The 56,411-nt window shown below is 61.1% G+C and carries 53 protein-coding genes, 1 pseudogene and 1 riboswitch (2 of these 55 running past the window's edge); of the genes and pseudogenes, 35 read left to right on the forward strand and 19 right to left on the reverse strand.

Going from position 1 to position 56,411, the window contains the following annotated elements; genetic code table 11:
• The 8 genes in view from HJB89_RS14665 to lpdA are tightly spaced (at most 40 nt apart) and all read left to right on the forward strand, a layout consistent with a single transcriptional unit that may run on beyond the window.
• Positions 1 to 73, forward strand: the 3' portion of a protein-coding gene (locus HJB89_RS14665) for a 2-oxoglutarate dehydrogenase E1 component (RefSeq protein ID WP_221150119.1). 2,912 nt of this gene lie to the left of the window's left edge; 73 of the gene's 2,985 nt are visible here — the last part of the coding sequence; the start codon falls outside the window, past its left edge; its stop codon occupies positions 71 to 73.
• Between the two features lie 15 nt (positions 74 to 88).
• Entirely contained in the window at positions 89 to 397 is a 309-nt protein-coding gene (locus tag HJB89_RS14670) for a YciI family protein (protein WP_221115493.1), read from the forward strand.
• A 40-nt stretch (positions 398 to 437) separates the two neighbouring features.
• Positions 438 to 1,697: a 2-oxoglutarate dehydrogenase complex dihydrolipoyllysine-residue succinyltransferase gene (gene odhB, locus HJB89_RS14675; RefSeq protein ID WP_207582094.1), complete on the forward strand. Its 1,260-nt coding sequence runs from the start codon at positions 438 to 440 to the stop codon at positions 1,695 to 1,697.
• Positions 1,698 to 1,708: 11 nt separating this feature from the next.
• Positions 1,709 to 2,458 carry a DUF4241 domain-containing protein gene (locus HJB89_RS14680; protein WP_221150120.1) on the forward strand — a complete coding sequence of 250 codons (750 nt, stop codon included), beginning with the start codon at positions 1,709 to 1,711 and terminating at the stop codon, positions 2,456 to 2,458.
• Entirely contained in the window at positions 2,455 to 2,985 is a 531-nt protein-coding gene (locus tag HJB89_RS14685; protein ID WP_221150121.1) for a hypothetical protein, read from the forward strand. Before HJB89_RS14680 ends, HJB89_RS14685 begins: the two co-directional genes overlap by 4 nt.
• Positions 2,982 to 3,734, forward strand: a complete 753-nt coding sequence (locus HJB89_RS14690) for an SDR family oxidoreductase (protein WP_221115497.1) — start codon at positions 2,982 to 2,984, stop codon at positions 3,732 to 3,734. Before HJB89_RS14685 ends, HJB89_RS14690 begins: the two co-directional genes overlap by 4 nt.
• 19 nt (positions 3,735 to 3,753) lie before the next feature.
• Positions 3,754 to 4,392 carry a LysE family translocator gene (locus HJB89_RS14695; protein WP_221115498.1) on the forward strand — a complete coding sequence of 213 codons (639 nt, stop codon included), beginning with the start codon at positions 3,754 to 3,756 and terminating at the stop codon, positions 4,390 to 4,392.
• Between the two features lie 26 nt (positions 4,393 to 4,418).
• Complete coding sequence (lpdA, locus tag HJB89_RS14700; protein WP_221150122.1) at positions 4,419 to 5,825, forward strand: dihydrolipoyl dehydrogenase; 1,407 nt, start codon at positions 4,419 to 4,421, stop codon at positions 5,823 to 5,825.
• A 197-nt stretch (positions 5,826 to 6,022) separates the two neighbouring features.
• Here lpdA and HJB89_RS14705 read toward each other — a convergent pair whose 3' ends face one another.
• From HJB89_RS14705 to HJB89_RS14720, 4 genes are read right to left on the reverse strand one after another with little or no spacing between them, the layout of a single operon-like run.
• Positions 6,023 to 7,222 (reverse strand): mandelate racemase/muconate lactonizing enzyme family protein, encoded by a 1,200-nt coding sequence (locus tag HJB89_RS14705; RefSeq protein WP_207582088.1) that lies wholly within the window; start codon positions 7,220 to 7,222, stop codon positions 6,023 to 6,025.
• A 17-nt stretch (positions 7,223 to 7,239) separates the two neighbouring features.
• Positions 7,240 to 8,601, reverse strand: a complete 1,362-nt coding sequence (locus HJB89_RS14710) for a mandelate racemase/muconate lactonizing enzyme family protein (protein ID WP_207582087.1) — start codon at positions 8,599 to 8,601, stop codon at positions 7,240 to 7,242.
• A 51-nt stretch (positions 8,602 to 8,652) separates the two neighbouring features.
• Positions 8,653 to 9,819 carry a mandelate racemase/muconate lactonizing enzyme family protein gene (locus HJB89_RS14715; RefSeq protein ID WP_221150123.1) on the reverse strand — a complete coding sequence of 389 codons (1,167 nt, stop codon included), beginning with the start codon at positions 9,817 to 9,819 and terminating at the stop codon, positions 8,653 to 8,655.
• A gap of 48 nt (positions 9,820 to 9,867) precedes the next feature.
• The gene (locus HJB89_RS14720) at positions 9,868 to 10,578 is read right to left on the reverse strand and encodes a GntR family transcriptional regulator (protein WP_207582085.1); all 711 of its coding nucleotides are present in this window, start codon (positions 10,576 to 10,578) and stop codon (positions 9,868 to 9,870) included.
• A gap of 206 nt (positions 10,579 to 10,784) precedes the next feature.
• Here HJB89_RS14720 and HJB89_RS14725 point away from each other — a divergent pair, with 206 nt between their 5' ends.
• The 7 genes from HJB89_RS14725 to HJB89_RS14755 all read left to right on the forward strand — a co-directional run bounded on the left by HJB89_RS14725 (position 10,785) and on the right by HJB89_RS14755 (position 17,934).
• On the forward strand, positions 10,785 to 12,263 hold the full coding sequence (locus tag HJB89_RS14725) for a sugar ABC transporter substrate-binding protein (protein WP_207582084.1): 1,479 nt from the start codon (positions 10,785 to 10,787) through the stop codon (positions 12,261 to 12,263).
• Positions 12,264 to 12,336: 73 nt separating this feature from the next.
• Positions 12,337 to 13,293, forward strand: coding sequence for a carbohydrate ABC transporter permease (locus tag HJB89_RS14730; protein ID WP_207582083.1), 957 nt, complete (start codon positions 12,337 to 12,339; stop codon positions 13,291 to 13,293).
• A complete protein-coding gene (locus tag HJB89_RS14735) occupies positions 13,293 to 14,183 on the forward strand; it encodes a carbohydrate ABC transporter permease (RefSeq protein WP_207582082.1) in 891 nt (296 codons plus the stop codon). Before HJB89_RS14730 ends, HJB89_RS14735 begins: the two co-directional genes overlap by 1 nt.
• A gap of 11 nt (positions 14,184 to 14,194) precedes the next feature.
• Positions 14,195 to 15,292, forward strand: a complete 1,098-nt coding sequence (locus HJB89_RS14740) for an ABC transporter ATP-binding protein (protein WP_221150124.1) — start codon at positions 14,195 to 14,197, stop codon at positions 15,290 to 15,292.
• Between the two features lie 33 nt (positions 15,293 to 15,325).
• Entirely contained in the window at positions 15,326 to 16,489 is a 1,164-nt protein-coding gene (locus HJB89_RS14745) for a mandelate racemase/muconate lactonizing enzyme family protein (protein ID WP_221140167.1), read from the forward strand.
• A 21-nt stretch (positions 16,490 to 16,510) separates the two neighbouring features.
• Positions 16,511 to 17,257: a ribonuclease activity regulator RraA gene (locus HJB89_RS14750; RefSeq protein ID WP_221150125.1), complete on the forward strand. Its 747-nt coding sequence runs from the start codon at positions 16,511 to 16,513 to the stop codon at positions 17,255 to 17,257.
• Between the two features lie 176 nt (positions 17,258 to 17,433).
• Positions 17,434 to 17,934, forward strand: coding sequence for a cytochrome b (locus tag HJB89_RS14755; protein WP_207582078.1), 501 nt, complete (start codon positions 17,434 to 17,436; stop codon positions 17,932 to 17,934).
• 8 nt (positions 17,935 to 17,942) lie between these two features.
• On the opposite strand, the gene HJB89_RS14760 is transcribed toward HJB89_RS14755, so the two are convergent.
• Together HJB89_RS14760 and HJB89_RS14765 are read right to left on the reverse strand one after the other, a co-directional pair.
• Complete coding sequence (locus HJB89_RS14760; protein ID WP_221150126.1) at positions 17,943 to 19,016, reverse strand: TraB/GumN family protein; 1,074 nt, start codon at positions 19,014 to 19,016, stop codon at positions 17,943 to 17,945.
• 136 nt (positions 19,017 to 19,152) lie between these two features.
• On the reverse strand, positions 19,153 to 20,088 hold the full coding sequence (locus tag HJB89_RS14765) for a tyrosine recombinase XerC (protein ID WP_221150127.1): 936 nt from the start codon (positions 20,086 to 20,088) through the stop codon (positions 19,153 to 19,155).
• A gap of 139 nt (positions 20,089 to 20,227) precedes the next feature.
• On the opposite strand from HJB89_RS14765, the gene HJB89_RS14770 reads away from it, so the two are divergent.
• Both HJB89_RS14770 and HJB89_RS14775 read left to right on the forward strand, forming a co-directional pair.
• On the forward strand, positions 20,228 to 21,178 hold the full coding sequence (locus tag HJB89_RS14770; protein ID WP_221150128.1) for a GNAT family N-acetyltransferase: 951 nt from the start codon (positions 20,228 to 20,230) through the stop codon (positions 21,176 to 21,178).
• An 81-nt stretch (positions 21,179 to 21,259) separates the two neighbouring features.
• Positions 21,260 to 21,736, forward strand: a complete 477-nt coding sequence (locus HJB89_RS14775) for a GNAT family N-acetyltransferase (protein ID WP_207584394.1) — start codon at positions 21,260 to 21,262, stop codon at positions 21,734 to 21,736.
• 18 nt (positions 21,737 to 21,754) lie between these two features.
• Here the strand turns inward: HJB89_RS14775 and HJB89_RS14780 are convergent, their stop codons facing one another.
• Complete coding sequence (locus tag HJB89_RS14780; RefSeq protein ID WP_207582074.1) at positions 21,755 to 22,687, reverse strand: dihydrodipicolinate synthase family protein; 933 nt, start codon at positions 22,685 to 22,687, stop codon at positions 21,755 to 21,757.
• A gap of 212 nt (positions 22,688 to 22,899) precedes the next feature.
• Between HJB89_RS14780 and HJB89_RS14785 the strand changes: the two genes are divergently transcribed.
• From HJB89_RS14785 to HJB89_RS14820, 8 genes are all read left to right on the forward strand, one after another.
• Positions 22,900 to 25,116, forward strand: a complete 2,217-nt coding sequence (locus tag HJB89_RS14785; protein WP_221150129.1) for a primosomal protein N' — start codon at positions 22,900 to 22,902, stop codon at positions 25,114 to 25,116.
• A gap of 77 nt (positions 25,117 to 25,193) precedes the next feature.
• Entirely contained in the window at positions 25,194 to 25,583 is a 390-nt protein-coding gene (locus tag HJB89_RS14790) for a DUF4345 family protein (RefSeq protein WP_207582072.1), read from the forward strand.
• A gap of 255 nt (positions 25,584 to 25,838) precedes the next feature.
• Positions 25,839 to 26,405, forward strand: coding sequence for a F0F1 ATP synthase subunit delta (locus HJB89_RS14795; protein WP_207584393.1), 567 nt, complete (start codon positions 25,839 to 25,841; stop codon positions 26,403 to 26,405).
• The gene (gene atpA / locus HJB89_RS14800) at positions 26,405 to 27,934 is read left to right on the forward strand and encodes a F0F1 ATP synthase subunit alpha (RefSeq protein WP_207582071.1); all 1,530 of its coding nucleotides are present in this window, start codon (positions 26,405 to 26,407) and stop codon (positions 27,932 to 27,934) included. Before HJB89_RS14795 ends, atpA begins: the two co-directional genes overlap by 1 nt.
• Before the next feature lie 28 nt (positions 27,935 to 27,962).
• Positions 27,963 to 28,847 (forward strand): F0F1 ATP synthase subunit gamma, encoded by an 885-nt coding sequence (locus tag HJB89_RS14805; protein ID WP_207582070.1) that lies wholly within the window; start codon positions 27,963 to 27,965, stop codon positions 28,845 to 28,847.
• A 23-nt stretch (positions 28,848 to 28,870) separates the two neighbouring features.
• Positions 28,871 to 30,307, forward strand: coding sequence for a F0F1 ATP synthase subunit beta (atpD, locus tag HJB89_RS14810; RefSeq protein ID WP_207582069.1), 1,437 nt, complete (start codon positions 28,871 to 28,873; stop codon positions 30,305 to 30,307).
• The gene (locus HJB89_RS14815; RefSeq protein ID WP_207582068.1) at positions 30,307 to 30,546 is read left to right on the forward strand and encodes a hypothetical protein; all 240 of its coding nucleotides are present in this window, start codon (positions 30,307 to 30,309) and stop codon (positions 30,544 to 30,546) included. The genes atpD and HJB89_RS14815 overlap by 1 nt, the downstream gene beginning before the upstream one ends.
• Positions 30,546 to 30,953, forward strand: a complete 408-nt coding sequence (locus HJB89_RS14820; RefSeq protein WP_207582067.1) for a F0F1 ATP synthase subunit epsilon — start codon at positions 30,546 to 30,548, stop codon at positions 30,951 to 30,953. The genes HJB89_RS14815 and HJB89_RS14820 overlap by 1 nt, the downstream gene beginning before the upstream one ends.
• A gap of 115 nt (positions 30,954 to 31,068) precedes the next feature.
• On the opposite strand, the gene HJB89_RS14825 is transcribed toward HJB89_RS14820, so the two are convergent.
• The 7 genes and pseudogenes from HJB89_RS14825 to HJB89_RS14855 all read right to left on the reverse strand — a co-directional run bounded on the left by HJB89_RS14825 (position 31,069) and on the right by HJB89_RS14855 (position 37,610).
• On the reverse strand, positions 31,069 to 31,806 hold the full coding sequence (locus HJB89_RS14825; RefSeq protein WP_207582066.1) for a sugar transferase: 738 nt from the start codon (positions 31,804 to 31,806) through the stop codon (positions 31,069 to 31,071).
• 167 nt (positions 31,807 to 31,973) lie between these two features.
• A complete protein-coding gene (locus tag HJB89_RS14830) occupies positions 31,974 to 33,194 on the reverse strand; it encodes an acyltransferase (protein ID WP_207582065.1) in 1,221 nt (406 codons plus the stop codon).
• A gap of 161 nt (positions 33,195 to 33,355) precedes the next feature.
• Positions 33,356 to 34,366 carry an ABC transporter substrate-binding protein gene (locus HJB89_RS14835; protein WP_221150130.1) on the reverse strand — a complete coding sequence of 337 codons (1,011 nt, stop codon included), beginning with the start codon at positions 34,364 to 34,366 and terminating at the stop codon, positions 33,356 to 33,358.
• Positions 34,367 to 34,440: 74 nt separating this feature from the next.
• A complete protein-coding gene (locus HJB89_RS14840) occupies positions 34,441 to 35,247 on the reverse strand; it encodes an ABC transporter ATP-binding protein (RefSeq protein WP_207582063.1) in 807 nt (268 codons plus the stop codon).
• Entirely contained in the window at positions 35,244 to 36,050 is an 807-nt protein-coding gene (locus HJB89_RS14845) for an ABC transporter permease (protein WP_207582062.1), read from the reverse strand. The genes HJB89_RS14840 and HJB89_RS14845 overlap by 4 nt, the downstream gene beginning before the upstream one ends.
• A gap of 89 nt (positions 36,051 to 36,139) precedes the next feature.
• Positions 36,140 to 36,772, reverse strand: coding sequence for a YkoF family thiamine/hydroxymethylpyrimidine-binding protein (locus tag HJB89_RS14850; RefSeq protein ID WP_207582061.1), 633 nt, complete (start codon positions 36,770 to 36,772; stop codon positions 36,140 to 36,142).
• Positions 36,763 to 36,876, reverse strand: a riboswitch (TPP riboswitch). It overlaps the preceding gene by 10 nt.
• 162 nt (positions 36,877 to 37,038) lie before the next feature.
• Positions 37,039 to 37,610: pseudogene (locus tag HJB89_RS14855) on the reverse strand (NADPH-dependent FMN reductase).
• 83 nt (positions 37,611 to 37,693) lie between these two features.
• Between HJB89_RS14855 and soxR the strand changes: the two are divergent.
• The 9 genes from soxR to HJB89_RS14900 all read left to right on the forward strand — a co-directional run bounded on the left by soxR (position 37,694) and on the right by HJB89_RS14900 (position 46,865).
• Complete coding sequence (gene soxR, locus HJB89_RS14860; protein ID WP_207582059.1) at positions 37,694 to 38,158, forward strand: redox-sensitive transcriptional activator SoxR; 465 nt, start codon at positions 37,694 to 37,696, stop codon at positions 38,156 to 38,158.
• Positions 38,159 to 38,268: 110 nt separating this feature from the next.
• Positions 38,269 to 39,039, forward strand: coding sequence for an SDR family NAD(P)-dependent oxidoreductase (locus HJB89_RS14865; RefSeq protein ID WP_207582058.1), 771 nt, complete (start codon positions 38,269 to 38,271; stop codon positions 39,037 to 39,039).
• Between the two features lie 102 nt (positions 39,040 to 39,141).
• Positions 39,142 to 39,483 carry a helix-turn-helix transcriptional regulator gene (locus tag HJB89_RS14870; RefSeq protein WP_221115509.1) on the forward strand — a complete coding sequence of 114 codons (342 nt, stop codon included), beginning with the start codon at positions 39,142 to 39,144 and terminating at the stop codon, positions 39,481 to 39,483.
• 172 nt (positions 39,484 to 39,655) lie between these two features.
• The gene (locus HJB89_RS14875; protein WP_007632598.1) at positions 39,656 to 40,549 is read left to right on the forward strand and encodes a LysR family transcriptional regulator; all 894 of its coding nucleotides are present in this window, start codon (positions 39,656 to 39,658) and stop codon (positions 40,547 to 40,549) included.
• Between the two features lie 237 nt (positions 40,550 to 40,786).
• Positions 40,787 to 41,266, forward strand: a complete 480-nt coding sequence (locus HJB89_RS14880) for a formate dehydrogenase subunit gamma (RefSeq protein ID WP_207582056.1) — start codon at positions 40,787 to 40,789, stop codon at positions 41,264 to 41,266.
• The gene (locus HJB89_RS14885) at positions 41,263 to 42,819 is read left to right on the forward strand and encodes an NADH-quinone oxidoreductase subunit NuoF (protein WP_221150131.1); all 1,557 of its coding nucleotides are present in this window, start codon (positions 41,263 to 41,265) and stop codon (positions 42,817 to 42,819) included. The genes HJB89_RS14880 and HJB89_RS14885 overlap by 4 nt, the downstream gene beginning before the upstream one ends.
• A gap of 69 nt (positions 42,820 to 42,888) precedes the next feature.
• Complete coding sequence (fdhF, locus tag HJB89_RS14890) at positions 42,889 to 45,768, forward strand: formate dehydrogenase subunit alpha (RefSeq protein WP_221150132.1); 2,880 nt, start codon at positions 42,889 to 42,891, stop codon at positions 45,766 to 45,768.
• Between the two features lie 37 nt (positions 45,769 to 45,805).
• On the forward strand, positions 45,806 to 46,630 hold the full coding sequence (gene fdhD, locus HJB89_RS14895) for a formate dehydrogenase accessory sulfurtransferase FdhD (protein WP_207582053.1): 825 nt from the start codon (positions 45,806 to 45,808) through the stop codon (positions 46,628 to 46,630).
• The gene (locus HJB89_RS14900; RefSeq protein ID WP_207582052.1) at positions 46,620 to 46,865 is read left to right on the forward strand and encodes a formate dehydrogenase subunit delta; all 246 of its coding nucleotides are present in this window, start codon (positions 46,620 to 46,622) and stop codon (positions 46,863 to 46,865) included. Before fdhD ends, HJB89_RS14900 begins: the two co-directional genes overlap by 11 nt.
• A 141-nt stretch (positions 46,866 to 47,006) precedes the next feature.
• On the opposite strand, the gene HJB89_RS14905 is transcribed toward HJB89_RS14900, so the two are convergent.
• The 4 genes from HJB89_RS14905 to rocF all read right to left on the reverse strand — a co-directional run bounded on the left by HJB89_RS14905 (position 47,007) and on the right by rocF (position 51,940).
• Positions 47,007 to 48,782 (reverse strand): PAS domain-containing methyl-accepting chemotaxis protein, encoded by a 1,776-nt coding sequence (locus HJB89_RS14905; protein WP_221115514.1) that lies wholly within the window; start codon positions 48,780 to 48,782, stop codon positions 47,007 to 47,009.
• Between the two features lie 283 nt (positions 48,783 to 49,065).
• Positions 49,066 to 49,542 carry a chemotaxis protein CheW gene (locus tag HJB89_RS14910; protein ID WP_007632607.1) on the reverse strand — a complete coding sequence of 159 codons (477 nt, stop codon included), beginning with the start codon at positions 49,540 to 49,542 and terminating at the stop codon, positions 49,066 to 49,068.
• Positions 49,543 to 49,790: 248 nt separating this feature from the next.
• On the reverse strand, positions 49,791 to 50,990 hold the full coding sequence (gene rocD / locus HJB89_RS14915; RefSeq protein ID WP_207582050.1) for an ornithine--oxo-acid transaminase: 1,200 nt from the start codon (positions 50,988 to 50,990) through the stop codon (positions 49,791 to 49,793).
• Between the two features lie 14 nt (positions 50,991 to 51,004).
• Positions 51,005 to 51,940 (reverse strand): arginase, encoded by a 936-nt coding sequence (rocF, locus tag HJB89_RS14920; protein ID WP_221140183.1) that lies wholly within the window; start codon positions 51,938 to 51,940, stop codon positions 51,005 to 51,007.
• 123 nt (positions 51,941 to 52,063) lie between these two features.
• Between rocF and HJB89_RS14925 the strand changes: the two genes are divergently transcribed.
• A complete protein-coding gene (locus HJB89_RS14925; RefSeq protein ID WP_207582048.1) occupies positions 52,064 to 52,501 on the forward strand; it encodes an Lrp/AsnC family transcriptional regulator in 438 nt (145 codons plus the stop codon).
• A 6-nt stretch (positions 52,502 to 52,507) separates the two neighbouring features.
• On the opposite strand, the gene HJB89_RS14930 is transcribed toward HJB89_RS14925, so the two are convergent.
• A protein-coding gene (locus HJB89_RS14930) for a translocation/assembly module TamB domain-containing protein (protein ID WP_221140219.1) crosses the window boundary here: on the reverse strand, positions 52,508 to 56,411 show its 3' portion. Its footprint extends 2,519 nt past the window's final position; 3,904 of the gene's 6,423 nt are visible here — the last part of the coding sequence; its start codon lies beyond the right edge, outside the window; it ends in the stop codon at positions 52,508 to 52,510.

Here is a 56,411-nt window from a genome sequence, read left to right on the forward strand (position 1 = left end):
GCCGGCGACGGGCCTGATGTCAAAGCATCTGTCGCAGCTCGCCGCATTCCTCGAGGATGCATTGGGCGGTTAACACAAGGGGGGCGCAGTGGCTTATTTCTTTCTGAGACTGCTGCCGCCGCGCCCCACTTTCCCGCATGACGGGACCGGAGAGGAAATGGCGGCGATGAAACGCCATGTCGAATACTGGCACCGGCACGCCCTTGCGGGATCGGCGATCGTCGTCGGTCCGGTGTTTGAGGGCGAAGGCGCCTTCGGCATGGCGATCGTCGAAGTTGAGGATCAAGCGGCGGCACAGGTTCTTGCCGACAGCGATCCGATCATCGCTTCCGGTTTCGGTTTCCGTTTCGATATCCTGCCGATGCCCTCGATCATCTTGCGGCCGCCCGCCGTCTGAAACGCATTAAATGAACACACACGAAATCAGGATCTGAACAATGGCCACAGAAATCCGCGTTCCAACTCTCGGTGAATCCGTCAGCGAGGCAACCGTCGGCACCTGGTTCAAGAAGGTCGGCGACGCCATCAAGGCCGACGAGCCGATTCTCGAGCTTGAAACCGACAAGGTGACCATCGAAGTTCCAGCGCCGACCTCCGGCACGCTTTCGGAAATCGTTGTCGCCGCCGGCGAGACCGTCGGCCTCGGCGCGCTGCTCGGCCAGATCGCCGAAGGTGCTGCTGCTGCCGCGCCCGCTGCTGCGGCACCGGCCGCCGCTCCTGTCCTGCCAGCCGCGGCTGCTCCTGCTCAGCCGGCGCCGGTTGCCGCTGCTGCCGCATCGTCGAGCGCTTCCGTCTCCACCATGCCGCCGGCACCGGCGGCTTCGAAGATGCTTGCTGAAAACAACATTTCGGCCGATCAGGTCGATGGCAGCGGCAAGCGCGGCCAGGTGCTGAAGGGCGATGTCATCGCTGCCGTCGCCAAGGGCATTTCGGCTCCGGCGGCAGCACCGGCTGCAACGCCTGCCGCCCCGCGCGGCCCGTCGACGGTCGAGGATGCCTCGCGCGAAGAGCGCGTGAAGATGACGCGCCTGCGCCAGACGATCGCCAAGCGCCTGAAGGATGCGCAGAACACCGCCGCGATGCTGACCACCTACAATGAGGTGGACATGAAGGCGGTCATGGACCTGCGCAACAAGTACAAGGATATTTTCGAGAAGAAGCATGGCGTCAAGCTCGGCTTCATGGGCTTCTTCACCAAGGCGGTGACGCATGCGCTGAAGGAATTGCCGACGGTCAACGCCGAGATCGACGGCACCGACCTCATCTACAAGAACTATTGCCATGTCGGCATGGCCGTCGGCACCGACAAGGGCCTCGTCGTTCCCGTCATCCGTGACGCCGATCAGATGTCGATCGCCGAAATCGAGAAGGAACTCGGCCGTCTTGCCAAGGCAGCCCGTGACGGCTCGCTCTCCATGGCCGACATGCAGGGCGGCACCTTCACCATCACCAATGGCGGCGTCTACGGTTCGCTGATGTCCTCGCCGATCCTCAATGCGCCGCAGTCCGGCATTCTCGGCATGCACAAGATCCAGGAGCGTCCGGTGGCGATCGGCGGCCAGGTGGTTATCCGTCCGATGATGTATCTGGCGCTGTCCTACGATCACCGCATCGTCGACGGCAAGGAAGCGGTCACCTTCCTCGTGCGCGTCAAGGAAAGCCTGGAAGATCCGGAACGTCTGGTTCTCGATCTTTAAGGGAGCTTTCCATGCGAAACCGGATCATGCGAGCGGCGCGTCTTCTTCTCTGCGCTGCCGCCGCGCATGTCCCGGTTTCAGCAACGGCGGCCGGCTTAGATATCAGCAAGGCAAGCAGCAATTTCGAACTGGTGGCGCTCAGCGACGCCGAACTCTCCGGCCGGTCGATCGGCGTGATCCATATGGGCAATGTCGAGCTGACCTCGGGGCGCATCGTTGCGGCCGATCCGCTCGCTCAGCCCGATCGTCCGGCGCTGGCAAGAACGGTTGCGCCGGGCGAATATCCGGTGACACTCTACCAGGCCTTCGGACGCATCGCGGCCGCCAGCATGCGGTTTGCCGCGGGCAAGCCGGATCACTGGGAGCTTGCGGTCCTGCCCGGGCAGGATGTAGCGACACTGAAGGACGGCGAGATCTTCGGTTACCCCGTCGATGCCGGCCTCGGCTGTTACATGGATGCCGAGACGCTTGGTCTGATCGGAGAACGTGAAGCGCAGGTGCAGGCGCAAAAGCCTGACGCCGACATCAATTATTACGACGACGTGCTGGCATCCGACCTCGACGCCAACAAGGGCAGTTACGCGCTGCACCGGCCGGTCGCCGGCAAGAAGGGCAATGTCGCGATATTCTGGAGCGGTTGGGGCGACGGCTTCTATCCGGTTTTCTGGGGGCTCGATCGCGATGGCCGGGCGCTGGTGCTGCTGACGGATTTCAGCGTTGTCGAGAATGCCGACGGGCGGAAGGAGTCGAAGCTGCAATGAGCAGGAGGATTGGGATCACGGCGAAACGGAAAGGCATGGCTGCGATCGCAGCCGCCGCGTTTTTCGCCGTTCCGTTATCGACGCTCTGCGCCGCCTGCAAGCAGGAACAGGCCATTTACGTCGATCGCGACGGGGCATACGAGTTGCGCTTTGCCCCGCTGAATTCACAGTCGGCCGCGGCGAGCAACCAGTTCAAGGTCAGTGCTCTCAAGACGCCGGTGGTGATGGAAGGCTATGTCATGCCGTCGGAAGATCCGGTGCGCGCCATTGGCATCTTGATGTTCAATTGCCCCGAGGGTGACGCGACCGGTGCCGATCTTAATGCCTGCACCGTCTGGCAAGGCGCCGTCTATGGCATGGATGCCAAGGGCGAGATGGACAATCTGCAGCCGGAAGGTGCCGCGGCGGCCGAAAAGCTCGTGTTCCCCGGTCTCGGTCCCGCCATCCGCCAATCCAGCGCCTGGGGCGAGGGCAAGGCTACCTTGGCGCCCTGGGACGTGCTGACATTCAAGGAGTGCGCGATATGAGTAATGCACCGGTTGTTCTCGTGACCGGCGGAAGCCGGGGCATCGGCGCGGCCGTCTCGCGGCTCGCCGCGCGCCAGGGCTGGCGTGTTGCGGTGAATTACGCTTCCAACCGCAAAGCCGCCGATGCCGTCGTTGCAGCGATTGCCGAAGACGGCGGCGATGCCGTGGCGATTGCGGGCGATGTCGGCAAGGCTGCGGATATCGTCGCGATGTTTGCAGCGGTCGATCGGCATTTCGGCCGGCTCGACGGGCTCGTCAACAATGCCGGCGTCGTCGACTATCCGCAGCGCGTCGACGAGATGGCGGCAGAGCGGATCGAACGCATGATGCGCATCAATGTAACCGGCTCCATGCTCTGCGCCGCAGAGGCCGTGCGCCGCATGTCGAGCCGCTATAGTGGGCGGGGCGGCGCGATCGTCAACGTCTCGTCGATGGCGGCGATCCTCGGTTCGCCAACGCAATATGTCGATTATGCCGCCTCGAAAGGTGCGATCGACACGTTCACCATCGGGCTTTCGCGCGAGGTCGCCGCCGAGGGCATCCGCGTGAACGCTATCAGGCCCGGCGTCATCGAAACCGATCTCCATGCATCCGGCGGGCTGCCGGACCGGGCCCGTGAAATGGCGCCATCGATCCCGATGCAGCGCAGCGGCACGCCCGAGGAGGTGGCGGATGCGATCCTCTATCTTCTATCCCCTTCGGCTTCCTATATAACCGGCGCGATCCTTAACGTGAGCGGCGGCCGCTAAAAGACAGGGCGAAAACAGCATGCCTTACATCCTCGAATTCCTCGGCCTTATGGCCGTCTTCTCGATCTTCATCGTCGTGCCGGGGGCCGATTTCGCCGTCATTTTGCGCCAGAGCATCGTGCATGGGCGGCGCGCCGCTATCATGACCGGGCTCGGCATGGGCTTCTCGCTGCTCTTTCATATCAGCTACACGATCCTCGGCCTCGGCCTGATCGTCTCGAAATCGCTGATGCTGTTTGCGGTCATCAAATGGGCTGGTGTCGCCTATCTGGTCTATCTCGGCATCAAGTCGTTCCGCGACCCCGGCTTCAAGGTGCAGGAGATCGAGGTGACGGCCGAGGATCGCAAGCCGGTCTCGATGCTGAAATGCCTCGGCATGGGTTTCATCACCAATGCGCTGAACCCGAAGCCGGTGCTGTTCTTCCTGTCGCTGTTTTCGACGCTCGTGCATCACGACACGCCGGCGCTGATCCAGTTCTCGTACGGCATCGGCATGGCGACGGCGCTGATCGCTTGGTTTGCCGGCGTTTCCTATTTCTTCACGGTCAAGGCGATCCGTGACCGCTTCATTGCCAGCGGCAAATGGTTCAACCGCATCACCGGAGCGGCGCTCGTCGGCTTCGGCTTCCGCCTCGCGCTGTCGCGCGCGGCCGACTAAACGAAAAATCCAAAGGGAAAGAAGCAATGTCCTACGATGTGATCATTATCGGCACCGGCCCGGGCGGCTATGTCTGCGCCGTCAAAGCAGCCCAGCTCGGCCTCAAGGTCGCTGTCGTCGAAAAGCGCGCGACCTATGGCGGCACTTGCCTGAACGTCGGCTGCATTCCGTCGAAGGCCCTGCTGCATGCCTCCGAAATGTTCCATCAGGCCGGCCACGGCATGAGCGCTCTCGGGATCGACGTCCCGGCGCCGACGCTCAACCTCGGCAATATGATGGCCCACAAGGACGCCACGGTGAAGTCGAATGTCGACGGCGTCGCCTTCCTCTTCAAGAAAAACAAGATCGATGCCTTCCAGGGCAGCGGCAAGATCGTCTCGGCAGGCAAGGTTGCCGTCATCGCCGACGACGGCAAGGTGCAGGAGATCGAAGGCAAGAACATCGTCATTGCCACCGGCTCCGACATTGCCGGCATTCCCGGCGTGCAGGTCGAGATCGATGAGAAGACCATCATCTCGTCCACCGGCGGCATCGCGCTGGAAAAGGTGCCGGAAACGCTGATCGTCGTCGGCGGCGGCGTCATCGGGCTCGAACTCGGCTCGGTCTGGTCGCGGCTTGGCGCCAAGGTCACCGTCGTCGAATATCTCGACACCATTCTCGGCGGCATGGACGGCGAAGTCTCCAAACAGTTCCAGCGCATGCTCGCCAAGCAGGGCATCGATTTCCATCTCGGCGCCAAGGTGACCGGCGTCGAAAAGGGCGACAAGTGCGCCAAGATCACATTCGAGCCGGCCAAGGGCGGTGACAAGGTGACGCTCGACGCCGACGTCGTGCTAATCGCCACCGGCCGCAAGCCCTATACAGCGGGTCTCGGCCTGGAAGAGGCCGGTGTTACGCTTGACAATCGCGGCCGCGTCGAGATCGACGGTCACTTCAAGACCAATGTCGCCGGCATCTATGCGATCGGCGACGTGGTCAAGGGTCCGATGCTGGCGCACAAGGCGGAAGACGAGGGTGTGGCGCTCGCCGAAATTCTCGCCGGCCAGCATGGGCACGTCAATTACGAGGTGATTCCGAGCGTCGTCTACACGCAGCCGGAGATCGCGTCGGTCGGCAAGACCGAGGAAGAACTGAAGGCCGCGGGCATCGCCTACAAGGTCGGCAAGTTCCCGTTCACGGCCAATGGCCGCGCCCGCGCGATGCTGGCGACAGACGGTTTCGTCAAGATCCTTGCCGACAAGGAAACCGACCGGGTGCTCGGCGGCCATATCGTCGGCTTCGGCGCCGGCGAGATGATCCACGAGATCACCGTGCTGATGGAGTTCGGCGGCTCGTCGGAAGATCTCGGCCGTACCTGCCACGCGCATCCGACCATGTCGGAAGCGGTGAAGGAGGCCGCGCTCGCGACCTTCTTCAAGCCGATCCATATGTAATCCTACATATCGTAACAAAGCATACAGCCGCTTGCCGGAAGGCGGGCGGCTTTTTTAGACTAAACCTTCAGCGCTTTCGACGCGGTGCGCAAAGGCGGCATCGAACCGCCATTCCCTGCTTACAGGTCGATGCCGCTTATTTCGACAACCCTATTCCCTTACGCCCGACAAGATGGGCACGGCAGGTGGAGGGAGGTTCAGTCGAAAAAGCCTGCATCCTCTTCCCTGAGATATCTCCTGGCTCCTTCAGCGTCGATATCGACGCCCAGCCCCGGCGCTTCCAGTAGGTCCACCATGCTGTCCTTCACGATCTGCGGCGGCAAGCCGATGACAAGATCCTCCCACCAGGGGTCGGAAGCGGTCGGATATTCGAACGCGACGTAATTTGCCGGCAACGTGGCGCAGACATTGATCAACGCGCCGAGGCCCAGCAGGCCGTTAGCGGTGCCGTGCGGTGCCATCAGGATCGAATGCATGTAGGCATGCTCGGCGACCCATTTGAGCTCGGCAATGCCGCCAACGTCCGCTGGATCGGGGCCGATGACGCGTACCGCCTGCGTCTCGATCAGTTCTTTGAAATTGTGCCGCAGGTAGATCTGCTCACCAGTGTGGATTGGCGTCGAGGTGGAGGTTGTCAGTTCCCGGTAGGCCTGCGGATTGACCCACGGCACGTAGTCGCCGGTCAGCATGTCCTCGAGCCACATCAAATTGTACTTCTCGACCGCGCGAGCGAACTTAATTGCATCGGGCAGCATCCAGCCCGGGCCGCAGTCGAGCGCCAGGCTGACTTTGTCGCCTAGCACTTCCTTCATCGCGATCACGCAGTCGAGCATGTGATTGAAACCGCGCTCGCTGATCACGCCTTGATCCATGGCGCCGTGATAGCCGGCCTTGTTCTGCGTCACGCCGTAGTGGAAGCCCTCGATGGTGTCCTTCATGTTGGAGTGGAACGAGATTCCTTGCTTGACCATGAAGAAGTTCTGCGGCTGCTCCATCATCCATTTGACGTCAGCGGCGTAATCCTCCGGCCGGTCGCCCGTGCGCTTCTGGCGAACTGAGCCGTTGTAGACGCGCACCTTGTCCCGCACCTTGCCGCCGAGCAGTTTATAGGCGGGCACGCCCGCGGCCTTGCCAGCAATATCCCACAGCGCATGCTCGATAGCGCTCACCGCCGCGCCGTACGGCTTGAAAGAGCCGCGTTGGCGGATCTTCAGCATGACTCTCTCGACGTCGGTCGGATCCTCGCCGACCAGCGCCTCGTGGAAATGCAGCACAAAGGGCTTGAGGTAGGACTTGGTGAATTCGACTTCGCCCAAGCCATAGAGGCCCTCGTCCGTAACGATGCGCACGATCGGGTGTTTGCCAATAACGGCGCAGCGGAGATCGGTGATCTTCATCTTCGTTCCTTTTCGCCTCAGCTCCAGGTGCGATCCCAGGAATACTCATCGTCCCAGTGATCCGTAGGCTGCCAAATGCCGGTGACGCCCGGCTGCAGATGCTGCGAGATCACCTCGTCGACAACGTCGTCAATCCCCAGGCCGGGCTTGTCCGAGACAGTGATGAAGCCATTCTTCACCAGCGGCCGGGGAAGGCCCGTGACGATATCGTCCCACCAGTCGACATCGGCGGAATGGTATTCGAGCGCCATGAAATTTTCGGTCGCGGTCGCGACATGTGCCGCGGCCATTGCGGCGATTGGACTTTCTGCCATATGGATGGCCATGGCGACGCCCTGGTCCTGCGCCATATCACCAATCTTCTTGGTTTCGAGGATGCCCCCGCTGGTGAGCAGGTCCGGGTGGATAACGGAGACGCCGCCGCTGTTGAGCAGAGGCTCGAAGCCCTCCTTGAGGTATATGTCCTCGCCAGTGCAGATCGGCACCGTGGTGGCGTCCTGCAGTTGTCGGTATTGCTCGGTATACTGCCATGGGATCACATCTTCGAGCCAGGCCGGCACGTATTTTTCAATTCGCCGGGCGAGGCGAATGCCGTTCTGCATCGAGATATGGCCGATATGATCGATGGCGAGCGGCACATCCATGCCGATGACCTCACGAACCTCGGCGATGTATTGCTCAAGCAGGTCGAGGCCCTTGTCGGAAAAGTGGAGGCCGGTAAACGGGTGCTGGACGTTATGCAAATCGTACGCAGCGTTGCGGACACGCCGCTCTTCAATGGTCTTCAGCGGCCCGCGATTGGGAGGATCGCGGTATCCTTCCAGTGAGCCGGCAGGAAAGACGACGGCACCGGGCACATCTGCGATCTGCATCAGTCCTAAGTCCATCTTGAGGAAGGTGAAGCCGAGCTCCATGCGCTGCTTGAGGCGCTTACCAGTCTCGGTGCCGCTCGGCACGGTGGCGTCGGTATCGCAGTAGACGCGCACTTTCTCCCGAAAACGACCGCCGAGCATCTGGTAGATGGGGACGCCATAGGCCTTGCCGGCAAGATCCCACAACGCGATTTCAATCGCCGATACGCCACCGCCTTGCCGGCCGTGCCCCCCGAACTGCTTGATCCGGCGAAACAGGCGGTCGATGTCGCAAGGGTTCTCGCCAAGCAACCGGCTCTTCAGCATCAGCGCGTAGGTGGCGCTGGCGCCGTCGCGCACCTCGCCAAGCCCGACGATGCCCTGGTTGGTGTAAATCTTAAGCAGCACTGAGGTGAACGGCGCGCCGACAATTTCGGCTACCCGCATGTCGGTGATGCGAAGATCGGACGGCTTGGAATGCGTGTTCACCCGATTGAGCGCCTCGTCGGCTCCATCTGCCTCTGGCATGATTTATCCTCGTTTTGGTCGGCTGGGCTCATCGCCGTGCACGCTGGGTTGCTAGTCCAGCTCTATCTCGTGGTTTTGAAGGTAGTCGCGGTTCATTTCGACGCCGAGACCGGGCTTGGGCGTAAGCTTGAGGCTACCGTTCGAAACATCGAGTGGTCTGTCGATGAGGTGATCGTATTTACCCAGGTTCCACTCCGACGTTTCGAGTTTGTAGAAGTTGGGAACGGTCATCATCACCTGCGCTCCCGCAACCACATTGATCGGCCCTGCGGCGTCATGCGGCGAGACCGGGATGTAGTAGGCTTCGCATAGGGCAGAAATCTTCTTGAGTTCGGTAATACCGCCGGTCCATGTGACATCAGGCATGATGTAGTCAGCGAGCTTGTTTTCGAGCACCGGCACGAAATCCCACTTCGTGTGGCCGCGTTCGCCCCACGAGATAGCGGCGCTGACCTTCTCACGGACCTGTCTGAGAGCGTTGAGGCTCTCCGGTGGACAGGGCTCCTCGAACCAGTCGATCTGACCAGCTTCCTCGAGGCTTCGACAAAGGCGAATGGCGGTGGGAACGTCGAACCGGCCGTGCGCATCGATGAGGATGTCGACATCAGAGCCCGCCGTTTCGCGGATCAGAGCAGTGAGTTCGGCGGCTTCGCGCTCATCTTTGCGGGTCATGCTGCCATCGAGGTAGCCGTCCCGCTGTTCGCGAAACTGTCCATCGGCGGTGCGGCCTTGGTGGGGGAAAGGATCGAACTTGAGCGCCGTGTGGCCGGACTCGACGATGTCTCGAATTTCGCGGACCACAGCCTCGTTGCTGGTAAATTTGGCCAGGTTGGGATGGGTGTAGAGCGCAATTTCATCGCGTACCGGTCCACCCAACAGTTCGTAAATCGGCTTACCCAGGACCTTGCCTCGGATATCCCAGAGGGCTATGTCGATGGCGCTCACGCATTCGACTGCGGCACCCCGACTGCCCATGTAGGTGAAGCTGCGGAATATCTTGTGCCACAGATACTCAATACGCGCCGGGTCCTCGCCTGTCACAGCGGCACCGATCTGCCGCAGGATCGTGCAGAGGGCGCGATTAGCGAGCCTTGTCGTGGTGGTGATTTCTCCCCAGCCGCTCACCCCCTCGTCGGTCGTCACTTCGACGAACAGATACTCTCCCCAATAAGAAGCATCGGACTTGATCAGCCACGGCCGAACGCTGGTGATTTTCATCTCAACTGCCTTTATCTGAAGTGGTCGGGATAACGATATTCGAGGCCTCTATCCTGCCCGAGCGGCGTTTCGCGCACGCATGTGTTCGAGGATGTGCCGGCCGGAGCCCTCGACATGGCGTGCGATGAGTTCGCCTGCCTCGTTCGCATTTCCCGCTTTTACATGCGCGATGAGCTCGCGATGCTCGCTAAGGATCGCGGCACGCCGGGCGAGCGTGAAGTTGAAACGCCGGCTCACGGCTCGAAGCACTTCGCGATGCTTCCACCAAAGCTCGGCGGCATGGCGGTTGTAGTGCCTTTGGTACATTACGGTGTGAAAGGCGGTGTCCAGCTCGCTGTGCCTGAACGTGTCGGCGAAGTTGTTCTCTTCGATCAAGCCCTGGATGCGTTCGAGTTCAGCAATGTCCTCGACGGTGGCCATATTCACGAACCATCGCGTCAGTGCCGGCTCGATCAAGACTCCTATTTCGTAGATGTCCCGAACAAAATCCTGATCTATGGGCCGGACGCGCGCCCCGCGGTTGGGAACGAGGGTGACGAAGCCCTCCCCGCGCAATAGTTGCAGAGCCTCTCGCACCGGGTTGGTCGAGGTGCCGTGGCGCCGGGCGAGATCGGTGACGACAAGCCGTTCGTTGGCAGCGAGCCGCCCTTCAATAATGTCGTCCCTGATCAACTGATAAAGCGAGGCGCCCTCGCTGGAGGCCCCGATAGCGTCGATCCCCTCGGGTGGCTGCGCTTTAAAATCGCTTGTTTCGGCCAAAGCTGTCCCCATCAATACATATATTGCTTCGATATCACGCGACGATTATCTAAACAATGTACGATTTCTCCAGTTGACAGGCAATCTTCGATCTGAAAACGTATGATCTGTCCAAAGAGATACATTGGCTGAAAACGACCCGCAGCCAATGAGCAAAGACCGCTCGCCTCGATGCAGAGCGGCATGGGAGAACCTGGAGGATACCTATGTCGAGGATTTCATTCGGTGGTGCCGTCCTGCGCGGCACTGTTTCCACTGCTTTGATGATGTCGTTGATGTCCGCGTCGGCGCTCGGAGCGTCGGTCGACTTGAGCAAGTGGTCGCCGCAATATGTGCGTTCGATTGCTGGCACACAGGATTTTGACACGGCGGCCGATTGCGCCAAGGTCACTCCGCTCGACTATAAGGGGCGACTGACTTTCTGGTATCAGGGCGTGTTCGAGGGCGACCCCGACCTCCTGCGCCAGTATTACAAGGAGTTCTTCGAGACCTTCCGCAAAACCTATCCAAACATCGAGCTTGAGGAACAAGCCCTCACCTATAATGACCTGCTGGACAAGTTCCGGACCGCGCTCCTTGGCAATGCTGCGCCCATGGCGGTCCGCCTGCAAATCCTGGGCGGCACCGAGTTCGCCTCAAAGGGCTATTTGCAGCCGCTCAAACCCGAGGATGTAGGGTATTCGACCGAGGATTTCTGGCCGGGCGCAATGAAGGCTGTAACCTGGGAGGGGGTGACTTACGGCATTCCCACCAACAACGAGACGATGGCGTTCATCTGGAACGCCGACATCTTCAAGCGTGCAGGCCTCGATCCGGATAAGGCTCCGGCAACCTGGGACGACGTCGTCAAGGATTCCAAACAGATCCACGACAAGCTCGGCATTGCCGGTTACGGTCTCGTGGCTCGCAAGAATGCCGGCAATACGCCGTACCGTTTCATGCCGCAGCTATGGGCCTATGGTGGTGGCGTCTTCGACGAAGCTACCGCCAACCCGACCTATAAGGAGGTCGAACTCAACAGTCCGCAGAGCAAGGCGGCATTGCAAGCCTCCTACGATATGTATGTTCGCGACAAGTCGGTTCCGGTTTCGGCGCTCACCAACCAGCAGGCCGACAACCAGCCGCTCTTCCTCGCTGGCCAGCTCGGCATGATGATCTCGCACCCGTCCGACTACAACGTCATGCTCGACCTGCAGAAAAAGGCGACGGATACCGACAAGGACAAGGCGCAGACCGTAATCGACAACATGCGCTACGGCCTGATTCCGACTGGCCCCGACGGCAAGCGTGCCGTCGTGTTTGGCGGCTCCAACATTCACATCCTGAAGCCCGAATATGTCGAGGGCGGCAAGGTAGACGAGGCGGCTGCAAAGGCTATCATCTGCATGTGGACGAGCCCCGAATGGTCGCTGAAGATGGCCTATGCCGGCTCGAACCCGGGAAACCTTAACGGCTTCAAGACCAAATGGATGAAGGAACGTCTTGATAGTATCAAGTTCCTTGATGTCACGACCTCGATGCTGCCATACGGCATCCCGTTCCCGGCGCTGCCACAGTCCCCCGAGATCATGAACATCATCGTCCCGGACATGCTGCAGAATGCCCTGACCGGAGCCATGACCGTCGACCAAGCGGCTGATGACGCAGCCAAGAAGGTAAAAGACCTGATGGACGGCGGACTCTAGTCCAAGCCAGACGATCTGACCGGCTGCGCCTCGATTGCAGCCGGTTTGCTCCGAAGAATAAGGGCGCGGCACTGTGACGATCTTGACTGGCAAGGCCGAGGCTCGACGAAGACCGCAACTCGATAGGTCCGGCGTGCTGCGAAAGATTTGGCAGCATCGCGCTGACTACGCGTACGTGCTTCCTGCGATCGCCGTGATGCTCATCGTCATAGCCTACCCTATCTACTACACGATCGAACTGTCGTTCTTCAACACACCGCCTGGCCTGCAGCTGCGGGACAAGATTTTCATCGGCCTCGACAACTACATCTCCATCCTCACAAGTCCGGTGTTCTGGAAGGTCACCTCGAACACTCTTATCTGGACACTGGGATCCACTTTCATCTCATTTGTCCTGGGGTTTGCCAGCGCCCTGGCGCTCCATCGTGACTTTGTCGGCCGTGGCATCCTGCGCGCCGTCCTGATCATTCCCTGGGTCATCAGCGCGGTCGCCGCGTCCTATATCTGGAAGTGGATCTACCATTCGGACTTTGGGATCATTGGGGCGGTGCTGGTCGGCCTCGGATTGGCCGACCGGCCGCCGAATTTCATCGACAGCGTCAGCACGGTGCTGCCCTCGCTGATCGTCGTCAATATCTGGCGAGAGTTTCCCTTTGCCATGATCATGATGATGGCTGGCCTGCAGACGGTTCCCGACCAGTTGCTACGCGCCGCAAAAGTCGACGGAGCCAATGCATGGCAGCGGTTCTGGCACGTCACCTTCCCGCACTTGAGAAACGTCTCGACTGTGACGATCCTTCTGCTGGCAGTGGCCAACTTCAATTCTTTCATCATCCCCTGGATCATGACCGGCGGCGGGCCGTCGAATGCATCGCATATCTGGATCACCCATATTTATGAACTCGCCTTCGGCCGCCAGCGCTGGGGAGTGGCATCGGCCTATTCGGTGCTGCTGTTCCTGATCCTGATGTCGCTCGGCTACTTCTACGTCCGTGCGCTGAGCGGCAACGAGCAAAAGGACGGGAGTTGATGAGCACGATTGCCGAGACTGCTCATCGAGGCCGGGCGCGTCGCCGTATGCGCATCGATGGATGGCGGTGGGGCGGACGCATCTTCCTTGTGTTCATGCTGCTTTACACCGCATTACCGATGATCTGGATGCTGATCACCTCGATCAAGTCCGGCTTCGCGGCCATGCAATTCCCGCCGCAATGGTGGCCAGACCACCCCACCCTCGCCAGCTACCAAAAGCTGCTCGATCCGCAAAACAGCGTCGGCCAGGACTTCCTGCGCTTCTTTTGGAACAGCCTTTTCGTCTCCACCGCCACGACCATCCTTTCGGTGATCGTGGCAGTTCCTGCGGCCTACGCGTTTTCACGCTTCACCTTCCCGGGCCGGAACTTTCTGTTCTTCGCCGTCTTGCTTCGGAACATGTTCCCGGCAGTGATCTTTCTCGTGCCGCTCTTCATCCTGATGCGCGCGATCGGGCTGGTGAACACGCATGGGTCGCTCGTCCTCACCTACCTCACATTCGGCCTGCCGCTGGCAATCTGGCTCCTCAAGGGCTTCTACGACAATATCCCGGTGCAACTCGAGCAGGCGGCGCGCATCGACGGGGCAACGCGGTTCCAGGCCTTTTTCCTGATCGTGATGCCGCTCTCGGCGCCAGGAATTATCGCCACGGCGATCTATTCCTTCATTGGCGCGTGGAACGAGTACATCTACGCCTACACCTTCCTCTCCAAGAACGATCAGTTGACGCTGCCGGTCGGCATTCAGCGCTTCTTCTCGGAAAATACAACGGACTTTCCGGGTCTGATGGCGGCCAGCTTCATGATGAGCGTGCCCGTCGTGGTCCTGTTCCTCGTCCTGCAACGATACTTCGTACGCGCCCTCACGGAAGGCGCAGTCAAGCACTAGGGGAGTTGCCGGTGGCCCACGTGGTCCTCAAAGATCTGGTCAAGACCTATGGCAGCTTCAAAGCTGTCAACAATGTTTCGCTGACGGTCAACGACGGCGAATTCGTTGCGCTCGTCGGCCCTTCAGGCTGCGGCAAGACCACCACACTCAATCTTGTGGCAGGGCTCATCCCCATCACATCCGGCGACATCGTCATCGGCGAGCGGGTGGTCAACGACCTCGACCCCAAGGACCGGGACATCGCAATGGTGTTCCAGAACTACGCGCTCTATCCGCAGAAATCGGTCTACAAAAATCTGGCGTTCCCGTTGCAGATGCGCAAACTGCCAAGGGACGAGATCGACAAGAGGGTCAAGGAAGCAGCGCGCGTGCTCGACATGACGCAGCTGCTTGAGCGCAAGCCACGCGAACTTTCGGGCGGGCAACAGCAGCGCGTGGCGCTGGGCCGTGCCCTCGTTCGCGATCCAGCGGTATTCCTGATGGATGAACCACTCTCCAACCTCGACGCAAAGTTGCGCGTGCAGATGCGGTCGGAGATCAAGCGTTTCCACCAGGACCTCAAAGCAACGATCATCTACGTGACGCACGACCAGCTCGAAGCGGTCACGATGGCCGACAGGATGGCGGTGATGAATGGCGGCTACCTGCAGCAATACGATTCACCGGCGCAGGTCTTTGCCCATCCGGTGAACATGTTCGTCGCCAGCTTCGTCGGCAGCCCGGCGATGAGCCTTGTTCCGCTGGAGGCATCAACGGCAAGCGGCAACACCGTGTTGACCAGCGCGGAGGGCTGGTGCCTCGAACTCTCGCCAAACAACGCCCAGAAGGTCGCCAAGGCAACCACCAAGAAAATCGTGCTCGGCGCACGTCACTCCACGATCAAGCTGCACAAGAGTGCGATGCCTGGAAGCATCCCGGCAAAGGCCTACACGGTGGAGCCGACCGGAGACGTCACCTTCGTACAGGCGTTGCTGTCCGGCGCCATCGTCAATGTCAGCGTGCCGCCGACCATTGCCGTCGCACCCGACGAACAGATTTGGCTCGAGTTCGATCAAGAGCGGATGCATTTGTTCGACGGAGAAACAGAAATGGCCCTCAAGGCCAACTGAGACCAAGCGGATGTGTGTGAAACGAGGGCGTTGATGACTACGAAGCTTAAAATCACGGCGATCAAGCCCTATCCAGTATGGGTAGGAACGCGCAACCAGATGCTGGTCAAGGTCGAGACCGACAACGGCATCTTCGGCTGGGGCGAGAGCGGCTTGAGCGGTCGCGAGAAGGCCGTGGCCGGCGCGATCGAGCACTATCGCGAGTTTCTCATCGGCCGCGACCCGATGCAGATTGGTCGGATCTGGCAAGAAGTTTATCGCAGCCAATACTTCGAAGGAGGGCGCGTTCTGCAGGCGGCGATTTCAGCCATCGACATTGCCCTTCACGACATCAAGGGCAAGGCGCTGGGGGTGCCGGCCTACGAATTGCTGGGCGGCAAGCAGCGCGACCGCATTCCGACCTTCGCCTCGACCGGTGACGAGGCCGAGGGCGATGTTGCCATCGAGCGAGCCCGCGAACTACGCGCACAAGGGTGGCAGGCGATCCGCTTCTTCCCCATCGGGCAAAACAGCAAGGACGTCTTTGAGCCGCGGGAGTCGATCGGCGCTACCGCAGCTATGCTAAACAAGGCGCGCCAGGCGCTGGGCGACGAGGTCGTCCTCGGCATCGATTACCATCATCGGCTGTCGGTGGCAGAAGCGGCGAGCTTCTGTAACAAGCTCGGCCGTGGCGTGCTTGATTTCCTCGAGGAGCCGATACGAGACGAGACACCCGAGGCCTACGAATCCCTGCGCACGATGACCGACATCCCGTTCGCCATCGGCGAGGAATTTGCCAGCAAGTGGCAATTCCGGCCCTACATCGAGCGTGGCATACATCAATTCAACCGGCTCGATGTTTGCAATGTTGGCGGGCTCACCGAAGCGATGAAGGTCGCTGGTTGGAGCGAGGCGCACTATGTGGACCTGATGCCGCACAATCCCCTCGGCCCCGTCTGCACGGCCGCGACCATCCATCTCGCCGCCGCGGTACCGAATTTCGCTTGGCTCGAGACCAGGGCGCCCGAAGCGAAGCTGGGCTTCGATAATTCCGACTTCTTCCCCGTGCAACCACGGCTCGACGGTCCCGACTATCCGGTCAACGATCTGCCGGGGCTCGGCGTCGAGGTCAACGAAGAGGCGGTCAAGGCGGAGAGCTTTCGTTTCTGGGAAGCGCCTCACCTGAAGCGCCGCGACGGTTCTGTCACCAACTGGTAGTTTCATCCACCGGAGCACAAAATGACACATACGCCCGACATTACGCGACCGCCCAAAGAGCTGATCGACGCACTGAAAGAAATCGGCGCCGCGACCGTTGCCGGCACGCTTGGCCACATGGGCTTCCGCAATCCGCACATGGTCGGTCCCGTGGCGCAGAATCACGGGAAGTCGATCGTCGGGCCCGCCCTGACGCTTCAATTCCTGCCGCAGCGGCCGGACCTTTTTAACGAGGGAGAATATGCAGATCCGGAGACGCAGTTGCACCGCCATGTGCTTTATCACGTGCAGGAGGGCGATGTGGTCGTCGTCGACGCGCGCGGCGACATGAGTTCTGGCGTCTTCGGCGATATGATGTCGACCTATTTCAAAGGCAGAGGCGGCGCTGGCATCGTGATCGATGGCTGCATGCGCGATCGGCCCAATGTCGAGAAGCTGGATCTGCCTTTATGGCTGCGCGGCTGGACACCCAACTATCATGTGCAGACCGGCATCTATCCCAACGCCGTCAACGTCCCGATTGCCTGCGGCGGTGTCACGGTAATCCCCGGAGACATCATCGTCGCCGACGATGACGGCGTGGTGATGCTTCCGGTCGCAATGGCCTCGAAGGTCATCGAAGAATCGCAAAAGCATCACGATTGGGAGGAGTTCTCGCGAGTGAAGCTTATGGAAGGTGGGTCGTTGCAGCGCTACTATCCGCTGCATGCCGATGCCCGCGGAGAGTACGAAGAGTGGCGCAAGACAAACCGCTTGGGAACAACCTAGCCAATGGATTACCCTATAACAGGATGATTTTAGGCCCGGTTGGCCTGGAATCATCCTGTTCTAAATTAAAGAGTTAGAGCATGACGTTGTCCGAAAACCGCGCACACTTTTCGGCATCATGCTCTAGTCTAGTTGTTGAGAATCGCTGAGATCAACATCTGACGAAGGTCGAGAAAATGCAGCAGCCGTCCATCATGGCTTACAGTCTCAGCCAGCGCTTCCTTCATTGGACGGTGGCGCTGCTGATCTTCTTCAATCTGCTGTTTCCCGACGGCATGAATGTCTGGCATCGGCTGATGCGCAGGGGGCAGGTGCCGACGCCGGAGCAGGTTTCGTCGGCGAATATCCATGCTTATGTCGGCATCGCCATCCTGCTGCTTGCGATCGTCCGGCTCGGGCTGCGTGTTACCAAAGGCGTGCCGGCCGAGGCCGCCAAGGAACCGGCGATCTTCCGTCTTGCCGCGCGGCTTGCCCATGCCGGTCTCTATATCCTGATCTTCGCCATGCCGCTTACGGGCATCGCCGCCTACTATTTCGGCATCAATCCCGCCGGTTCGCTCCACGCGGATATCCTGAAGATCATTCTCTGGGCGCTGATCGCGGCGCATGTCGCCGGCGCGCTCGTCCATCATTTCTATTGGAAAACCAATGTGCTGCGCCGCATGACGTTCGGCTGATTGCTGGTTCAGTTCACCGCACTGACCGTGAAGCCCTGCCGGCGCAGCAGTTCGATGACGCCGGCCTTGCCGGGCAGGTGCAGGGCGCCGACCGCCATGAAGACGTTGCCGCCGTCGAGGATCGGGGCGGCGCGCTCGGCCATCACCTTGTTGCGGTCGAGGATGACGCGCTGTTCGAAGGCGGCATAGTCGTCATCTTCGCCTTCCTTCTCCGGCGTCACGGTCTTCAGCATCGGCATGGTCATGCCGATCTCGCCGGAGAGATAGAGGTCGGTCATTGTTTCCACGACATCGCTCATCTTGTCGCCGAGCTCCAGCGTCTCGATCAGCGACTTCAGATGGAATTCGACCGGCAGGTCGGCCATGGCTTGGATCTGTTCGGCAAGGGTTTCCAGCCCCTTCACCTGCTTGCCTTCGGCAACGGCGTCGGTGGCAATCTTCTGGTCGAGGAACTGCACGCCTTTCGCCTTGCGGGCGATCTCGCAGGCCGGCAGGGCAACGGCGCTCGAAATCATCCAAGGCCGCATGCGGGAAACGGCACTGAGCGGGATCCCGCGCTGCTTCAAACCGGCTTCGAGGCGCTTGTAGTCCTCGGGGGAGAGCAGCTTGTCGATCGTCGTGCCGTCGGTGAACATCGTCAGCTCCGGCTTTGCGAGCAGGGCGGCGGTCGCCTTCCTTTCGTCGAGGATCTCGTCGGATTCGATGATGATCGTGTCGGCGGCGTCGTGGGCTGCCTGGGCGCGCTGCGGCAGGGCCAGAACACGCGGGTCGGTAACATGCATGCTGCCGAGCAGCCATGACGGCGCAAGCCCCGGCTTCTCGATCTTCCAGAAGATGCCCTTGCCGTTCGGGGTTGCGTCGGCTTCCTTCAGCGCCTCGGCATAGCGGGCGGGGTCGTTCTGCTGCAGCTCGACCATCAGATTGCGGCCGGTGCAGGCCGCCTCTTCGGCCGCAGCCGGTCGCGCAGCGAGAAAGGCCACAAACAGGGCCGCAAGAAGCAGCATGTGAAAGGCGGCAATCAGCCAGAGCAGCAGATTGCCGGGTGCTGCGAGAAAAGTCCGGCGGCCGATCGATGTCGTCATGATGATGTTCCGGTCACATGCCTTGTGGTTTCATGCTCTACGCCCGGCTTGCGCATATTCCTTTAAGAGAATGCGTTAACGAAAGCTTAGAGTCTTTCTTGCTCCGGCAGAATTTTCAATCTGATCAGAAAAGGTTCTAAGCGCGCGGGTGCGCCCGATCATACACCTCGAGCAGCCGCGACGCATCGACGCCGGTATAGACCTGCGTTGTGGAAAGGCTGGCGTGGCCGAGCAGTTCCTGGATGGTGCGCAGGTCGCCGCCGCCGGCAAGCAGGTGGGTGGCGAAGGAGTGGCGCAACGCATGGGGTGTCGCGGTCTCCGGCAGGCCGAAGGCACTGCGCAGCTTCTGCATGGCGCGCTGGATGATCGCCGGCTGCAGCTTGCCGCCGCGGGCGCCGCGAAAAAGGGGCTCGCCGGGTTCGAGGTGATAGGGGCAGAGCGTGCGGTATTTCTCGACGGCGTCGAAAACCACCGACAGCAGCGGCACCAGCCGCGTCTTGTTGCCCTTGCCGGTGATGCGCAGCGCTGTGGCGCCCTTTTGCAGGTCGGAGGGAACGAGACCCAGCGCTTCGGAGATGCGTAGGCCGCAGCCGTAGAGCAGCGTCATGACAGCCGCATCGCGCGCGGCGATCCAGGGTTCGTCATGGAGCTGGGCTTCATTGCTGACGACGGTGATCGCCTGCGTGTCCGACAGCGGCTTGGGCAGCGATTTCGGCTGTTTCGGCGAGCGTATCGCGCTGGCGCCGGCGGCATTGACCAGACCCTTCTTTTCCAAGTGGCGCAGCAGCGAACGAAGGCCGGCAAGATTGCGGCCGAGCGAGCGGGCCCCGGAGCCCTGCTTGCGCCTGGCTGCGAGAAAGGCGCGGAAATCGGCGGGGCGCAATTCCCTTATATCGCCAAGCGTCGCCGGGCCGGCGAGGTGGCCGGTCAGGAAGGTTAGGAACTGGCGGGTGTCGCGCTCATAGGCATCGAGCGTGTGCTCGGAAAGACGGCGCTCGCTGGCGAGGTTTTCGAGCCACGCGGCCCGTTCCGCCATCAGGCGCGAATCGGCGATAACAAGCAGTTCATTCACATCGCTGGCCTTGAATTTGCCTTCAAGTCCGCCAATTTCGAGCAGGAACGGTTATGGAATTGCTAATGCCGGCCAAACCCTTGTCATCCCTAGATCATATTTTACTGCGATAGCTTTATACCCATAGACAGGATCTTTCATGGCACGGCGCGATTCCATGACGGCTTTCGGACAGCTCGCGGAAGCGATCGCTCTCGTTTCACAGGGAAAACCCGGTCATATCGTCGATAGGCTGATTGCGGAACGCGGCCAGAGGATCGTGAAGAATCCGCTCTGGCCGGTTATGCGGCCGTTTCTCTACACGCTGCTGCGCTACAACAAGGCGATCGAATTCGCCAATGCCGTCGCCAAGATGCCGGGCTTCCAGTCGTTCGAATATCTGAGCGACGTGCTGAAACTCGATATCGGCATCACCAATGGCGAACGCATCCCCGATACCGGCGGCTTCATCCTCGTCAGCAACCATCCCACAGGCATCGCCGATGGTGTCGCCGTGTTCGATCTGCTGAAAGCGCGTCGGCCGGATATGATGTTTTTCGCCAATCGCGATGCCATCCGCGTCAATCCGCGGTTTGCCGAGATGATCATCCCCGTCGAATGGCGGGAGGAGTACAAGAGCAAGCTCAAGGCACGCGAAACGCTGCAGTTGACCAATCACGCTGTGCGGCAAGGCAAGGCGACGGTGCTCTTCCCGTCAGGCCGCATCGCCTACTGGGCGAACGGCCGGCTCAACGAACGTCCATGGAAAACCTCGGCCGTCGGGCTGGCGCGCAAATACAATCTGCCGATCCTTCCCGTCCATATGACGGCGCGTAATTCCGGCCTGTTCTACTGGCTGGCGAAATGGTCGACGGAGCTTCGCGACATGACGGTGTTCCACGAACTGTTGAACAAACGCGGCGATCGCTTCGATTTCGTCATCGGCAATCTCATTCCGGCCGAACATCTGGACGGCGACCTCAACGACGTGACGAAGGCGCTGGAGAAGCATACGGTGCACGACATGGCAGCCAATGGCGACGCGACTTTCATGCCGGTCGGCCCGCCGGCTGCGGCGATGCCTCGCAAGCTTTCCGTTCCTGCAGTCTAATGCATGTCGTCGGCGAGTGTGCTGCGGTTCCGGGATGACGACATGCATAAAACAAAGGACTTTAAATCCATCGGCTTTGCCATGACGGTCGATATCCGCGTGATCCGCGATCGATTGCCGCGGGAGATCGCAGACCTCGAAAGCGAGGCCCGGCAAGAGGGCCATCTCCATATCAGCCGCGTTATCGCCGAATGGTCGGCTGGAGACCTCAGATTCGAGCGTGACGGCGAAAGGCTGCTCGGCGCCTATGTCGGGGAGGCGCTCGCCGGTATCGGAGGCCTGACCATCGAACCCACCCTATCCGGAGCGTTGCGAATGCGACGTTTTTACATCCGTCCAGAGATACGCCGGCATGGCATCGGCCGGATGCTGGCCCTGGCTCTGCTGGATCATGCGCGGGCCTTCTGCGGTATCGTCACCGTTCATGCGGGAAATGCCGACGCGGCCAAATTTTGGCAGGCGCTTGGATTTCAGCTCTACGAGCGGGACGGCGATACACATTGTCTCGAAATCCTCCCCCACATTCCCTCCGGTCGTCCTCATGATGTTTCGGGCTGATTCTTCACGTTTTAAGCCTCACGCAACGATCTCCTTGAGGCGGATGGCCTGACGCGCCAGCAACCGCTCGACATCGGCAACATCGAGCGCCGAGAGCTTGGCGCCCGGCTTGCGCAGGGTGGCGGATTTGATCACGCCGCGCTTGGCGAGCACATATTTGCGCGAGGCAAGGCCGATGCCCTGCTGTTGTTCGTAGCGGGCGAGCGGCAGATAGGCGTCGAAAATCGCATGGGCACGATCGAGGTTACCGGCCGCATAGGCCCCGACGACGCCAACCATCATCTCAGGATAACAAAAGCCGGTCATCGCGCCATCGGCGCCGCGGCCCATCTCTTCGGGCAGGAAAAGTCCGCCATTGCCGCAAAGGATGGAGATGCGCCGCATGGTGCCCTTGTCGCTGGCGGCGCGAAGCGCGGTGATTTTTGAAAGGCCCGGCCAATCCTCGTGCTTGAGCATGACGCAATTCGGCACCTCATTGACGATGCGCTCGATAACCTTGGGCGCGATCGTCACGTTGGTGGTGAGCGGATAATCCTGCAGCACGAAGGGCGTATCGCCCAGGACTTCACCGACCGATTGGTAGAAGGCGAAAGCCTGGTCGTCGGTCTTGACGGTCCAGGGCGGCGCGACCATGACGCCGGCAGCACCCTTGCCGATGACGGCTTCGGCAAGTTCGCGCATCGGAGCAAGCCCCGGCGCCGAAACTCCGACGACGACGGGAAGACGTCCGTCGAGGCGCTTCAGCACACGCTCGACCACGGTCCGCGATTCCTCCGCGGTCAGCTTCGGGGCCTCGCCGAGTTGCCCAAGCACCGTCAGGCCGGTGACGCCGGCGCCCTCGTAGAAATCGACCATGCTGTCGATACTGGCGAGATCGAGCGCGCCGTCATCGGTGAACGGGGTTACGGCGATCACATAGACGCCCTTGGCATCTTCGGTCAGTCTGGCCATTGGTGCTCTCCAATTCAACGGCCGAAGAACAGCGCTTCGGCATTTCGAACAAAGATCTTTTCGGCAATGTATGCGGCCAATCGCTCGTCCAGCAAGCTTTCCGTATGGGAACGGGCGATCGCGCGGAATCTTCCTGCGCCGGATTCTGCGCCCGATGTGCGTCCCGTCTTTGCGGTTCCAATTGCATCGATTTGCGGGCATGGTCTCGCCCGATGAGCACAGATTCGTCCGATCTCTTTGGCGCGCTTTTCGAGGCACCGCCCGCGAACCGAACGGTTCCCGTGCTGGTGCCGATGCCGGCGCCAAAACCCTATTCTTATTCGGTGCCTGATGGCATGGCGGTCGAGCCCGGCTCGGTCGTGCAGGTGCCGCTCGGGTCGCGGCAGGTCATCGGCGTCGTCTGGGACGGCGGCGAGGATGGGGTCGATCCGAAGAAGCTCCGGCCGATCAGCCATGTCTTCGACTGCCCGCCGCTTTCCCGGGAGATGCGGGAATTCATCGATTGGGTCGCGACCTATACGCTCTCGCCGCCCGGCCTCGTCGCCCGCATGGCGCTCAGGGTGCCAAATGCCTTCGAGCCGGAGCCGATGGTGGAGGGGTTGAAACTCGTCGGCGGCGAACCGGAGCGGATGACGCCGGCGCGCGCCCGGGTGCTCGACACGGCCTCCGACGGCTTGTCCTGGACCCGCAGCGGCCTTGCGCATGCGGCGGGTGTGTCGACCAGCGTCGTCGACGGGCTAATCACGCTTGGCATATTCGATACGATATTTTTGCCGCCGCCGCCGGTGGTGGCGATGCCCGATCCGGATTTTGCCGCCGCACGCCTCGAAGGGCCGCAGAAGGCGGCAGCCGAAGAGATCGTTTCCGACGTCCGCAAGGGCGAATTCTCGGTGTCGCTGATCGACGGGGTGACCGGCTCCGGCAAGACCGAGGTCTATTTCGAGGCGATTGCCGAAACGCTGAAACGCGGCAAGCAGGTGCTGATCCTGCTGCCGGAGATCGCGCTGACGGCAAGTTTCATGGAGCGTTTCCAGGATCGCTTCGGGGCGAAACCAGCCGAATGGCATTCCGATCTTGCGCCGCGCATGCGCGAAAAGGTCTGGCGCCAGGCGGTGACCGGCGAGGTGCGTGTCGTCGCCGGCGCCCGCTCGGCGCTGTTCCTGCCGTTCGAGGATCTCGGCCTGATCATCGTCGACGAGGAGCACGATCCTGCCTACAAGCAGGAGGACCGCGTCTTCTACAATGCCCGCGATATGGCTGTGGTGCGCGGCCGGATCGGCGATTTTCCCGTCATTCTGGTGTCGGCGACGCCGTCGGTCGAAAGCCAGGTCAATGGGCAGAGCGGGCGCTACAGCACCGTCCACCTGCCGACGCGTTTCGGCGATGCGGCGCTGCCGGACCTGCATCTGGTCGACATGCGCCGGCACGGGCCGGAACGCGGCGGCTTCCTGTCGCCGGTGCTGATCCGGGCGATCGGCAAGACGGTGGAGAAACGCCAACAGGCGCTGCTCTTTCTCAACCGGCGCGGTTATGCGCCGCTGACGCTCTGCCGGGTCTGCGGCCATCGCTTCCAATGTCCGCAATGTTCGAGCTGGCTGGTCGAGCATCGCTTCCGCAAGCAGCTGCAATGCCATCAATGCGGCCATGCCGAGCGCACGCCGGAGGCGTGCCCGGAATGCGGCACGCTCGACCATCTTGTTGCCTGCGGGCCAGGCGTCGAGCGCATTGCCGAGGAGGTGGAACGGCATTTCCCGGAGGCGCGAACGATCGTCCTCTCCTCGGATATCATGGGCGGGGTCAAGCGGCTGCGGCTGGAGCTGGAGGCGATCGCCAAGGGGGAGGCCGATATCGTCATCGGCACCCAGCTCGTCGCCAAGGGGCATAATTTTCCGCTGATGACGCTGGTCGGCATCATCGATGCCGATCTCGGCCTGGCCAATGGCGACCCGCGCGCCGCCGAGCGCACCTTTCAGCTTTTGTCGCAGGTGACGGGCCGGGCCGGGCGCACCGGCCTCAAGAGCCATGGGCTGCTGCAGACCTATCAGCCGCAGCACCCTGTCATGCAGGCGATTGTCTCAGGCGATTCCGACGCCTTCTATGAGCGCGAGATCACCGAACGCGAACGCGCTATATTGCCGCCCTTCGGCAGGCTCGCCTCGATCATCGTTTCGGCCGAGACCCGCCATGATGCCGAAAACCACGCGCGCGGCATGCGCAATGCGGCGCCGCAGGTTTCAGGCATTTCGGTGCTTGGCCCGGCCGAGGCGCCGCTGGCGCTGGTGCGCGGCCGCCATCGCTTCCGCCTCCTGGTGCACGGCCGGCGCAACTCGGACATGCAGGGGTTTTTGCGGGCGATGCTGTCGCAATCGCCCAAGGAGCGCGGGTCGGTACAGGTGCAGCTCGATATTGATCCGCAAAGTTTCCTATAAATCATAACGCCGCCATTTCCTCCTTTTCCGGCCCATGTCATAAAACATTAATTCTTCCGGGTGATTTGGGGCGATACATGGAATTCTATTTTCCGACCGAACTCGGCGAGCAGCTAGCGTTCTGCTCAGCCGCTTTCACGGCGCTCGCCGGCTTCATCATGATGTTTGCGCCAGGCCCTACTTTCCGTCTTCTCGGCCTGCAGGCGCAGGACGGGCGGCCGGAAGGATATGGCGAGGGACGCTCGATGGGCGGTTTTTATCTCGGCTTCGGCCTGTCGGCGATCATGCTCGCCCAAAACTGGATCTACATGGCGCTCGGCGCCTCCTTTGCGATGGCGGCCTTTGCCCGGATCATATCGATCCTGTCCGATAAGGGGAGTAATCTCGTCAACTATTTACTCCTGGTTGTGCAAATTGCTTTGGCGGCGCTGCCACTGCTCTATGTTTTCGGCTTCACCCAGACGTGAATCTATCGGCCGGCCGGCGACTTCCCCGGCCGGCTTTCAGGCCATTGCGCAATTTTGCCAACAGAAATTCATGTGAAAGGCGTATTCGGGCGTTACGCGTGTTGCGAGTCCGAACATCCTATGTTAGACGGACCCCGAATTTCGGAAGAAGCAAGAGGCTTCTCTTGTGATTTCTGGGGGAAATCAAAACGAATTCAAGATCATAGGTTCGGCGTCCGCCGAGAGCCGGATTTTGGGTTGAAATCAGGGAAATTTGTGCCAGTGGCAGACACGTCCCAGCTTACATCTGGTGTTGCCGAGCGCTATGCGTCGTCGCTTTTCGATCTGGCGCTCGAGCAGGGCGCTGTCGACAGCGTCACCGCCGATCTTGACCGTTTCCAGGCGATGCTGGATGAGAGCGCCGACCTAAAGCGTTTCGTCGCAAGCCCGGTTTTCTCTGCCGAGGACCAGCTGAAGGCGATCACCGCCATCAGCGAGAAGGCCGGAATCGGCGGCTTCTTCGCCAATTTCCTGAAGGTCGTGGCGCGCAACCGCCGCCTGTTTGCCCTGCCGGGCATGATCAAGGCCTTCCGTATCATCGCCGCGAACCATCGCGGTGAAATCTCCGCCGAGGTCACCTCGGCACACGCGCTTTCGCAAGCGCAGGAAACCGAATTGAAGGTGGCACTCAAGAGCGTTACCGGCAAAGACGTGACGATTGCCGTCACGGTTGATCCGTCAATTCTTGGTGGTCTGATCGTCAAGGTCGGGTCCCGCCAGATTGATACGTCTCTTCGTACCAAACTCTCCACTCTTAAGCTCGCATTGAAAGAGGTTGGCTGATGGATATCCGCGCCGCGGAAATTTCCGCAATTCTCAAAGACCAGATCAAAAATTTCGGCAAAGAGGCAGAAGTCTCGGAAGTCGGCCAGGTTCTCTCCGTCGGTGACGGTATCGCCCGCGTCTACGGTCTGGACAATGTCCAGGCCGGTGAAATGGTCGAGTTCCCCGGCGGCATCCGCGGCATGGCGCTGAACCTCGAATCCGACAATGTCGGCGTCGTCATCTTCGGCTCCGACCGTGACATCAAAGAAGGCGACACCGTCAAGCGGACTGGCGCCATCGTCGACGTTCCCGTCGGTCCGGAACTGCTCGGCCGCGTCGTCGACGCGCTTGGCAACCCGATCGACGGCAAAGGCCCGATCAATGCGACGCGCCGTTCGCGTGTCGACATCAAGGCACCCGGCATCATTCCGCGCAAGTCGGTTCATGAGCCGATGTCGACCGGCCTCAAGGCTATCGACGCGCTGATCCCGGTCGGCCGCGGCCAGCGCGAGCTGGTTATCGGCGACCGTCAGACCGGCAAGACCGCGATCCTTCTCGACGCCTTCCTCAACCAGAAGGCCATTCACGACAACGGTCCGGAAGGCGAAAAGCTTTACTGCGTCTACGTCGCCATCGGCCAGAAGCGCTCGACCGTCGCTCAGTTCGTCAAGGTGCTCGAAGAGCGCGGCGCGCTGAAGTATTCGATCATCGTCGCGGCGACTGCTTCCGATCCGGCTCCGATGCAGTATCTGGCTCCGTTTGCCGGCTGCGCCATGGGCGAATATTTCCGCGACAACGGCATGCATGCGCTGATCGGTTACGACGACCTGTCCAAGCAGGCCGTTTCCTACCGCCAGATGTCGCTGCTGCTGCGCCGCCCGCCGGGCCGCGAAGCCTATCCGGGCGACGTTTTCTACCTGCACTCGCGCCTGCTCGAGCGCGCTGCGAAGATGAACGACGACCAGGGCGCCGGTTCGCTGACCGCTCTTCCGGTCATCGAAACGCAGGGCAACGACGTGTCGGCCTTCATTCCGACCAACGTGATCTCGATCACCGACGGCCAGATCTTCCTTGAAACCGACCTGTTCTACCAGGGTATCCGCCCGGCGGTGAACGTCGGTCTGTCGGTTTCCCGCGTTGGTTCCGCCGCACAGATCAAGGCGATGAAGCAGGTTGCGGGTTCGATCAAGGGTGAACTCGCCCAGTATCGCGAAATGGCCGCCTTTGCCCAGTTCGGTTCGGACCTCGACGCTGCGACGCAGCGCCTGTTGAACCGCGGTGCACGCCTGACCGAACTCCTGAAGCAGCCGCAGTTCTCGCCGCTGAAGACGGAAGAACAGGTCGCGGTGATTTTTGCCGGCGTCAACGGCTTTCTCGACAAGCTGCCAGTCGCTTCGGTCGGCAAATTCGAGCAGGGCTTCCTCTCTTATCTGCGTTCGGAAGGCTCCGCCATCCTCGACGCGATCCGCACTGAAAAGGCAATCAGCGACGATACCAGGGGCAAGCTCACCGCTGCTCTCGATAGCTTCGCAAAGTCTTTCGCGTAATCAGGCCCTAAGTTAGGACGGATCACGGATGCCTTCACTTAAGGATCTGAAAAACCGGATCGCCTCCGTCAAGGCGACGCAGAAGATCACCAAGGCGATGAAAATGGTCGCCGCGGCGAAGCTTCGGCGTGCGCAGGAGGCGGCCGAGGCCGCCCGGCCCTATTCGCAGCGCATGGGTGCGGTTCTGGCGAACATCGCCAAGGCCGTCACCGATGCGGACGGCGCACCGACGCTGATGACCGGCACCGGCAAGGACCAGGTTCATCTGCTGGTGGTCTGCACGGCCGAACGCGGTCTGTGCGGCGGCTTCAATTCGCAGATCGCGCGCTTTGCCCGCGATCATGTGCGCAGGCTGCTTGCCGAGGGCAAGACGGTCAAGATCTTCACCGTCGGCAAGAAGGGTTACGACATCCTTCGCCGCGAATATGCTTCGTTGATCATCGAGCGCAAGGAATTGCGCGACGTCAAGCGCATCGGGTTCGAGAATGCGGATCAGCTCGGCAAGCGCATCATCGAGATGTACGAAGCTGGCGAATTCGACGTTTGCACGCTGTTCTATTCCGAGTTCAAGTCGGTGATCAGTCAGATCCCGACGGCGCAGCAGCTCATTCCGGCTTCGACCGGTGCGGCGCAGAACGAAGATGCCGAGCATGCCGGCGCCGTCTACGAATATGAGCCGGATCCGGCATCGATCCTCGAAGATCTGATCCCGCGCAACATCTCCGTTCAGATCTTCCGCGCGCTCCTTGAGAATGTCGCAGGCGAGATGGGTGCGAAGATGAGCGCTATGGACAATGCGACGCGTAATGCCGGTGAGATGATCAACAAACTGACGCTGAGCTACAACCGCCAGCGTCAGGCGCAGATCACCAAGGAACTCATTGAAATCATTTCGGGCGCGGAAGCGCTCTGAGGCTAGGAAAAGAGGGTCAGAAAATGGCTGAGGCAGCTACCCCCAAGATCGGCTCTGTCGGCAGAGTCACACAGGTTATCGGCGCCGTCGTCGACGTTGCTTTCGAAGGCGAACTGCCGAAGATCCTGAACGCGCTGGAAACCAGCAACAACGGCGTCCGTCTGGTTCTCGAAGTTGCACAGCACCTTGGCGAAAACGAAGTCCGTACCATCGCGATGGACTCAAGCGAAGGTCTCGTCCGCGGCCAGGTAGTCAGCGATACTGGTGCTCCGATCATGGTTCCGGTCGGCAACGAGACGCTCGGTCGTATCATGAACGTCATCGGTGAACCGGTCGACGAGGCTGGTCCGCTGGTCACCGCGCACAAGCGCGCCATCCACCAGGATGCACCGTCCTATGTCGAGCAGTCGACGGAAGCGCAGATCCTCGTCACCGGCATCAAGGTCGTCGACCTTCTCGCCCCCTATGCACGCGGCGGCAAGATCGGCCTCTTCGGCGGCGCCGGCGTCGGCAAGACCGTGTTGATCATGGAACTGATCAACAACGTCGCCAAGGCGCATGGTGGTTATTCAGTTTTTGCGGGCGTCGGTGAACGCACCCGCGAAGGCAACGACCTTTACCATGAAATGATCGAATCGAACGTCAACAAGCATGGCGGCGGCGAAGGCTCGAAGGCCGCGCTGGTTTACGGCCAGATGAACGAACCGCCGGGCGCTCGCGCCCGCGTCGCTCTGACCGGCCTGACGGTCGCCGAGCACTTCCGCGACCAGGGCCAGGACGTTCTGTTTTTCGTCGACAACATCTTCCGCTTCACCCAGGCAGGTTCCGAAGTGTCGGCTCTGCTCGGCCGCATCCCGTCGGCCGTCGGTTATCAGCCGACGCTTGCCACCGACATGGGCCAGATGCAGGAGCGCATCACTACGACGACAACCGGCTCGATCACTTCGGTCCAGGCCATCTACGTTCCGGCCGACGACTTGACCGACCCGGCGCCGGCAACCTCGTTCGCGCACCTTGACGCAACGACGGTTCTGTCGCGCTCGATCGCCGAAAAGGGCATCTACCCGGCCGTCGATCCGCTCGACTCGACCTCGCGCATGCTCGATCCGCTGGTCGTCGGCGAAGAGCATTACGACGTCGCCCGTAAGGTTCAGTCGACGCTGCAGCGTTACAAGGCGCTGCAGGACATCATCGCCATCCTTGGCATGGATGAACTGTCCGAAGAGGACAAGATCGCTGTTGCTCGCGCCCGCAAGATCGAGCGTTTCCTGTCGCAGCCGTTCTTCGTCGCCGAAGTCTTCACCGGCTCGCCGGGCAAGCTGGTTGCTCTTGAAGACACGATCAAGGGCTTCAAGGGCCTGGTCAACGGTGAATACGATCACCTGCCGGAAGCTGCCTTCTACATGGTCGGCTCGATGGAAGAAGCGATCGAAAAGGCCAAGAAGCTCGCAGCTGTTTGATGAGCGACGCGCTAGACGAGATATTCTGCTGCGACTCCCTGAAAGGGGTCGTGGCGGATCTTCCGGAGCCGGCAGCGCCGACCGTCTATCGCGCCGATAATGGTGTGCTGATGATGGTGGTCGGCCTTGTCCAGAGCGAAGAAGGCCTCGGTTATCTCGACCAAGCGATAATGCACTGCCCGTTTTGCGGGACCCAATTGCAAGATGCGAAAGCCATAGCCGAGAAGGTAAGTCACTGATGGCTGACAATTTCAACTTTGAGCTCGTTTCGCCGGAGCGTCTGCTGCTGTCGGAGATGGTGACTGAGGTCGTCATTCCCGCAACCGAGGGCGAGATGACTGTCATGGCGCACCACGCGCCGACAATGACGACGGTCAAGCCTGGTGTCGTAAGCGTCCGTTCGGCTTCCGGCAAGAAGCAGGATTACGTCGTATTCGGCGGTTTTGCCGATATCCTGCCGACCGGCTGCACATTGCTTGCCGAATCCGCTGTTCCGGTCGAGGAACTTCACAAGGACGAGTTGACCCGTCGCATCGAGGCCGCCCGCGCGGAACTCGAGAATACCGAGCTGCATGAGCACAAGTCGAAGCTCGAGCATTTCATCATGGAGCTGACGCATCTGAGCGGCGTCGTCCAGCAGGATTGATCGCAATCGACTGCAACGATCAAAGGCGGCTACAACAGCCGCCTTTTTTGTTGGTTCATACCTCGGAATGGTCAGGCAATGTCCATCGGCGGCTTCAAAGGAAGACGTAGCCGTCTCAGTAGCCGGTGCCGCCACGCAGCTCGATGACGAGCGTCTTCAAGAGAATCTTCAAGTCGAGCAGCAGGCTGAAATGCCTGACATAGTAGATATCGCAGGCGATGCGGGCGCGCGCTTGCAATGGCCGTGCCGTCGGGCCGCGCCAGCCGCGTGTCTGCGCCAGGCCGGTGATGCCCGGGCGCATGATGTGGCGTTGGTGGTAGTCCGGCACCAGCTCCTCGTAGAGCCTGCCGGCTGCGCGCATATTGACAGCATGGCAGCGCGGACCGACCAGCGACATCTCGCCCAACAGGACGTTGAAAAGCTGCGGCAGCTCGTCGATGTTGGTCCTGCGAAGCACCGCGCCGATAGCTGTCATCCGGCTGTCGCCCTTGACGGTCTGCTGAATGCCGCTCGGATCACAAGCGTCGGCGCGCATCGAGCGGAACTTGAACACCGTGATCTTCCGGCCGTGGAGCCCCCAGCGGATCTGGCGGAAAAATACCGGACCGCCATCGTCGAGTTTGATGAAGACAGCGATTGCCAGAAAAAACGGCGCCAGCACGATGAGGGCGCTGACCGAGGCGACGATATCGAACATCCGCTTCGTGCCCAGCCGCACGATCATCTTTCTTTCGACAAGGGAAAAGCTATCCGGCTGGCGAATGTTGGAGTTGGCGATAACCAGGGTCTTGGTTTTGTCCTGACGCTGAGACGGATCGAAGCGTGAATTCGTCTTCGAAGTAAAAGCATTCATAACGCAAGGTCCACAAGTTTAGATGCGATACTGAACTGAAGAGAGACAAATACATGCTCTCGTATCGTTTGTCATCGGTCTAAATAAGAAATTGCTAACCCGAATGAGACCAAAAATGGGAGTATTTCCTTTTAAAGATAATGCCAGTAGTTGAGCTTGCTGGAGAATTATACTTTAAAAGGAGTAGCCCGATTGGATTGGCGGGATGTCAGGCGATTGCCGACATCGATCGCAGGCTTTTCCAGCATATGATAGCTGAGACTTGCGACCAGAAGGACGAGCGCGGCTGCCAATCCACAAGACTGCAGCCAGCCGGTGACGACAATTTCCGAGGAAACGCCGAATGAGCCCGGGTCGAGCCTTTGGATCGATATCAGGATGATTTCCTGCCAGATATAGATGCCGAATGAGATTTTCGCGATGTAGCGGACAGGCGCGTTGTCGAGCAGCCTGCCGAGGCGTTGCGAATGGCAGAGCGAAACGAGCGCCGTTGCGATCGCCAGCGGAAAGACCGGGAAGCCATAGGGGATTTCGAGCCAGCCGTAAGCTTCGGCGGAGCCGCCGGGCGATATGACGAGACGGTAACCGGCAACAGCGAGGGCCAGCAGCGCTGCGGCATCGAACCAGGCGGAGGGCCTTCTTGGGAGCATGACTTCGACGCCGGCGGCAAGCGCGCCCAATGCGAAGATGGCGAAGAAGCCGATCGGATTATATCGCGGCATCCACTCCTTTGCCCCGCCTTGGAAGCCGTATTGCCAGCCGCGTCCGATATCGTCGAGCGGAAAGACGGTGAGGATCAGCACATGGGCCAAGAGTACAGCGGTGATGACGCAGAGCCAGGCAAAGCGGGCAAGCAACGGACGCTGCCTCAGGATGGGCAAACGAAATAGCAGGAAAAAGCAGAGAGGCAGGAGCACATAGCTGGTGACCTCGAAGGGAATGGACCAGAGCGGCCCGTCGGCTTCGACGGGAAAGAATGTGCGCCAATGCCACTGGCTCATGAACAGTAGCCCGGAGACATAGCGGAAGGCGAGCTCCGCCGTCAGCGGCAGAGCAAGCAGCGTCAGGCTGAGGGTGAAGCTGACGGTTGCGGCCACCCAGAAGCCCGGAGCGATGCGTGCCGCCCTGCGGATTGTGTAATGGCGGAGGCTGGGCATGGTGCTGCCGTCGTCGATCGCGCGCCAGAAGGGATGGGCAAGAAGAAAGCCGCTAAGCACGAAGAAGATGGCAACGCCGAAATTGCCGAAGCGGAGGATGTTTGCGGTGGGTCCCAGTTCGTCGGGAATTCTGCGCATATCCAGCCGGAGCGCGAGATGGTGGGCGAACACCAGCAGACAGGCTGCCGCGCGCAGAAAGTCCGCTCCGGCCAGTCTCTCCTGTTGGCGCATCTTGTCCCTCGCCTTACAGCGCCGCGCGCCTTTCAGACGCGTGGCACTGTAACACTTTGAATAACTGCATAATTTTTTCTTATATCGATTCCGATTTAAGAAATTATGCAGTGCCCAAGGGCTTTTCCGCGGAAAACCGCGATGGGCAAGGCGGGAATGGCTCAGGCCAGCAGTTCGTTGGTATAATAGGCGGAGAAGTCCGGCTTCTCCTTGAGTACGGCGCCATTCGCGTCGACCAGGATGCCGTTCGCGACCAGGAAGCCGCCGATGGCATCGGCCTTGGCCGGGTCGAGGGTGCCGATTACGCCGGCCTCGGACTTCAGGAAGTGTCCGTCGATCAATGCCTTCTGCGAAGCTTTCACCAGTTCCGTGTTCATCAGCGCGCCGTTGCTTCCTGATATCAGCAGCGCGCAGGCTTCGTCGGGATGATCGACGGAATAGGCATAACCCTTTCGCGTTGCCTGAATGAAAGCGCGGGCATTTTCCTGATTTGCCGAGAGATAGGCGTCGCTGGAGACGATGACCGTCGTCTGTTCGTCGGGAACGCCATAGTCGGCATAGTGGAAGCGGCCGATCTTGCGTTTTTCCAGCTCGGCGGCGATGCCTTCCCAGGTGTAGATCTCCAGTGTGAAATCGATCGAGCCATTGTCCAGCGCCTCGTAGGCGGAAGTGCCGAGCGTGACGGTCTTGACCTCGCCTTTGCCGCCATCGTTGCGGATCATCGCGGAGATCAAAGCGCTCTCCCAGGTTCCGCCGAAGCCGCCATAGGTCTTGCCGTCGAGATCTCTAGGGCTTTTGATGTCGTCGCGTCCGCCCTTGTAGATAAGGCGCGCTGTTTCGGTCTGGACGACGCCGTAGACCATCTTCACGTCGCCGCCGGCGGCGCGCTGCATGAGGGCCTCGATCTCGCTGCTGATGCCGAAATCGGCGACGCCGTTCGACACCAGCGTTCCGGCGCTGGTGTCGGCATAGGGAAGGATCTCGACGTCGAGGCCGGCGGCGGTATAGAAGCCCCTCGCCTTGGCGACATAGATGCCGATATGGTTGGTGTTGGGTGTCCAATCGAGCGCCATGCGCACCTTTGCGGGCGCTGACTGGCCGAAGGCCGGGCGGCCGGCAAGGCTTGCGGCGATGGCGGCTAAGATCGTCTGGCGACGGGTGAGAAGCAGCATGGTGACCTCCTCAGGTCTCTAGAGCATGATGCCGAAAAGTGTGAGCGGTTTTCTCACGACATCATGCTCTAACTCTATAATGTAGAACAGGATTCAGATTTTAAGCCGACCGGCCTAAAATCATCCTGTTCGAGCGGATGAAGCAGTGTTTGCAGGATTTCGGTTTCGATCGCCTGGGCCGCCGGCGAGCCGAGATCGGCAAGGCTTCTCGGACGGGGCAGGGGAACGTGGAATTCGCGGATGATACGCGCCGGGCGGGCCGAAAGCACGTAGATCCGGTCGGAGAGGAACACGGCCTCGCGGACGTCGTGGGTGATCAGCAGCGCCGTCCAGCGGTGTTCGGTCCACATGCTCTGCAGCCATTCCTGGATCTGTGTGCGCGTCAGCGCGTCGAGCGCGCCGAACGGCTCGTCGAGCAGCAGCATGTCCTGGGTCTGGACGACAGTGCGCAGCAGGGCGGCGCGCTGGCGCATGCCGCCTGATAGTTCGGATGGATAATGGTGTTCAAAACCGGCAAGGCCGAAGCGCTCAAACAGTGGCGCCACAGTGGCGCGGGCAGCGCGGCGGCTCATGCCACGCACTTCGAGGCCAAGTGCCGCATTGTCGATGATCCGGCGCCAGGGCATCAGCGCATCGCGCTGCGGCATGAAGGCGAATGAATGCGGCGCCCGTTCCAGCGGCGCGTCCTTGAAAAGCACGGTGCCGGAATCGGGGCGAAGCGCCTGTGTCAGCAATCGGAGCACCGTCGACTTTCCTGAGCCGGACGGGCCGACGATCGAAACGAACTCGCCGTTTGCCACAGTGAGCGAAATATCGCCCAGCACCTTCATGCCGTCGAAGGACTTCGAGATGTTGCGCAGTTCGACCATCGTATCGCTCATCGCCGCGACTCCTGGGATCGTTGCCAGGGCATGACGAGGCGCTGGATCAATAGCGTCAGCCCGAAGAGGCAGAGTGTGAGCGCGGCGCTGATGACGACGGCGGCAAGCACGAGATCGGGGCGGAAATTGTTCTTGGCGTTGAGGATATAGATGCCGAGGCCGCGGGCGGCGCCGGCATATTCGGCAAAGATCGCGCCGACGACGGCATAGGTGATCGAGATCCTGAGGCCGGCGAAGAAATAGGGCAGCGCGGAGGGAAGCCGCGCCAGGCGGAAAATCCGCCAGCGGCTCGCCTTCATCGAGTTCAGCAATTCGGCGATGTCGCGGTCGGTCGATTGATAGCCCTGCAGCAGGGCGACCAACAGCGGAAAGAAGGTGACGAGCGCCACCAGCAGGATCTTCGGCAACAGGCCGAAACCGAACCAGAGGACGACAAGGGGCGCGATCGCCACCAGCGGCAGCGTCTGGCTGGCGATGAAAATCGGTAGCAATGCCCGGCGCATGAAAGACACGAAATCCATCAGGATCGAAGCGGCGAAGGCGAAGGCAAGCGACAGCGCGAAACCGCCGAGTGTCGCACCCAGCGTCGGCCAGGTGTTTGATATTAGCGCCTCACGGTTCAGCCAGCCCTGGATGACAATGCGCGAAGGCGCCGGCAGGATGGAAGGTTTGATGCCGGAAAGATCGACATAGAGTTCCCATGCCGCCAAAAACGCGCAGCCCGCGAGAAAGGCCGGTATGCCCCGGTAGAGAGCGGCGCGGAGCGCGGCAAGGCGCGAATCCGATGGTTGTGGCGATGTCATCAGCGTTCGATTTCAGGCTTTCGTCGGGCACTGCATAATTCCTTAAATCGGAATCGATTTAAGGGAAAATTATGCAGCAATTTAAAGTGTTACGGCGTCCCTTGCGCGTCTGCTAAGACGCGCGGCGCTGTATTGGCGGAGACCGTGATGTCGAGCGTCACGTGTCCCACCGGGTCGCCGAAGCGATAGAAGGCCTCATGAATGGTCGCGAAGACGGCGCCGGCATCTCCCCCCAGCCGGGTACAGAAATTCTTGGCGTGGTCGAAGGTGCCGGAGCGCTTCAAGAAATCGATGCAGCCATAGATCTCGTCCATATGGCTGCCGGTTCCCATGACGTAGAGCGAGAATTGCGCGGCCGCCGGCTGTCCGGTCTCCGTGGTGGTTTCAACGGCGGCAAGGGCTGATGTAATCCGGTCGGCAAGCGGCTCCGCCCGGCCGGCAGAGGGCTTGACGCCGCAGATGGCGTCGTCGGGCTCACCTGGGCAGCCGCGTGAGACCGCGGCGGACAGCACGCAATGCTCGCCGGTATTGGCGGCGACGACGAAAAGATCGCGCATGGCCGCGAAGAGGACATCAGGCGGGCCGACCAGCAGGGTGGAGATATCATCGGTCTCGATGCGAAGCCGGTCGCGATAGGGGTCGAACGCCTTGACGGCATCGAGAATGATGCCGACGAAATTGCCGGACATCGGATAGAGTGACACTTGTGCGCCTGAGAACATCTGAACCTCGCTCCGCTGGCATTACCCAGATCAGCTTTGAAGGGTCCAGAGGCTTGCGCCTCGCATCTCAGCCCCGGCGATACGGAGCTCCCCTGTTATTTCGGCGGAAACTATCATCGCGGTTTTCTTCCCGCAACCGCAAAATTGCAGACCCGTCCGCGTGGTCGGAATGAACCTGATATGACGGACAACACCCGGACCGAGGTCCTGCCCGGGTGTTCCCAGAGGTTCCGTACCTGCTGGGAACGGAACCGGAGCTTTCTGTCTCAGGCGGCGATATCGGCATAGGGACGATCGATACGGGCGGTGGCGAGCGCCCGTGTCCACCATTCCAGCCTTGCCATCATTCGGCCGAGCAAGCGCAGCGCGTCGTCGGGAGTGTCGAGCCTGCCTTCCGCGTCGAAGCGGTTCCATGGCGCAGCGAAGCTGACCGAATCGCGGATCGTGACGGCGTGGAGTTCGGCAAAGACGAGGCGCAGCTGCTCTACCGCGCGCAGGCCGCCGGAAATACCGCCATAGGAAACGAAGGCGACCGGCTTGCCCTGCCAAGGCTCGAAGAAGAAATCGATGACGAATTTCAGCGAGGCGGTGAAGCTGTGATTGTATTCCGGCGTGACGATGATGAACGCGTCCGCCATGCCGAGCCGCTCGGCGAGCCTGGCGATTTCGGGATGTGCCAATTCGCGGGTGGTCGGCAGCGCAAAATCCAGCGGGTCGATGATGTCGATATCGAATTGCGGGAAGCGGATGAGCTCCTCCGTCAGCCACTTGACCACCCGGTCGCAGATGCTTCCCTCGTGCTCCCGTAGATGACCGCCAGCCTGGTGGGTGTTTTCATGTGTCGCTCCTTGTTGCGATTGGACTTTACGATTGCAGGAGCAACAGGTATAAAACCTCAACTAATATTGAGGTCAATAGGCGATGGATACGATTCCTGCGACGCCGCTCGGCAGGCTCCTGACAGTCGGTGAAGTGGCGGAGCGCAGCGGCCTCGCCGTCTCGGCGCTGCATTTTTACGAGACCAAAGGGTTGATCTCGAGCATCCGCTCCCGCGGCAACCAGCGGCGCTATGGGCGCGATGTGCTTCGCCGTCTCGGCATCATCAAGGTGGCGCAGCGTGTCGGCATTCCGCTTTCGGAAATCCAGTCAGCGTTCGAGTCCCTGCCGCAGGGACGAACGCCGACCGTTGCCGACTGGCAGACGCTGTCGGCGCGCTGGAAGGATGATCTCGACGCGCGAATCAGGCGGCTCAGCCTGTTGCGCGACCGATTGACCGGCTGCATCGGTTGCGGCTGCCTGTCGATCGAAAGCTGTCCGCTGCGTAATCCCTGCGACCGGCTTGGCAAGGAAGGGCCGGGTGCGCGGCTTCTGGAGGCCGAAAACTAGTCCTGGTTTTCCCCGGAAAGATCGGTGCGCGCCTTTCTTTCGGTCGGTGCGCTCATATGTTAAGGGCGAGTGACGCAACCGGCGGCACTGTCCGCGAGGAGGACGGCTTCGTGTTTCATCCCAGATTGTTCGAAAATCGCAATGTCGTCGTGACCGGCGCCGGCCGCGGCATCGGCCTTGAAGTCGCCCGGCAGTTTCTGGACTGCGGCGCGAAGGTGATTGTCCATACCGGGCGCAAGCCGGGACGGGATCTGCCGGATTTCCTGCTGACCGCTGAATCGGAAAGACGGGCGCTGCTGCTGCACGCCGATTTCTCCGCCATCGGTGGGGCGGCGCAATTTGCCGACGATGTCCTCGCTTTCTTCGACAGGGTGCATGTGCTCGTCAACAATGCCGGCACCATGCTTGGCCGGTTTCCCGCTGCCACGCTGACCGACGCAGAATATGAGGCAGTCATACGGCTCAACCAGACTTCGGTGGTGGCGCTGACGCGGGCATTGCTGCCGGCATTGAAGGCGGCCGAGGGCGCTGCCGTCATCAACACTGTTTCGATTTCGGCGCTGACCGGCGGAAGCCCCGGCTCTTCGATATATTCGGCCTCGAAGGCCTTTGTTGCGACCTATTCCAAGGCGCTCGCCCGCGAGCTTGCCCCGGATGGCATCCGCGTCAACTGCGTCTCGCCGGGAACGATCGAGACGGATTTCCACGAGCGCTATTCCTCCAAAGAAAAGCTGGAGCAGACCCGGAAATCCATCCCCCTGCAGCGACTCGGCACGGCGGAGGATTGCGCTCCCGCCTATCTGTTCCTGGCAGCTCCCTCACTCTCGGGATACATCACCGGCCAGGTGATCGAGATCAATGGCGGACAGCTTATCTGCTGATTTACTTGGACCTTTTTTGGCATTTCATCACTATTGACCAATTCGCTTGTGCGAATATGCTATTGTACTGATCTACCTCACCGCCTCCTTCCGAGATATCGAATGCCGTTGCCTAAACCGGAGCCGGGTATGACCGGCCAGGAGTTGCATAAACTCGCTGGAAAAGCCCATGAAGCGAGCGACCTGCTGAAAGCTTTGGCGCATCACACCCGACTTCTGATCCTCTGCATACTGGCGAAAGAGGAGCGAACGGTCGGTGAAATCGAAAATATTCTCGGCATACAGCAGGCGATGGTCTCGCAGCAACTTGCGCGTTTGAGGCTCGAAGGCCTGGTCAATACGCGCCGTCAGGGCAGGCAGGTTTATTACAGCATCGGCAATGTCAACGTGCTGGGTTTTCTCGAATCGCTGTTCGATCTTTTTCCGGCTGCGGAAAACTGTTAAAGCGCGTCGCATAAAACTTGATTCATGCGACGCGCTTTAATTCTTTGTTTTATGCATGTCGTCGTCCCAAAACCGCTGCACACTTTTGGCGGCATGCATTAGTACCCGCCCTTGCGAAGCACGGCTGCTATGTCGAAGATGAGGCCGGACGCGAAATGTCGCGGGAGACCGGATGATCGACAAGCTGGAATTTTTTATCGCCCTTGCCAATGAAAAGCACTTCGGCCGTGCCGCCGAGGAGTGCGGGATCTCGCAGCCGACGCTCTCGGCGGCTATCCGGCAGCTCGAGGATCAATTGGGCGTCATGCTGGTGCAGCGCGGCTCGCGGTTCCAGGGGCTGACGCCGGAAGGCCAGCGCGTGCTGGAATGGGCCCGGCGCATCGTCGGCGATGCCCGCACCATGCGCGAAGAGATGCGCGCCGCGCGCCGCGGCCTTTCCGGCCACATTCGCCTCGCCGCCATTCCGACCGCGCTTGCCATGCTTTCGCGTATCACCACGCCTTTTCAGGAACGGCACCCCGGCGTGACCTTCTCGATCGTCTCGCGCAATTCGCTGCAGGTGCTGAGCATGCTCGAGAATCTCGAAATTGATGCCGGCATCACCTATCTCGAAAACGAACCGCTCGGCCGTGTTACGACGGTTCCGCTTTATGCCGAGCGCTATAATCTGATCACGGCTGCAGGCAGCCCTTTGTCTGATCGCGACAACGTGACCTGGCGCGAGGTTGGTGATCTTCGGCTTTGTCTATTGACGGCCGACATGCAGAACCGTCGCATCATCAACCGGCACCTGACGGAAGCCGGCGCCACGGTACATCCGACGCTCGAATCCAACTCGATGATCGTGCTGTTCTCGCATGTCAGGACCGGGCGCTGGGCGAGCATCATGCCGCGCAACGTCGCGAAATCCTTTGGATTTCCAGTGGAAATTCGGATGATCCCGATCGTCGAGCCGGAGGCGCATCATCTGGTCGGGCTTGTCGCGCCGTATCGCGAGCCGTTTACGCCGCTCGTGTCGGCCTTGCTGCACGAAGCGCGGGTGCTCGTGCAGGATGAAGAACTCTGATAGAAAAAACCTATCGATCCACGAGATAGCTTTATTGATTGCCGGCGGCTTCCCTGAGATGTTGCTTGCGGAATAGCGTTCGGCTGGGGGAGCGCGCCCATTCCGCAACGCGCTAGAGCAATTCCAGCAAAAGTGTGAAGCGGTTTTGCGTTCGGAATTGCGTAAAAACAAAGAGATAGAGCATTTTCGTGATTCGAAGAAAAACGGAAATGCTCTAGCCGCTGGGAGAGCTACCTTATGACCATTCATATCGCCGAAGGCGATATCACAACGCGCACCCGTTCCATCATCGCCGATCTTCGCTTTCTCGAAGGGCCGCTGCTTCCCATTCTGCATCAGGTTCAGGAAGAATTCGGCTATGTGCCGCCGGAAGCCCTGCCTGTTATTGCAGAGGAATTGAACCTCTCCCGCGCCGAGGTGCATGGCGTGATGACCTTCTATCACGATTATCGCGACCATCCCACTGGGCGGCATGTGCTGAAGCTCTGTCGCGCCGAAGCCTGTCAGTCGATGGGCGGCGATGCGCTGGCCGAACGCCTCAAGACGCTGCTCGGCATCGATTTCCATCAGACGACGCTCGATGGCGCCGTGACGCTGGAGCCGGTCTACTGTCTCGGGCTCTGCGCCTGCGCGCCGGCGGCGATGCTCGATGGCGAGGTCTATGGCCGGATCGACGATCAGTTGGCCGCGGAACTTGTCGCGGAGGCACGCCGATGACGGTCAGGATATATGTTCCGCGCGATGCCGCAGCGCTGGCGCTCGGGGCCGAGATGGTGGCAAAGGCGATTGCCCAGGAGATCGCCGCCCGCGGCCTCGATGCCGAGATCGTGCGCAACGGCTCGCGCGGAATGTTCTGGCTGGAGCCGCTGGTCGAGATCGAGCTTGCCGGCAAGCGGATCGGCTACGGGCCGGTGAAGGCAAAGGATGTGCCTGGCCTGTTCGACGCCGGGATGGCTGATGGTGGCGATCACCCGCTCTGTCTCGGGGAGGTTGAAGACCTCCCGTTCCTCAAAGGACAGACCCGCCTGACCTTTGCCCGCTGCGGCATCACCGATCCGCTTTCGCTCGCCGATTACGAGGCGCATGGCGGTCTTGCCGGTCTTCGCCGCGCCGTTTCGATGTCACCAGCCGAGGTCGTCAAGGAAGTCACCGATTCCGGCCTGCGCGGACGGGGCGGCGCCGGCTTTCCCACAGGCATCAAGTGGAAGACCGTTCTCGATGCCGCCGGCGAACGCAAATATATCGTTTGCAATGCCGATGAGGGCGACAGCGGCACTTTTGCCGACCGGATGATCATGGAGGGTGATCCCTTCGTGCTGATCGAGGGCATGGCGATATCAGGCCTCGCCACCGGAGCGACGAAAGGTTACGTCTACACGCGGTCGGAATATCCGCATGCGATCGCGGTGATGAGCGAGGCTGTCGGCATCGCGCGCCAGGCCGCTATTCTCGGCCTATCGGTGCTCGGCTCCGGCCGTGCCTTCGATATCGAGGTGCGCATCGGGGCCGGCGCCTATGTCTGCGGCGAGGAAACGGCGCTGCTGAACAGCCTCGAAGGCAAGCGCGGCGTCGTGCGCGCCAAGCCGCCGCTGCCGGCGCATCAGGGGCTGTTTAACTGTCCTACCGTCATCAACAACGTGATCTCGCTCGCCTCCGTGCCGGTGATCATGGAAAAGGGTGCCGCATTCTATCGCGATTTCGGCATGGGCCGCTCGCGTGGCACCATTCCGCTGCAGATCGCCGGCAATGTCAGATATGGCGGGCTTTATGAAACGGCCTTCGGTCTTTCGCTCGGAGATATCGTCGACGGGATCGGCGGCGGCACGGCGACGGGGCGACCGGTCAAGGCCGTGCAGGTCGGCGGGCCGCTTGGTGCCTATTTCCCGCGGGCGCTGTTCGACACGCCGTTCGATTATGAATCCTTCGCCGCCAAGGACGGGTTGATCGGCCATGCCGGCATCGTCGTCTTCGACGACACCGCCGATATGCTGAAGCAGGCGCGTTTCGCCATGGAATTCTGCGCAATCGAAAGCTGCGGCAAGTGCACGCCCTGCCGCATCGGCTCGACACGCGGCGTCGAGACGGCCGACAAGATCGCCCAAGGCATCGAGCCGGAGAAGAACCGGGCGCTGCTTGCCGATCTCTGCAACACGATGAAGTTCGGTTCGCTCTGTGCGCTCGGCGGTTTCACGCCTTATCCCGTCGTGAGTGCGATGACGCATTTCCCGGAGGATTTTTCGCCGGCGCCGATGGTGGAGGCGGCTGAGTGATGACATCTCACGTCGCACCCACACTCTTTCCTGCATCGCGCATTTCCACTTCCGTACAAGAGGCCGACCATGTCGCTCATCCATGAAATCGACTACGGCACCCCGGCTTCGAAATCCGAGGCGATGGTGACGCTCACCATCGATGGGCAGCAGATCAACGTGCCGGAAGGTACCTCCATCATGCGGGCCTCGATGGAGGCCGGCATCAAGGTGCCGAAGCTCTGTGCCACCGATATGGTCGACGCTTTCGGCTCCTGCCGGCTCTGCCTCGTCGAGATCGAGGGACGCAACGGCACACCTGCCTCCTGCACGACCCCGGTGGCGGCAAACATGGTGGTGCATACGCAGACGGGTCGGCTGAAGGACATCCGCCGCGGCGTGATGGAACTCTATATTTCCGACCATCCGCTCGACTGTCTGACCTGCGCTGCCAACGGCGATTGCGAATTGCAGGACATGGCTGGTGCCGTCGGCCTGCGCGATGTGCGCTACGGCTACGAGGGCGACAACCACGTCAAGGCGCGCAGCAATGGCGACATCAATCTGAAATGGATGCCGAAGGACGAGTCCAATCCCTATTTCACCTATGATCCCTCCAAGTGCATCGTCTGTTCGCGCTGCGTGCGCGCCTGCGAGGAAGTGCAGGGCACCTTCGCGCTGACGATTGAGGGACGCGGTTTTGGTTCGCGCGTATCCCCCGGCATGCACGAGAATTTCATGGAATCCGAATGCGTCTCCTGCGGCGCCTGCGTCCAGGCCTGTCCGACGGCGACGCTGACGGAGAAGTCGGTGATAGAGATCGGCCAGCCGGAACATTCGGCCGTCACCACCTGCGCCTATTGCGGCGTCGGCTGCTCGTTCAAGGCGGAAATGCGCGGCGAGGAACTGGTGCGCATGGTGCCGTGGAAAGACGGCCAGGCCAATCGCGGCCATTCCTGCGTCAAGGGCCGCTTCGCTTACGGCTATTCCACCCACAAGGACCGGATCCTCAACCCGATGATCCGCGAAAAGGTCAGCGATCCCTGGCGGGAGGTCAGCTGGGACGAAGCCATCGCGCATGTGGCGTCGGAGTTCCGCCGCATCCAGTATCAATACGGCCGCGAGGCGATCGGCGGTATCACCTCCTCGCGCTGCACCAATGAAGAAACCTACCTGGTGCAGAAGCTGATCCGCGCCGGCTTCGGCAACAATAATGTCGATACCTGCGCCCGCGTCTGCCATTCGCCGACCGGCTACGGTCTCGGCCAGACGTTCGGAACTTCGGCCGGAACGCAGAATTTCGACAGTGTCGAGCATTCTGATGTCGTCGTCATCATCGGCGCCAATCCGACGGAGGGGCATCCGGTGTTCGGCTCGCGATTGAAGAAGCGGCTCCGCCAGGGGGCCAAGCTCATCGTCATCGATCCGCGTCGAACCGATATCGTCCGCTCGCCGCATGTCGAGGCTTCCTACCACCTGCCGCTGAAACCCGGCACCAACGTTGCGGTGATGACGGCGCTGGCGCATGTGATCGTCGCCGAAGGGCTCTTTGACGAGAAGTTTATCCGCGAGCGCTGCGACTGGTCGGAATTCGAGGACTGGGCCGCCTTCGTCGCCGAACCGCAACACAGTCCCGAGCAGACCGAGATCTTCACCGGCGTGCCGGCGGCGGATCTGCGTGGCGCGGCAAGGCTCTTTGCCAAGGGCGGCAATGGCGCGATCTACTACGGTCTCGGCGTTACCGAACACAGCCAGGGCTCGACCACGGTCATCGCAATCGCCAACCTGGCGATGGCGACCGGCAATATCGGCCGTCCCGGTGTCGGCGTGAACCCGCTGCGCGGCCAGAACAACGTGCAGGGCTCCTGCGATATGGGCTCTTTCCCGCACGAACTGCCGGGCTACCGGCATATTTCCGACGATGCGACGCGCGATATCTTCGAGAAACTCTGGGGCGTGAAGCTCGACAAAGAGCCGGGCCTGCGCATTCCGAACATGCTGGATGCGGCGGTCGATGGCTCCTTCAAAGGCCTCTACGTTCAGGGCGAGGACATTCTCCAGTCCGATCCGGATACCAAACATGTCGCAGCCGGGCTTGCGGCGATGGAATGCGTTGTCGTGCAGGACCTGTTCCTCAACGAGACCGCCAATTACGCCCATGTCTTCCTGCCGGGCTCGACCTTCCTCGAGAAGGACGGCACCTTCACCAATGCCGAGCGCCGCATCAACCGCGTGCGCAAGGTGATGTCGCCGCGCAACGGTTATGGCGACTGGGAGGTGACGCAGAAGCTTGCCCAGGCGATGGGGCTCGACTGGAATTACACCCATCCGTCGGAGATCATGGACGAGATCGCCGCGACGACGCCAAGCTTTGCGATGGTCTCCTATGACTATCTCGACAAGATCGGCTCGGTGCAGTGGCCCTGCAACGAGAAGACCCCGCTCGGCTCGCCGATCATGCATGTCGACGGCTTCGTGCGCGGCAAGGGCAAGTTCATCCGCACCGAATATGTCGCGACCGACGAGCGCACCGGCCCGCGCTTCCCGCTGCTGCTCACCACTGGCCGCATCCTCAGCCAGTACAATGTCGGGGCGCAGACGCGGCGGACCGAAAATGTCGTCTGGCACGCCGAAGACCGGCTGGAGATCCATCCGCACGATGCCGAGCAGCGCGGCATTCGCGACGGCGACTGGGTAAAGCTCGGCAGCCGCTCCGGCGACACCACGCTGAGATCCCTGATTACCGATCGTGTTGCGCCGGGTGTCGTCTATACGACCTTCCATCATCCCAATACGCAGGCGAACGTCATCACCACCGATTTCTCCGACTGGGCGACGAACTGCCCTGAGTACAAGGTGACGGCGGTGCAGGTCTCGCCCTCCAACGGGCCGAGCGAATGGCAGCTCGAATATGACGAGCAGGCGCGGCAATCGCGCCGTATCGCCGGCAAGCTCGAGGCAGCGGAGTGACGATGTGGGGGTGGTTTGGCAAGGAGGGGCTTGCATCATGACCTTCGCCGTCACCACCCGCGCTCCCGAAACCGCGCGCCGCAATGGCATCCTGCAGACCGGTTCGCGTATCGTGCCGGAAGAGGTGCCGATTGCCTTCTCCTATGGCGGCAGCTCACACGCGGTGATGATGGCGACGCCGGCCGATCTTAAGGATTTTGCCGTCGGGTTCAGTCTGACCGAAGGGATCATTACCGGACCGGCGGAGATCTCCGACATCGAGGTCGTCGAGGGTGAGCAGGGGATCGATGTTCAGGTGAGCCTTGTCGACGATGTCGCTGACCGGCTACGGGCACGCCGCCGCAGCATGGCGGGACCGGTCGGCTGCGGGCTCTGCGGCATCGAATCGATCGAGCAGGCGGTGCGGTCGGTGCCCGATGTCTCGGCATCGTCGCTGTCGCTGTCGCATGCCGATATCGTGCGGGCCGTTTTACTTCTGAACGAAGCCCAGCCGCTGCATCGCGAAACGCGGGCGGTGCATGGCGCCGGCTTTTATCTTCCCGGCCGGGGATTGGTTGCGGTGCGCGAAGATGTCGGCCGGCACAATGCTTTGGACAAGCTCTGCGGCGCCGTTATCGGGTCGGGCGAAAGGGGCGCGGACGGCGCCGTCGTCGTCACCAGCCGGCTTTCCCTGGAGATGGTGCAGAAGGCGGCGATCCTCGGCAGCCCGGTGCTGATCGCCATCTCAGCGCCGACCGCTCTTGCCATCCGCACCGCCGCAGCGGCCGGCATGACGCTCGTCGCGCTAGTGCGCGGCGAGGATTTCGAGATTTTCACCCACCCGCACCGCATCTCGCCCGGAAGCATTGCCGATGTCGCATGATACCAAGACCAAGCTCGTTTACATGGCAAACCAGATCGCCACTTTTTTCAAGAGCCAGCCGGCAAGCGAGGCCGTCGAGGGCGTCGCCACCCATATCAACAAATTCTGGGAGCCGCGCATGCGGCGGCAATTGTTCGAAATCCTGGAAACCCAGGAGAATGGCCTGGATGCACTGGTGCTTCAGGCCGCTCCCTTGATCCGGAAGCCCGAGCCGGACGCAAACCAGGCCCGGTAGTATTGATCGGCTCATGGACGGGGGCAAGCTGCGCGTCGCATCGGCCTCCTGCGACGCTCTTTACCGCGTATGCTGCGTAGTACGATCAAAGTGCCGCCGTGCGGCGGCACCGTATAATGGCGATGTGCCGGAAGACTGACATCAAAACTCTTCCCAGCTCTGTGCGCTTGCAGTAGTAGCGCCGTGCGCCTTTGCGACACGCGAAACCAGATGCAGCGCCGGCGAGCCTGCCTGTCTTGCGTCTAGCCTGCCGGCAGTCTGCTGGGCCGGGGTCCGGGTCTGACCGGGCAGGCGGAACCTTGCCAGCAGGACCCGCAGCATTTCGGCTTCCTTTGCCAGGTTATGGCTGGCGGCGGTGCTTTCCTCGACCATGGCGGCGTTCTGCTGGGTTGCCTGGTCTAGCGTATTGACCGCCTGGTTGATTTCCTTAAGGCCGGTTGCCTGTTCCTTTGAGGCTTCGACGATGGCGACGACGTTGCCGTTGATATCGCCGACCTGTGTGACGATCTGCTCGAGCGCCTTGCCGGTCTGGCCGACGAGGCCGACGCCGTTCTTGACGAGATCGCTCGACGTATTGATCAGCGCCTTGATCTCCTTGGCGGCTTTGGCAGAGCGCTGGGCGAGCTCGCGGACCTCCTGGGCCACCACGGCGAAGCCCTTGCCGGCCTCGCCGGCGCGGGCTGCCTCGACGCCGGCATTCAGCGCCAGGAGGTTGGTCTGGAAGGCGATATCGTCGATGACGCCGATGATGTTGGTGATTTCGCGCGAGGACTGCTCGATCTGGTCCATGGCGGCGACGGCGTTGCGGACCACGACGCCCGACTGCTCGGCGCCCTGCTTGGTCACGGCGACGAGGCGGCCCGCCTCATCGGCGCGGCGGCTGGAATCGTTGACGGTGGTGGTGATCTCCTCCAGCGCGGCTGCGGTCTCTTCGATCGATGCGGCCTGCTGTTCCGTCCGCTTGGAGAAAGAATCCGCCGATCCGCCGATCTCGCTCGAGCCGGCGGCGATCGCACTGGCATTCTCGCCGATCGTCTTCATCGTCTCGGCAAGACCTCTGACCGCGGTATTGAAATCCTGGCGCAATTGCTCCATCGAGGGGACGAAGGGTGTGTCCACCGTCCTCGTCAGATCGCCTTCGGAAAGCTGACGCAGCGCGCCGGCGAGCAGGGATATCGCGCTCATCCGCTGGGTGACGTCGGTTGCGAACTTCACCACCTTGTAGACCTTGCCGTCGGCATCGACGATCGGGTTATAGGCGGCCTGAATCCAGATTTCGCGGCCACCCTTGCCGAAACGGACGAATTCGTTGGCGATGAATTCGCCATTGGCGAGACGTCGCCAGAAGCTGCTGTAATCCTCGGTGCGGGTATATGCCGGGTCGCAGAAGATGCTGTGATGTTTGCCGGTGATTTCGGCCAGGGAATATCCCATGGCCTGACAGAAATTTTCATTGGCGGTCAGGATTTCGCCCTTCGGGGTGAATTCGATCACCGCCTGCGAGCGCGAGATCGCTTCGAGCTTGCCGGAATCTTCGACCGCCTGCTTCTTCGCGGCGGTGATATCGGCGGCAAACTTCACCACCTTGTATGGCTTTCCGCCCTTTGAAACAGGGTTATAGGAAGCCTGGATCCATATCTCCCTGTTGCCCTTGGCGAGCCGCTTATAAGCGCCGGCGTCATATTCGCCGCGTCCAAGCCGCGCCCAGAAGGCGCGATATTCGGGCGTCGCTGTATAGGCCGGCTCGCAAAACATGCTGTGATGCTTGCCGACGATCTCGTTCAGACGGTAACCAAGCGCGTTGCAGAAATTCTCATTCGCCGTGAGAATATTTCCCTTGAGATCGAATTCGATGATCGCCTGCGATTTGGAGATGGCGTCAAGAATGTATTTCGAATCGGAGGTAAGACCAAACATTCCTGTCCCTTTGAGATGCACAGCTTTTGCTGTTTCGGCCGGAGAAGCGAGGGGGCGGACAAGGTATGCGGAGCCGGGACGAACCGGTAGTCGGTTATCACTCCCACTGCGCCGGAGACTTATCATCCGTATGCATCACCATGCTGAGGGAGCGTGGTTAAAATTGCGTATAAAAGATATTGCTAATAATATGATGCGACGCTGACACAGCCAATCTGCTCGGGGCGGCAATAAAAAACCGCCCGAAGTGGGCGGTTTTCAATAGTTGAATAGTTTGAGCGGATCACGCGGCCAGTTCGTCTGTTTCGTTTTCCTTGAACATCTTGGCAAGGTTCAGGAAGCAGATCATGCCGTTTTCCGAAGCGATGATGCCTTCACAATAGGCGCGGTCGAAGGACGCGGTCACCTCAGGTACCGGCTGGACCTGGCTGGACGAGATAGTGAGAATATCCGAGACGCGGTCGACGAGCATGCCGATGACCATGCTGTGAACTTCGGCGACGACAATGGCGCTACGCTCGTTGGCAACGGTGCTCTTCATGCCGAGCTTGTAAGCGAGGTCGATGATCGGGATCACCGAGCCGCGCAGGTTCATGACGCCGATGACATCGGCCGGCGCATGCGGGATCGGCGTCGACGGCGCCCAGCCACGGATTTCGCGGATGGTCGTGGTCTTGACGCAGAATTCCTGATCATGCAGGCGGAAGGCAATGATCTCGAGCGTATCGCCGCTGAAGCTAGTGGAATTGATCGTGGCCATAGAATTCTTCCCAACTGTCGTAAGCCAGGGCAGAAGCAGGCGCGCCACCATTGGCACGGACCAGCTTTGCCTTCACACCACGCGATGACTTTGCTTTGTGCGAAGCATCGTTACGGTTATTGACGACAGTAACGGAAGAGTGTTGCCCAAATCTAAATTGGCAGACCAGATTGCAAAGGTTTTCTGCCTCGGGTGGAAGCCGGCGCCTGCAAATGCGTGACCGGCGCCGAACAACTCGACGATCCGGCTCAGGTGATCGTCTTTTCAATCTGCGAGACCGCCCAATCCACCTGCTCCCTTGATATGATCAAGGGCGGGGCGAGGCGGATCGTATGGTCGTGGGTATCCTTGGCGAGAAGGCCGCGCTCCTTCAGCGCATGGCAATATTGCCGTGCGCCGCCGGCTTCGGGTTCCAGCTCGACGGCCATCATCAGGCCGCGGCCGCGCACGTCCCTGACGATGTTCGAACGGATCGACTTGAGGCCTTCGAGGAAATAGTCGCCCATATCAGCGGCGTTCTCGATCATGCCCTCTTCCGTCAGTACCTTCAGGGCGGTGCGCGCCACCGCGCAGGCGAGCGGATTGCCGCCGAAGGTCGAGCCGTGCTGCCCGGGCTTGAGCACACCCAGAACCTCGGAATTGGAAAGCACGGCCGAGACGGGATAGAAGCCGCCGGACAGCGCCTTGCCGATCAGCGTCACATCGGCCTCGATGCCTTCGTGTTCCTCGGCCAGCAGCTTGCCGGTGCGGCCGAGGCCGGTCTGAATCTCGTCGAGAATGAGGGTGACGTTGTTTGCCGTGCAGAGCTCGCGGATGCGGGTGAAATAGCCGGCCGGCGGGATGACGACGCCGGCTTCCCCCTGGATCGGCTCGATCAGGGCGGCCACCGTATTGCCGTTGATTGCGGCGGCGAAAGCCTCGGCATCGCCGAAGGGAATGATGCGGAAACCGGCGGTGTAGGGGCCGAAGCCGGTGCGGGCGTCGGGGTCCGTGGAGAAGCTGATGATGCTCAGCGTCCGGCCATGGAAATTATCGGCGCAGACGATGATCTCCGCCTTGCCTTCCGGTACGCCCTTGACCTCGTATCCCCATTTGCGAACCGCCTTGATGGCAGTTTCCACCGCCTCGGCGCCGGAATTCATCGGCAGGATCTTGTGCGAGCCGGTGAGGGCCGCGAGTTCTTCGTAGAGATAGGCGAGCTGATCGTTGCGGAAGGCGCGGGAGGTGAGTGTCAGCCTGCCCGCCTGCTCGACCATGGCGGCGAGGATCTTCGGATGGCAATGGCCCTGGTTGACGGCGGAGTAGGCCGAGAGGCAATCGAGATAACGATTGCCGTCGGTATCCCAGACATGAACACCTTCACCGCGCGTCAGCACCACGTCGAGCGGCTTGTAGTTGTTGGCGCCGAGCCGCTGTTCGGTGGCGATCAGTTTTTCCGAGGTGTTCATGGTTCTTCCCCTTTTTATGCAGCGCGTGTCGGGCGATCGAAGATGCGGCGGCCGAAGAGGCTTGCCGTCAGCTCCACCAGAATGCGGGCGCTCTTGCCGCGATCGTCGAGAAACGGATTGAGTTCAACGAGATCGAGCGACGAAACGAGGCCGCTGTCCGAAAGCATTTCCATCACCAGATGCGCCTCGCGAAAGGTCGCGCCGCCAGGCACTGTCGTGCCGACGCCGGGGGCGATTTCGGGGTCGAGGAAATCGAGGTCGAGGCTGACATGCAGCAGGCCGTTCGCCTTGGCGACGACACTGACGATCTCTCGCATGATGGCACCGATGCCCTGCTCGTCGATGGCGCGCATATCAAAAACGTTGACGCCATGTTCGTGGATCTCCTCGCGTTCGCGCGCATCGACCGAACGGATGCCGACCTGGAAGACATTCTTCGGGTCAACGAACGGGCGATCCTTCGGCAGGATCTGGGCAAACTCCGCCTCGCCGCAGAAGAAGGCGACGGGCATGCCGTGAATATTACCGGAGGGCGAGGTGGCCGGGGAATTGAAATCGGTGTGGGCATCGAGCCAAAGCACGAAGAGCGGCCGGCCTTTGCTGGCGGCGTAACGGGCCATGCCGGAGACAGTGCCCATGGAAAGGCTATGGTCGCCGCCGAGGATCAGCGGAAAACGGCCGGAGGCGGCCACGTCGTGGACGCTGCTTTCGAGAGCCCGCGTGAAGGCGCCGACGATCCTAAGATTATGGGCTTTCGGATGGTTCGGCAGATCCATCGCCGGCACGATCCTGAGATCGCCGCTGTCGGCGACGTCATGGCCAAGCTCGATCAATGTCTGGTCGACGCCGGCAATGCGCAGGGCCGCAGGCCCCATGGCAGCGCCCCTGCGGCCGGAGCCTTCTTCCAGCGGCGCGCCGATGAGGGTGACAGATTGCGATTGGGCATTCATCTAAGGGGCTCCGTGTTGAGGCCTGTTTGAGGCGATAGTGGGTTAAACGGCTGGCGGCAAAAAGATGGAAAAATGTCAGAAATGGAGTATGATTGCGCATATTGATAAACCACTTTTGACAAAGTGATTAGCGTGGATGATCTCGATACTGAGCTTCTGAGTGCACTTCGCCACAATGCCCGGATTTCCGTCTCCTCGCTTGCGGCGATGACTGGCGCATCGCGGGCAACGGTTGCCGCCCGTATCGACCGGCTGGTCGCCGGCGGCACCATCGTCGGCTTCACCATCCGCACCGGTCACGAGACCCGGTCCGCCGGGGTGCGCGCCATCGTCATGATCGAGGTGCTCGGCAAGCTCGCCGACAGGGTGGCCGATCAGTTGAGGGGGGTGCCGCAAGTGCGCGCGCTTCACAGCACCAACGGCAAATGGGATTTCGTCGCCGAACTCGAGGATCGCGACCTTGCCTCATTCGACGAGACGCTGCGCCGCATCCGGCTGATCAATGGCATCAACTCAACCGAGACCAACATCCTTCTCAAGACGAGCAAGACGGGTTTCTAAGCCGGCTCAATATTCCCGTTCGTAGACGATGCCCGCTTCTCCCGCACCATTGCCGCCGGCAGCGCCGCGCAGTTTGACGCCGCGGCCGACATCGAGGTTGATTATCGCCTTGGCGCCGGCCGAGCCGCCCTGCTGCAATTCGAAATAGGTGCGGTCGTTGAGATAGCGGCCGACGCTGACGCTGGTCTGGCCCTTGGAATCGGTGCTGATGTCGAGATCGTCGACGCCGAGCTGGTTGCGCAGGCCTTCGAAAAGCGAGTTGGAGCGGTTGCCAGCCAGCTGGCTGACGGCGTCGGCGAGCTGGGCGATCTGCACCGGCGAGAGCTTTGACATCGACTGGCCAAAGATCAGCTGCGCCAGCACCTCGTCCTGCGGCAGCTGTGGCGAGGAGGAAAAGGTGATCGCGGGGTCGGTGGCAAGGCCAGCCACGTCGACGGTCAGCGTCGTCGAGCCGGAAGCGGAGGTTGCTTCCATATCGAGCGCCGGCGTCAAGTTGCCGGCAAAGGTGATCCGGCTCTTGTCGGTGAAATCCAGGCGGCGGTTGAGAATGGTCAAGCGACCGCGGCGCATGGTGAAGCCGCCGGTCACGATCGGCGCTGCCGCCGTTCCGCGGATCGTCACACCGCCGCCGAGCTCGGCATCGATGCCGCGGCCGCGCACGAAAATATGCGAGGGCGCGTCGATTTCGAGATCGAGGGTGATCGTCGAGGATTTTTCGCCGGGTTTCCGCTCGCCGTCGTCGCGCAGCTGCGCAAGCACCGCCCGCGGCGCATTCTTATGCCGGATATCGATTTCACTGAGCGAGGTCGGCAATTTTTCTGGGATGGTGATCGAGGTCTTGTCCAGACGAAGCTTGCCGCTCAGCGTCGAATTCATCATCGGCCCGCGCAGGGCGATCGTGCCGTTAACCGTGGAGACGACGAGCGTTCCGTCGACATAGACCGCCTTGTCGAGTTTGATCGAAATGTCGGCGGGAAAGCCACCGGCCGGCTGGATGCCGATGGTGCCGCTTGCCGAAATCGTGCCGCCGCCGCCAACGTTGCCGCTGAGGCGCGAGATCACGGCCTGGCTGCCGTTGAAGCTCACGGTTGCCGCCAGATTGTTGACGGCGAGATTGCGCCGGACGTCGACGAGCTTTGCGCCTGATGTCGAGACGGTGCCGTTGATGACGGGTGCGGCCGCCGTTCCGCCAACCTGCAGATTGACGGTGGCGACGCCGTCGGCGACGAGGCCCTGTTGCGCCAGCGGCGCGCCGAGCACGGCGAAAGGAAGATTGCCGTTGAAGCGCATGTCGATGGCGCGATTGCCTGTGATCACAACACTGCCGCCACCCTTCAGCGACATGCCGGCGTCGCCGGCAAGGCTGGTGTCGACCGTCAGCTTGTTTCCGGCAAGTTTGCCGGATGCACCGATGGTGAATGGCGAAAGGCCGGCGCCTTTTGTCTGGCTCGTCGCGGCGTTCTTCCAGTCGACCTTGAAATCGACTGAGGGCGCCGATAGCGCGCCGGTGGCCTTGACCGTCGCCGAGACCGCGCCCTCGGCTGCAAGGCCCGGAACAAAGCCGTTGGCAATGGCAGCCGGAAGATCGGCAGCGTTGGCCGTGACGTCGATCGACTGGATCGTCGTGCCTGCAATGGCGAGATTGCCGGCGGCCTTAAGCGCAATGCCGCCGCTGCCGTTGAGGGCGGCATCGAAATCGAGCCGGTCACCGGCGTATTTTCCCGTTGCCGTCAGCGCCAGGCGGGAAAGGCCGGCAGCCTTGGTGTGGCTGGTCGCGGCATCCTTCCAGTCGAGCTTGAAATCAACGATCGGATTTGCCGGCGTTCCCGACGTGACGGCGCTCGCCGAAAGCGTGCCATCGGCGCCGAGACCTGGAACGAATGCATTGGCGATATTGGCTGGCAGCGCCGGAATATCGGCATTGATCGAAAGATCCCGGATCGCTGTTCCCGCGATCGTGACACCGCCTGTCGCCTTGGCCAACACCCCGTCTTTGCCGGCGAGGTTGGCATCGAAGTCGACCCTGTCATTGGCGTATTTTCCGGATGCCGCGGCACTCAGGCCGGAAAGGCCGCTGCTTCTGGTCTGAGCGGTTGCGGCGTTCTTCCAGTCGAGCCTGAAATCGACGGCGGGTTTGGGCAGCGCGCCGGAGGCGGATGCCGTTCCGGACACCGTTCCCTCAGCGGCGAGACCGGGGACGAAGTCGTTGGCAAGGGCTGCCGGCAGGTTGGCAAGGTCGGCCTTGACGTCGAGGTTGCGGATCGACGTGCCCGACATGGCGACATTGCCGGTGGCTTTCAGCGAGAGGCCATCCTTGCCGCCGAGATCGGCATCGAAATCGAGCTTGTCGTCGGCAAAGTGTCCCGATGCGGTCAGCGCCAGGCCGGAGAGATGAGCGCTCTTCGTCTGCCGGGTTGCGGCATCGGTCCAGTCGAGCTTGAAGTCGGCATTCGGTGCTGCAGGAGTCCCGGCGGCGGATATCGTGCCTGAGATCGTGCCGCCTGCTTCGAGATCCGGAACGAAGGCGTTGGCGAGAGCGGCCGGAACCTTGGCGATCGCGGCGTCGAGCTTGAGGCTGTCGATCGCCGTGCCGGCAAGCGCGACATTGCCTGCGGCCTTCAGCGACAGGCCATTATCGCCGCTAACTGCCGTATCGAAATCCAGCTTGTTTTCGGCGAATTTTCCCGATGCGGTCACGTCGAGGCTGGCAAGGCCGGCGTGTTTCGTGTGGCTGGTCGCGGCGTTTTTCCAATTGAGGTCGAAATCGGCGGCCGGAGCGGAAAGGGATCCGGTGGCCGAGACCGTTCCGGTAATGGCGCCTTCCGCTGCAAGATCGGCGACGAAGCCGTTGGCGATGCCGGCCGGGACATTGGCCAGTGCGGCGTCGACGTTGACGTTACCGATCGTCGTGCCTGTGATGGCGACATTGCCGTTTGCCCTGAGCGAGAGGCTGTCGGCGCCGCTTGCTGCCGCGTTGAAATCCAGCTTGTTGTCGGCGAATTTTCCGGATGCGGTGACGCCAAGGGCCGCAATGCCGGCACGCTTGGTGTGGCTCGTTGCAGCACCTTTCCAATCAAGGTCGAAATTGGCGGTCGGGGCGGCAAGCGAACCTGCGGCCGAGAGCTTTCCCGAGATCATGCCTTCGGCGGCGAGATCGGCGACGAAGCTATTGGCGATCGCTGCCGGGACATTCGCCAGCGCGGCATCGAGCTTGACGTTGCCGATCGTCGTGCCTGTCATGGCGAGATTGCCGGTTGCGTTTACCGACAGCTTGTCGGCGCCTGATATCGCCGCGTCGAAGTCGAGTTTGTTGTCGGCGAATTTTCCTGAAGCCTTCATCGCGAGATCGGCAAGACCGGCGCGTTTCGACTGGCTGGTCGCAGCATCTTTCCAATCGAGATCGAAATTGGCGGTCGGCGCATTGAGGAGGCCGGCGGCCGAGACCTTTCCGGTAATCGTGCCTTCGGCGGCCAGATCGGGAACGAAACCATTGGCGATGCGGGCCGGCAGATTGACGATATCGGCGTCGACGTCCAGGACCGGCGCCTTCGGGTCGGCGAGTGCGACATTGCCGGCGGCCTTCAGCGAAAGGCCGTCATCTCCCGCGACTGCGGTGTCGAAACCGAGTTTGTTGTCGGCGAATTTTCCGCCGGCGGTGATGCCGAGCGGCCCGATCCCGGCCCCCTTGGTCTGGCCGGTCGTCGCATCCTTCCAGTCGAGCTTGAAGTCGGCAACAGGTGCGGCCGGCGTTCCCGTCACTGCAATCGTTCCGGAAATCGTGCCGCCGGCCGAAAGGTTCGGCACGAAACCGTTGGCAAGCGCTGCCGGCAGTTCGTGGATGTCGGCATCAAGCTTCAGCGTCTCGCCGGCCGAACCGGTGACGCTCACCGAGCCGGTGCCGGTCTTCAGC

The sequence above is a fragment of the Rhizobium sp. NZLR8 genome (assembly GCF_019685025.1).
GTDB lineage: Bacteria > Pseudomonadota > Alphaproteobacteria > Rhizobiales > Rhizobiaceae > Rhizobium.

What these genes read in the sequence shown, in the direction of transcription:
- HJB89_RS14780 (WP_207582074.1), bottom strand. Translation starts at nt 22,687, where the DNA reads ATGGCCAGACTGACCGAAGATGCCAAGGGCGTCTATGTGATCGCCGTA.
- HJB89_RS14705 (WP_207582088.1), bottom strand. Translation starts at nt 7,222, where the DNA reads ATGAAGATCACCGATCTCCGCTGCGCCGTTATTGGCAAACACCCGATC.
- HJB89_RS14900 (WP_207582052.1), top strand. Translation starts at nt 46,620, where the DNA reads ATGTCGCATGATACCAAGACCAAGCTCGTTTACATGGCAAACCAGATC.
- rocD (WP_207582050.1), bottom strand. Translation starts at nt 50,990, where the DNA reads ATGAACACCTCGGAAAAACTGATCGCCACCGAACAGCGGCTCGGCGCC.
- HJB89_RS14680 (WP_221150120.1), top strand. Translation starts at nt 1,709, where the DNA reads ATGCGAAACCGGATCATGCGAGCGGCGCGTCTTCTTCTCTGCGCTGCC.
- HJB89_RS14850 (WP_207582061.1), bottom strand. Translation starts at nt 36,772, where the DNA reads ATGTTCTCAGGCGCACAAGTGTCACTCTATCCGATGTCCGGCAATTTC.
- lpdA (WP_221150122.1), top strand. Translation starts at nt 4,419, where the DNA reads ATGTCCTACGATGTGATCATTATCGGCACCGGCCCGGGCGGCTATGTC.
- HJB89_RS14905 (WP_221115514.1), bottom strand. Translation starts at nt 48,782, where the DNA reads ATGTTTGGTCTTACCTCCGATTCGAAATACATTCTTGACGCCATCTCC.
- HJB89_RS14760 (WP_221150126.1), bottom strand. Translation starts at nt 19,016, where the DNA reads ATGACGACATCGATCGGCCGCCGGACTTTTCTCGCAGCACCCGGCAAT.
- HJB89_RS14750 (WP_221150125.1), top strand. Translation starts at nt 16,511, where the DNA reads ATGACACATACGCCCGACATTACGCGACCGCCCAAAGAGCTGATCGAC.
- fdhD (WP_207582053.1), top strand. Translation starts at nt 45,806, where the DNA reads ATGACCTTCGCCGTCACCACCCGCGCTCCCGAAACCGCGCGCCGCAAT.
- soxR (WP_207582059.1), top strand. Translation starts at nt 37,694, where the DNA reads ATGGATACGATTCCTGCGACGCCGCTCGGCAGGCTCCTGACAGTCGGT.
- HJB89_RS14685 (WP_221150121.1), top strand. Translation starts at nt 2,455, where the DNA reads ATGAGCAGGAGGATTGGGATCACGGCGAAACGGAAAGGCATGGCTGCG.
- HJB89_RS14710 (WP_207582087.1), bottom strand. Translation starts at nt 8,601, where the DNA reads ATGCCAGAGGCAGATGGAGCCGACGAGGCGCTCAATCGGGTGAACACG.
- HJB89_RS14880 (WP_207582056.1), top strand. Translation starts at nt 40,787, where the DNA reads ATGACCATTCATATCGCCGAAGGCGATATCACAACGCGCACCCGTTCC.
- HJB89_RS14805 (WP_207582070.1), top strand. Translation starts at nt 27,963, where the DNA reads ATGCCTTCACTTAAGGATCTGAAAAACCGGATCGCCTCCGTCAAGGCG.
- HJB89_RS14695 (WP_221115498.1), top strand. Translation starts at nt 3,754, where the DNA reads ATGCCTTACATCCTCGAATTCCTCGGCCTTATGGCCGTCTTCTCGATC.
- HJB89_RS14770 (WP_221150128.1), top strand. Translation starts at nt 20,228, where the DNA reads ATGGCACGGCGCGATTCCATGACGGCTTTCGGACAGCTCGCGGAAGCG.
- HJB89_RS14885 (WP_221150131.1), top strand. Translation starts at nt 41,263, where the DNA reads ATGACGGTCAGGATATATGTTCCGCGCGATGCCGCAGCGCTGGCGCTC.
- fdhF (WP_221150132.1), top strand. Translation starts at nt 42,889, where the DNA reads ATGTCGCTCATCCATGAAATCGACTACGGCACCCCGGCTTCGAAATCC.
- HJB89_RS14715 (WP_221150123.1), bottom strand. Translation starts at nt 9,819, where the DNA reads ATGAAAATCACCAGCGTTCGGCCGTGGCTGATCAAGTCCGATGCTTCT.
- HJB89_RS14875 (WP_007632598.1), top strand. Translation starts at nt 39,656, where the DNA reads ATGATCGACAAGCTGGAATTTTTTATCGCCCTTGCCAATGAAAAGCAC.
- HJB89_RS14755 (WP_207582078.1), top strand. Translation starts at nt 17,434, where the DNA reads ATGCAGCAGCCGTCCATCATGGCTTACAGTCTCAGCCAGCGCTTCCTT.
- odhB (WP_207582094.1), top strand. Translation starts at nt 438, where the DNA reads ATGGCCACAGAAATCCGCGTTCCAACTCTCGGTGAATCCGTCAGCGAG.
- HJB89_RS14690 (WP_221115497.1), top strand. Translation starts at nt 2,982, where the DNA reads ATGAGTAATGCACCGGTTGTTCTCGTGACCGGCGGAAGCCGGGGCATC.
- rocF (WP_221140183.1), bottom strand. Translation starts at nt 51,940, where the DNA reads ATGAATGCCCAATCGCAATCTGTCACCCTCATCGGCGCGCCGCTGGAA.
- HJB89_RS14840 (WP_207582063.1), bottom strand. Translation starts at nt 35,247, where the DNA reads ATGAGCGATACGATGGTCGAACTGCGCAACATCTCGAAGTCCTTCGAC.
- HJB89_RS14910 (WP_007632607.1), bottom strand. Translation starts at nt 49,542, where the DNA reads ATGGCCACGATCAATTCCACTAGCTTCAGCGGCGATACGCTCGAGATC.
- HJB89_RS14825 (WP_207582066.1), bottom strand. Translation starts at nt 31,806, where the DNA reads ATGAATGCTTTTACTTCGAAGACGAATTCACGCTTCGATCCGTCTCAG.
- atpA (WP_207582071.1), top strand. Translation starts at nt 26,405, where the DNA reads ATGGATATCCGCGCCGCGGAAATTTCCGCAATTCTCAAAGACCAGATC.
- HJB89_RS14735 (WP_207582082.1), top strand. Translation starts at nt 13,293, where the DNA reads ATGAGCACGATTGCCGAGACTGCTCATCGAGGCCGGGCGCGTCGCCGT.
- HJB89_RS14790 (WP_207582072.1), top strand. Translation starts at nt 25,194, where the DNA reads ATGGAATTCTATTTTCCGACCGAACTCGGCGAGCAGCTAGCGTTCTGC.
- HJB89_RS14830 (WP_207582065.1), bottom strand. Translation starts at nt 33,194, where the DNA reads ATGCGCCAACAGGAGAGACTGGCCGGAGCGGACTTTCTGCGCGCGGCA.
- HJB89_RS14785 (WP_221150129.1), top strand. Translation starts at nt 22,900, where the DNA reads ATGAGCACAGATTCGTCCGATCTCTTTGGCGCGCTTTTCGAGGCACCG.
- atpD (WP_207582069.1), top strand. Translation starts at nt 28,871, where the DNA reads ATGGCTGAGGCAGCTACCCCCAAGATCGGCTCTGTCGGCAGAGTCACA.
- HJB89_RS14835 (WP_221150130.1), bottom strand. Translation starts at nt 34,366, where the DNA reads ATGCTGCTTCTCACCCGTCGCCAGACGATCTTAGCCGCCATCGCCGCA.
- HJB89_RS14870 (WP_221115509.1), top strand. Translation starts at nt 39,142, where the DNA reads ATGCCGTTGCCTAAACCGGAGCCGGGTATGACCGGCCAGGAGTTGCAT.
- HJB89_RS14820 (WP_207582067.1), top strand. Translation starts at nt 30,546, where the DNA reads ATGGCTGACAATTTCAACTTTGAGCTCGTTTCGCCGGAGCGTCTGCTG.
- HJB89_RS14745 (WP_221140167.1), top strand. Translation starts at nt 15,326, where the DNA reads ATGACTACGAAGCTTAAAATCACGGCGATCAAGCCCTATCCAGTATGG.
- HJB89_RS14845 (WP_207582062.1), bottom strand. Translation starts at nt 36,050, where the DNA reads ATGACATCGCCACAACCATCGGATTCGCGCCTTGCCGCGCTCCGCGCC.
- HJB89_RS14815 (WP_207582068.1), top strand. Translation starts at nt 30,307, where the DNA reads ATGAGCGACGCGCTAGACGAGATATTCTGCTGCGACTCCCTGAAAGGG.
- HJB89_RS14725 (WP_207582084.1), top strand. Translation starts at nt 10,785, where the DNA reads ATGTCGAGGATTTCATTCGGTGGTGCCGTCCTGCGCGGCACTGTTTCC.
- HJB89_RS14775 (WP_207584394.1), top strand. Translation starts at nt 21,260, where the DNA reads ATGACGGTCGATATCCGCGTGATCCGCGATCGATTGCCGCGGGAGATC.